We start from the raw sequence: 57671 nt of genomic DNA, 5'->3' as shown, positions 1-57671 counted from the left end.
GGCATTCTCGGCATAGGGATCCTGCTCACAGGCGCAGCTCCCTGCGCGGCGGCTGCCTATGGATACGATGAATATGGTGATCCTATCGTCACTGCCACACCGGTTCCTGATGGTCAGGCCGCAGCAGTCACGCCAGCTCACTCCAGCTATTATTCACAGGCTGCCGACACCGATTCCATTGACGGGTGGCCCAAAGGTCCCGGCATCGAAGCACAGGCTGCAGTCCTTATGGACGTAAATACAGAAGCCGTTCTTTATTCCAAAAATGCGGACACACAGCTCTACCCTGCCAGCATCACGAAGATCCTGACTACACTGCTTGCCTGCGAAAATCTGAACGCTAAGACAAACATTACCGTATCTGAAAAAGCTTCCACCAGTGTAACTGCCGGAGATTCCAGTATTTATGCTGCTCCCGGTGAAAAATTCACCAGGGATCAGGCCCTGATGGCTGTCATGCTCCAGTCCGCTAATGAAATGTCTGTCGCCGTTGCGGAAGAAGTTTCCGGCTCTGTAAAGAAATTCACAGAGCTCATGAACTGGCGCGCCAAGCTTTTTGGCTGCAAGAACACACACTTTAACAATCCCAACGGTCTTCCGGATGAGAATCATTACACCACAGCCTCCGACATGGCAAAGATCGCCAAATCCGCCTGGCTGAATCCTCTTTTCCGGCGATACTGCACCAAACGTTATTACGAGATCCCGCCTACCAATAAATTTGCGGAAGCCCGCCAGCTGCTCAATCATCACAAGATGATGAAAAACGGCGAATATTATTATGAAGGCGTCCGTGGCGGAAAAACAGGCTACACGGATGCATCCGGCAACACACTTGTCACCTACTGCAAACGAGGAAATATAACGCTGGTAGCCGTGATCCTGAATTCTACTTCCGCGGCAAATGCTTACAGCGATACCGCTTCTCTTTTTAATTATGGTTTTGAAAATTTTGAAAAGGTGGATATGAAGGTGTCCATGGAGCCAGTCCCGTTTAAGGTACTCCCTTGTGACAAATATATCCTTAAGAATAACGGAAACACCTATCCGTTTTATTATCAGACAAAGGTTTATGTGACTCTTCCAAAAGGTATCAAAAAATCACAGCTTAACAAACGCCAGGCCGTTCTTCAGAATGCTGTCGGCCCACTGCGTCTGAAAAGCAAATATTATTATAAGAAACAAATGGTCGGATGGGGAATGCAATACGAACGAAACATCGTATCAGATCTTCTCCTGACTTCGTAACATTTTCCTGCGGCGGAGAGATTCGTGCTTTTCACGGATCTCATCCGCCGCTTCTGTATCTTCTGCTCTCAGGGTCTTCACCCCGAAATATTTTCCCTCATCGGTTTTTCGGATCCGGATCTTTCCGGCAACAGGTCCATGCTCATGGCAAAGGGCAAGGCTGTAATATACCTTGGAATTGTTGGTACTGAACCAACGGATCTTCCTCTTGGCAGGGCATCTGCAAATGGGACACATGGTACTTACCATGGTGCGGTCCTTCATCAGACGCTCCTTTGATACAAATTCCCTGGACACAAACTTATCATGGTCTGTATAGGAAATATAGATCTCGCTGTCTCTGGATTTTGGATTCTGATATACATCCAGAGACGGATGGCGGATCATGCAAGCTTCATCGATCTCCAGGAGTATCCTGGCAGTATAGCTGGCGTCTGCCAGTGCCCGGTGAAAATCCCGGTTTTTGGGAAGCTGCAGGTAGTCTGTAGCATATTCCAGGGAACGCCTGGATATTCCATCCTCGAATTTTATGCTGAAAAGTTTCTGCACATCGTAGTAATGCACCGGCCCTGGCATCAGCTTCAGAAGATTATAGTATTTCATATTGCGCTGAAGTTCCATCACATCCTGGTCTCCCCAGGTAAAAAAGCGATACTCCTCCCCGCACCATTCCAGAAATCTGCGGATTGCCCTTGGAAAAGGAATGCCTTTTTCCAGTTCATGATAATCCACGTGGATCACTTCGTGGATACTGTCGTGGATCCAGTGGTACACTTTGGGCTTGATCAGGCACTGAAAAGTATCAACGATTTCTCTTTTTTCATTTAATTTTACTGCCCCGATCTCTATGATCTCAAACGGGAGCCGACTATCCGGATGTCTTCTTCCATCCGGATTCTGGTTCCATTCCAGGTCAAATACAATATAGTTCATGGGTTTTCTGTCCTCTTATCTGACTGCTCAGCTGCTTCATAGATGCAGCTGTTTCCGGATCGTTGTCCGGCTATTTCATATTTTTGCATTCGGACACAGAATAAATCGCTTCAAACAGCTCCTGCTGGAAGCTTTCTGTATCTGCATCTGTCAGAATCATATCTTTCATTTCGTCTTCTTCGTGTAGCCACCAGCGGAAATCGCATAATGTGGCACCTCGTCCGGCACCGTCTGAACAATCCACATCCAGGAATACTTTTTCTGTTTTAAAGAACTCCGGATGGATGAGATACATAAACGGTACAGCAGCATGGATACTTGCCACGCAGCGATATTTGGAAAAATTTTCAAGTACGTAGCCAGCCATATCTCCACAGGCTCTGGCTGCCGGATCACCGGACTGGCACAGCTTCATGATCTGGTTTCTGGTGAGATTACATTTCAGGGTAGCATCCAGTCCACACATGATCAGTGGGATTCCGGAATCGAATACGATCTTTGCCGCCTCCGGATCTGCGTAGATGTTGAATTCCGCTGCCGGTGTGATGTTTCCGCCTTTTGCTGCGCCGCCTGTAAAAACAATTTTTCTGATCTTATTCTTTATTTCAGGAAAAACCTTCAACAGAAGTGCAAGATTAGTCATTGGTGCAGTTTCGATCATTACTACCTGCTCGCCCTCCGGAATGGCATTCAGAATGTCACGGATAAAAAGCACTGCATTGTCAGAAGCAGCCTCTGATTTTGCTTCCGGCAGTACGCAATGACCAAGCCCTGTCTCTCCGTGAAATTCTTCCGCATAAATTGCCGCTTTCACAAGAGGACGGTCCTGGCCTCCTGCCACCGGAACCTTCAGTCCGTAAAAATCCACCAGCTCCAGTGCATTTTGGGTCACTCTTTCTATCCTGGTACTTCCTGCAGATGTCGTCACTGCAAGCAGCTCCAGTTCATCCTGATGTGCTGCCGCATATGCCAGTGCGATCCCGTCATCGATTCCGGGGTCACAGTCCATGATAACCTTGATCTTATCTCCCATATATTCACCTCTGTAAAAACTCTTTCCCCACTTTTATAATATTGCCGAATTTCCGCTGTTTACCTGTTCCAAGTATAACAGAGTGAGGAAAGAGTGTAAAGTTAATCAGAATTCGTTACTGTTCACTCCGTTCTCAGCAACACGCTTCGCGGAATATTACCAGTAAACAGTAATCAGAATTCACCTCTGTACTTCAGGCTGAAACGTAAAGAACCCCTCTGCCGGGCATTGGCAGAGGGGTTGAAAAAAGGGGGTTATATTCATTTATATAAACAAATGCGATGTGCAATTTGGAGCTTTAATATTTGCAATATCCGTTTGGGTTGTTCCGGATATTGTTATTATGCTATATCCCATCACCCAGGACTTGCAATCCAGTACCGGGGCTTCACAATAAATGCTGATCAATCAATAGAAACAAATTTCTTCTCTTCTGCTTCTTTCTTGGTCTCTTCCTTCGGGAAGGTTACATGAAGGATTCCGTTCTCATATTTCGCATGGATATCTTCATGCTTAATGCTCGAGCCTACATAAAAGCTTCTGTTGCAGGTTCCTGTATAACGTTCTCTGCGAACATATTTACCTTTATCATCCTTCTCGTCCTTCTTCTCTTCTCTGGTTGCCTGAATGTTCAGATAACCATTCTTCAGCTGGATCTTCACATCCTCTTTCTTAAATCCCGGAAGATCGATCTCCAGTTCATAATTGCCATCTACATCACGGATATCTGTCTTCATCATATCCTTCACCTGAGGATAAGCATTGGCAGCTGCCTGACGGCCTGTCGGATATCCCATAAAATCATCAAATAAATCTTCTCCGAAAATACTTGGCATTAACATAACTCATTCCTCCTGATCTATATTCGCTGCGTGCTGCGCAGGCGTTTTTAATTTACTGTTTCTGAAAACATCTGCAAATTCTGTAAGAACTTTCTCCGGAAGATTTCTTTTTTCTCTCTTCCTTTGTTCTGTATGTACTATAACACGCATTATTAGCACTGTCAAGAGGCGAGTGCTAATTTCACACTTTCTTCACATTTCACGTAATTTTACGATCCATTTTTCCGATACATATGTCTGAAGCGCCGAAGATAGACGGACTCCCAGGATCAGAAATGGAACTGCCTGTAAAAGCACTCCCATAAATACATAAATATAATAACTGCTTTCATAAAAGAGAGCCCACGTCTGCTGAATACAGGAAAGAACATCTGTATCGGGACCATGGATTCCGTATTCAGTGCAGTGGAGATATGCTTCATGAGATCTGTCGAATAATACATCTGATCGATACCGGGACGGTAATAAGGCAGGCTACCGCACCAGATAGCATGACTGCAACATCCTGGAATAGGAACTGGGAATTAAGAATGATCTCCAGGCTATATTGCTGTGTCTGAATGTATGAAAATAATAAAATAGTTCCTCCAAGATAAGCAAACAGCAACGTATTTACCGTTGTACCGATAATTTCTTTCCCAACCTGATAGCCGGAAGCTGTAAGCTCTTTCGCTGTCAGACTGTTTTTATGAGTCCAGACTTCATATACAGAAGATGTTACAGATAATGCTGTATCGATAACAGCCCCAAGAGTACTGAAAACAGTTACAAATATTCCTACATGAAGCATGTTAATATGAAGGTCCGTACTGTAATAATACATAAAATCGTCTTCCGAAATCTGCAGCTCATTTAACCCGTAACTTCCTGATCTCCATGTAATAATATAAATCGGAATAAACAAAAGTAACATTACCAGCAGTGTAGCCAGAAAAGCCGCCCGCGTCTTTGGATTATTTCCGTTCTGATAAAACAGAGAAATATAACAGACACCTGCACCTGCCACCAATATCAGGAGCAGTACAGGAAAACCGGCAGACATCAGCATAATTGAAAAAAACAAAATTACAATATTCCCCGCCAGTGTCATAATTGACATGGCTCCACGCTCTCCGCCAATCAAGATCACCAGAAAAATTAAAATCAATGCAAGAAAAATGATCATTCTCTGACACCCCTTTTCCGTGATGGTATTTTCATAATCACTGAAGCAATAAAAACAGATACCGGTATTGCCAGTACAATTCCAATACTTTCTATCAGAAAACGACAGATATCATATGGAATGTGGTATCTCACGATCGTTACAAAGCTTATATCATTATTCATCTTAAGTATGAACATGGGAATCATGCCGCTTGCCAAAACAAACAGCAGTACATTTATCATGGTTCCCATAATATCATATCCGATTTCACGACCGGAATGTATCAGTCTTCTCAGAGAAACCGATGGATTTTTCCGCACGATCTCTCCTACTGCTGCGCTGATCGTCACCGTCACATCCATAATTGCACCAAGTCCTGTCAGCATAATATCTGCCCAGAATATATCTGCTGAATTGCCTGTACTTCCAAGGTATTCCAGATTGGAATAATCCAGATCTCCGTACATATAAATAGAAAATTCAAACAATGCCATGATCAGAAACAGAACACACAGTGTTGAAAGAACTGAGGAAAATGTTTTTCTATGAATTCCATTTAAGCAGATCAATGTAGTCAGTGAAAAAAGAACTGCGATGACATTACAGATATTTAAAATATTTTTCCCTTCTGTAAAAGCCTGAAATCCATACGCAAATATGACTGTATTCAGTATCAGTGATATGATCGTGTAAAATCCCTGCTTTCCTGTAATGCAGATCAGAAGAAAAAATAATCCTCCTGCCAGTAATGCCAGATACCCATCCCTTTTTACAGAACGTATCGTTTTTCCGGGGCTTTCCTTTGAACCGCTTAAAAGAACGGTGTCTCCTTTATGATATTTCTTGGTCTGAACCTGAGAAGATGTATATTCATTAGAGACCGTTATTTTTTCCCCTTTATGCGAACCGTTTAATATCCGTGCCGTAATATTCTGAGTATAGTAATATTCTTTTGAGCCCCTGGTTCCTTCTCTGCTCAGAGTCTGTTTTTCTGTTACGGAACATATTTTTGCCAGCGGTGTATGATAAAATCGGGAATTACAGCAGGTAAACAGAACAAAAATAATATATATGCCGGCTAAAAGATATTTTTTGTGAAATATGCAGGATTTCATTAACTTCATTCCCCCTGTAGAAATATTGCAATCGTAAACGCACTGACCGGTTGCCTTTTATCGAAGTAACATTGTACGCTTTTTGAAAGTATCGGTCAATATAAGGTATACAAAAAACAGCAGCAGAACCGTTTTTACAGTTCTGCTGCTGCCCCCATAATTATTTTAACAAATACCTGACTTCAAAAAAGCCATTATTTACAAAGCGCAGAAAATGCATCTGCAACAAACTGAACCTTGGTTCCGATAATAACCTGTACAGAAGTTTTTCCAGGTTTGATCACGCCTGCAACACCTGCAGATTTGATCACCTTATCATTTACAGCTGTAATATCCTTAACCTCAAGTCTCAGTCTTGTGATGCAGTTATCGATGCTTGTGATGTTCTCTTTTCCGCCACAGCCTTCAAGGATCTTCGCGGCAATAGCAGTATAGTCATCATTTGCAAGCTCGATATTCTTCTCTGCCTCAAGATCGTCATCGTCTTCTCTTCCCGGAGTCTTCAGATCAAATTTCTTGATGGCAAAAAGGAATACAACATAGAATACGATAAATGCTGCAATTCCAAGAGGAAGGATGAGCCATGTCTTCTGTGCTGCCGGAAGTGAGGATGAGAAAAGTAAATCCATCGCACCGGCGGAGAAGCTGAAGCCTGCACGGAATCCAAGAGCAACTGTGATCATGGTAAAGATACCGTAAAGTAATGAATAGATCACATAGAGGCCAGGAGCAAGGAACATAAATCCAAACTCGAACGGCTCAGTTACACCACAGATAAATGCACAGATCGCTGCAGATGCAACAAGACCGATCGCGATTTTTTTCTTTGCAGGTTTCGCACATCTTACCATTGCAAGTGCTGCACCAGGAATACCAAACATCATACATGGGAAGAATCCGGACATGTACATTCCAAGGCTCCAGGATACATCTGCAGAGGTTTCACCTGCCCAGAAGTGCTGAAGATCACCAAGTCCGATGGTGTCAAACCAGAATACATTGTTCAGTGCGTGATGTAATCCGGTAGGGATCAGCAGACGGTTCAGGAATGCATAGATACCTGCACCAACAACATCCATACCTGCAACTGCTTTTCCTAATGCTACAAGTGCACTGAAAAGTAATGGCCACACAAACAGTAATACAGCAGATACGATAATGGAAACCACTCCTGCGATGATCGCTACGCAGCGCTTGCCGCTGAAGAATGACAGCCAGTCAGGAAGCTTGGTGCTCTTGAATTTGTTATAGCATGTAGATCCGATGATACCGGCAAGGATTCCGATAAAAGGATTCGCAATTTTGTCAAATGCAAGAGTCTTTGTTGCATTGTCAGCGATTGATGGCATGATGGTTGTAACAAATCCTGTAGAAAGAAGTGTTGTGAGCATCAGCCAGGATGCAAGTGCAGCAATTCCGCCGGTTCCGTCATTCTTTTCTGACATACCGACACCGACACCGATAGCAAAAAGGATTGCCATGTTGTCGATCAGAGCTCCGCCTGCCTTAACCAGAAACAGACCGATCAGATTGGCTGCGCCATGAATGTCTCCACCCTGCATAGTTGCCGGACATAACCAGTATCCGATACCCATGAGGATACCACAGATTGGCAGTACTGCCACCGGAAGCATTAACGCTTTTCCCAGTTTTTGAAGAAATTTCATATATTTCCCCTCCCTTAAAATAAATATATTTGACCGGATCACTCCGGTTATAACACCCCGAAAATTGCTACTATCTCCGGGCTGCTATAAGCCTGTCAGCTGCATGAAGATGATCATGAAAGCTTGAGGACGGCTTCATCCGCCGAAACATCCCCCTCCTTCTGGAGGCTTATCTTTCCGTAATCATCTGTGTTGCAGATCAGAACCGGGATAATCGTGTTTAAACCGGCTTTCTCAATTTTGTCCAGATCAGCCTCTATCAGAAGATCACCCTTTTTAACCTTGTCACCTGCTGCAACGTGCGCTTTAAAAGGTTCGCCCTTAAGTGTGACTGTATCCAGTCCGATATGTATCAGTATTTCCGCGCCCTGAGTGCTTGTCAGCGTAACTGCATGAAGCGTATCAAATACCATTGCCACCTCACCGTCTGCCGGAGCATATATCCTGCCGTCTGCCGGGATCACGGCAAAACCGTCACCCAGTACCTTATCCGCAAAGACAGGGTCCGGAACCTCCGCAAGGGGAACCACTCTACCCTTGCAGGGTGCATAGATTAAATTTCCTTTATCTTTTCCTTTAAAAAATTTCAGCATATTCTCTTCCTCCCGTTATTTCACCACTTTTTCCGGTATTGATATCCGCGATGTCGATTTGTAAATATGTCTATATATTTTTTATCCATTCCGGGTTTATATTATATATTTCGTATAATTTTCATTTTTTGATTTTTAGGCATGTGTTTAACCATTATTTTCGGTTTTGTCCACATTTTTATCGGTATTTTTCAAAAAAATAAGCTGTAGCACATTAATGCGACAGCTTATGCAAGAATATTCAGTTTACTTCAACAGTTCTTTTTCAATCTTTTCTCTTGCCTCCGGAGCCTGTTTATTCATCTTCTCCGGGAAGCCGAACATGGATACACAGGCGATCCGGCAAATTTATGATACCTTTATTGTGCATACTCTCACGGAAGATGTCAAGGTAAAGAGATCCAGTCAAGTGGATATTCGCATCGGTAATTTTTTCGGCATACGTTCTGCTACATTAGATGGTATCTCACAGGATTCTGCCAGGTTCCGTCTCTTTCAATAAAAATTTTTCAAATGCATATCTGAATTTCCGTTATCTCCCGGTCAATCCGTTTTGTAATATATGCATACTCTCCATTCATTTTTATAAGTGCATGTGCCACTGCCATTGTTTCTCTGATTCTGACGCGTTTTGATTGATCATTTTTCTACAACATAAACATTTCATATCATTTCTCCTCTGATACAAACATCCCCGATACAATCTCTGCAGGCCGCCAATAAAAGGCCAAATCTGTCCTTCTGATTAATTTTCCAGTTTCGACTGACTACTCCAAGAAGCCATCCCTCCGGAATCAGACCATCAAAAAATGGAAACAGAATGGTTGTTAATCCTCCCTTTCTCCCGGTACAGTTTCTTTTCCGAACATTGCCAATGCCTGATTTACTTTATCCAGACGCACAGTTTCTTTTCCATGCTCCAGTTCTCGTATAAATCTAAGTCCCAGGCCAGCACGCATTGCGAACTCTTCCTGCGTAAGGCCAGCTTTTTTTCTTTCTTCTTTTATATAATTACCAATTCTATTCATAATACATAAATGAGCAAGTTCGTGATTTTGCATAAAAGAAAGACACCTTAACTTCGATTATGTTGTATAATGAAAGTGACCAAACAAACATTGCAACATTCACGAAAGAAAGAAGGTGCCTCTCGCAAATACTATACATACTTGCATCCATTAGCGACGTGTGCCGCCAGGCGTACCAAAAAGGGGCGAATCTTCACGATTCTCCCCTTGTCTTTATTCTTTACTCAACAATATCTGCCCGCATATTCACAGAACTCAATGTATGCGCAGCTAACTGTATCGGAATGAGATATCCGCAAATCCGAATGGTTATCTTCCTGTCCTTTTCCTTCGAATTCAAAAGTACAATTCCAATACTTCCATCGGTATTTTTGACAGCGGTTCCTTCTATCCCGTCGTCGCAGAAACTGATCCCGATACGTTTTGCACCAGGCTTGACAGTCTGCGCAATCAGCTTCACGTATTCGTACGCCGGCAGGATTTTACAGCTTCCGTCTTCCTCTGCAAGCAGAATACTTCCAAAGCCACCGCCTACATGGCGTGGCCCTCCCTTCCAGTCCAGAATCGCATTCCATTCGATCCAACGGTTCATTCCATGGTTCAGGTCTCCCAGAATATCATGTGCATAATCTACCGCATCTTGATAATTGACCTCTGCTGCCGGAATTTCAAATAATTTCTGCTGCTCAGGCGACAGTTTTCTCCGTTCCTTCTCCGGCACATCATAGAACACGGCTTTTTCCGGCAGGTGAATCGGGCAACTTTCTGAATGCATTAGAATCTTCCCCGGGTATTTCTGCGCCGCCAGCGACAATGCATCAAAATGATCTCCGGTGTACCAGTGATAAGCAAATCCACGGATCATTTCCGATGTATTTTCATCCATAACCTGTTCAAGGTGCTCAAGCATCCGTTCCTTATTATGGTCCCAGATAAAAATCTGAATTTCTTTTTGCAGTCCGCACGCGCTCAGTTCCGGATATAAGTAGTGCGTGAGAAATATTTTTATTTCCTTTCCGCTCCATACGCAGCTGTCCCAGTCCGTCGCTGCATTTGTCTCGTTCTGTATGGAAAGCATCGTAACCGGAATCCCTTCCTCACGATACGCACGAATATATTTAACAAGATAGCGCGCCCACGCACCATAATACTCCGGCCTTAGCCTTCCTCCAAAACTTCTCCCCGGCTTTGTAAAATCCCGTTTTTCCGCACTTCCCCCATAGACAGCTGCATCATTTTCCACAATCTCCGGAGCTGTTTTCCATGCTGCCGGAGGAGACCACGGTGTCAGTAATACTTCGAGCTTTCCCTGTCTGATTTCCATGATCTCTTTTAAAACCGGAATGATATATTTTTTATCCCTTGAAATAGAAAACGTCGTAAAATCCGGATCGGCAATTGGATCCTCAACTGCCTGGTATTCTGATAACGCATAATCACAGCTGTCAATCGGCACCCGTACAAAGGATGCATTGATTCCATCTTTTCCAAACCAGGCATTCAGCGCCTTTTTTCTCTGTTCCGGTTTCATATTCTGAAGGACGTACGCGGCAGACTCTGTCATTGCACATCCGTAGCCATCCATTTCCTGGAGCACATAATTCGGATAAACTCCAATTACATTCATCTCCACCTGTTTTTTCTGCCCTGACTCCTTCTCTGCCTGCAACTCTTTTTGCTCCTGTGTAATCGCTCCCGTTTTCCGCGAATACCAAATAATTTTCTGCTCCACCTGTATTCTCCTCCGTTATTTCACGCTTCCAGTCACAACACCGTCCATAATCCATCGCTGACAGAATAAATACAAAATCAATAATGGAAGAATTACCATCAGATAAGACGCAAACGCAAGATTATAGTTCACCGAAAACTGGCTGTGGAATACGTATTGTGCCAGCTGTAGCGTCTGCTGACTTGTATCGCTGAGCATGACCAATGGCATCATAAAATCATTCCATGTCCACATAAAAGATAGGATTGCAACGGTTGAAGTCATCGGCTTCAAAATTGGAAAAATAATATAAAAAAAGGTCTGCAGCCCCGTCGCACCGTCAATTTTAGCTGCTTCATCAAGTGCTTCCGGGGTTGCACGGATCGCTCCTCCGTACAGAAAAATATTCATCGGAAGACCCAGCAGCACATAAAGCAACACAATTCCATAAATATTATCAATATGAAAACGGTTTGCCTGCACTGCAAGAGGAAGCATCAGTACACTGAACGGAATAAACATTGCGCTGATAAGATAATAGTATACAAGATTAAAGAAACGACTTTTTTTCCGATATCTTGTCAGAATGTAGGATACCAATGAATGTATCAAAAGAGTCAGAACAAGATTCGCTGCCGTAATAAATACTGTGTTTAGAAAACGCCTCGGAAAACAGGTCAAGTTCCAAGCATCCACAAAATTCTGAAGGCGAAGCTTTTTAGGCAATGCAAGCACATGTCTCATATCGGTCGGATCCTTAATTGCAATAATAACAGTCAGATACAGTGGGAGAAAAATTATGCAGATTGCACCGATCAGCAACAGAACAGTAACCAACATATTTTTCTTTTCCGCCTTTTGCTTCTTGTTTCTCATCCTATTTTTTCCTCCCTTCGCTCCAGTACACGCACCTGTATCATAGAAATCAGTACAATAATCAGAAACAACACAACCGCGTTTGCGGACTGCAATGCAAACTGTCCTCCGCTAAAGCCTTTTTTATAAATCAGAACAGAAATTGACGTTGTTAAATTTCCCGGTCCGCCTTCTGTCAACGCCATAATCTGATCGTATACCATCAGATATGATTTTGCCGCCAGAACCATATTTACAGTAAACGAAGAAGCGAGCAACGGAAATGTAATTGTCCGAAAGCGTGTAAACCGAACCGCCCCATCCAGCGAAGCCGCCTCATAAATTTCTTTATCAATCGACTGGAGACCAGCTATGTAAATCAGCGTGTTAAACGCACAGGAACTCCAGATTGTAACAAAAATAATGCCCCATTTTGCATGCACACCTCCAAGCAGATTTCTGCTCATCCATTCGATGCCAAGCGCAGTACCGACCTGCGGAAGCAAAGCACTGAAAATATAGTTAAAAATATAGCCAACTATCAACGTTCCCAGCATGTAGGGAAGAAAATAAACAGCCTTCAGGAAATTTTTATACTTGATTTTTGCATTCAGCGCGCACGCCAGGATCAGACTTAAAATATTGACCGCAATTGTACAAATCACAGCAAATTCAATTGTAAATGCATATGCATGAAGTACATCCTTATCTCGGAATAAATTTATGTAGTTTCGAAATCCCACCGTTTCCCATTTCCCGTATCCCTTCCAGTTTGTAAAACTGTAAAAAATTCCCTTGAGAAACGGATACGTATTGAACAGGCAAAACAGGATGACCACTACTGCCACAATAACATAAAGAATTGGTTCTGCTTTTCTTTTTTTCACTTTTAGTCTCCCTATTCTTTTTAGTGCATGTTCAACAAAAATCCTTGATTTTACTGACTTTGCTGAACAGTTAATAAGTTACATATATCTCCTTATGTCCGTAAAATAGCCTGCAAATCTCTTTTTGAGTAAAACAGACCGTTCAAAATTCCTTTACAACGCCCTCCAAACCAAGAAGGAGCATGCAGACGTAATCTGCATACTCCCCTCTCACAGGCTACTTCAACTGCTACTGCATTATTGCTGTATCGAATTTTTCATCCATATCTGCAAGGAACTCTGCCGTTGCCTCTTTTTTGCTCATTCCGCTGGAGTAATTCAGGCAAAGTGCGCTCATTTCCGCACCCAGATCCATACCATCTGGAATCTGCATGTCAGCAAACAGATGTACCTTTTCCTTTTTAATTACGTCCTGTATCCCGCTGACTGACGGATCTTTCTGCGTTGCGGTATCAATTACAGAAAGGGCAACCTGATCATCTATATAAGCCTGTGCCTGCTCAGGTTGCATCATATACTCAATAAATGCTTTTGCTCCCTCCGGATCTTTACAATCCTCTGAAATCGAAAACATTAAATCAACGCCCGTACTGATTGCGTTTTTCTTTGCATCATTCGACGCAGGCATTGTAAACATCGATACATTGCAGTCCGGATTTGCTTTCTTAATCTCAGGAAGCACCCAGTTTCCGTTAATCATCATATAAGCCTCTCCATTCGCAAATGCTTTATTTGCATCTGCATAGGACAGTCCCATATAATCTGTAGACGTATGATCCAAAAGTGTCAAAAACATCTCTGTGATTTTCTCATGCGTTCCCACATACGTCGTTTTTCCGGCTTTTCTGTCTGCCTCAAAATTCTCCGGCTGATAAACAGACTCAAGATAAATAAATGGGTGCATTGCAGTCCAACTGTCTTTAAACGGGAACAGGAATGGATTTTCTCCTTTTTCCTCAATCTTCTCAATCACAGTCATAAATTCATCCCACGTCTTCGGAATCTCCACGCCAAGTTCGGCAAACTTATCTACGTTGTAAATAACTCCGCCTGCGTTTGCCACATACGGAAGTGCGTAAAGAGCATCCGGATTATCTTCATTATTGTCTGCTTTAATAAAATTCTTATATTCATCATAACAGTGATCCGCAAGCGGATCCTCACTCAGATCCATAAAAAATCCTTCCTGCAGAAGCTCTCTCATTGTATGGTCATAATTGAATGCAAGAACATCTGGAACATCATTCTTTGCCAGACGCGTTTTTAATACGGTTCCTGCATCAGCCGGAGCATTTAATTTAACCGTCACCTCATCCTGGCTCTTGTTAAAGCCGTCAACCAGCTTCTGCATAATATCCATATTTTCCTGTTTGGAAGAAAAAATCTCGATTTCAGACGCTGCGTTTACTGTCATACTTCCAAATACAACGCTGCCTACAATGCCAAGGCCTGCTAATATTTTTCCTATTCGCTTCATTGGAACCTCCTGTTTTCCCTTTATATTTCTCTTTTCTTTATCTCCAATTTCATAAGCGCTTATCGTTCTTATATTCTAGCATTTTGCTCCGGCATACAACAGGACGTTTTCTAGCTTTATTTTTGGTCATTTTATACTTTTTCTTTCTCTTTTTTACATAAATATAGTCGATACTGACAGAAGACGTTTTTTATTTTTTCCACAGCATCGGCATTTTTCACTTCCTTGACCGATATTCTTTCGGTGTACAGTGATAAACTTCCTTAAACAGCTTCAAGAAAAGCTTGTAATTATGAAACCCATTTCGATCCAAAATATACTGGATAGTATAGTCCGTACAAAGCAGATCCTTCTGAATCCGATTGAGACGTACTCTCTGCAAATATTCAAGGAAGGTTACACCAGACATCTTCTTAAAATATCTTGAAAAATAGACTGACGACAGACCAAATTTTTCTGCAACCCCAGCCAATGTCAGATCTTCCGAAAAATGATTGTCCATATACGTAAAAATGTTCTGAATCCGCTTTCGGTCTTTTTCGCTTTTTCGCAGATTTTCTCCACCCACAGCTGATACAGTGAAATAATTCATCAAACGGCTCACCAGGTCAAATGCAAGGCTGTAGCACTCAAAAATCCGACCTGGGCGATTCTGTTCATAACTAATAAAAATTTTCTGACAAATCAATGACATTTTCCATATCTGTTCCTGCTGAACCTCAGTCAGATTTTCATAATTGATCTTAAACTCGTAATTCTGAATATTTATATCAAATTTTTCCAGAAAAGAAATCGGAATCTGAAGGAGAATTGCCGTATTCCCATCAATGCAGCATGTCGAATGCATTACCATTGGCTTTACGACCATGATCTGATTCTTTGTCAGATGATACTCTTCATTCTCAATTCGAAAATCTAAAGTTCCATTCAAAAGATAAACAATCTCAATCCAGTTGTGAAAATGGGGAATCGACCATGCAGACCCCTCATCAATAAAAAAAGAAATCCGGAAATCAATATCCTGATTCGGATATATAATTTCACACTTATATTCATCCATAAAACCACTGTCGCCTTCCTGCTACACGCTTTTACTGCATCACCATTCTTATTCCAACGGTCACGCATGTTGCTTCAATATTGTTTCAACTCATCCTCTAATATTTATAGTTATAATACTATAAATGAGCAAGTTCGTGATTTTGCATAAAAGAAAGAAACCTTAACTTCGATTATGTTGTATAATGAAAGTGACCAAACAAACATTACAACATTCACGAAAGAAAGAAGGTGCCTCTCGCAAATATTATTCAGGCAGTTGCAGTTATGCTTTCCTGTAACGGCATTGTTCTGAATTATGCTTTTGTAATGTACAACAAATCACTTTCCAAAATTGATATTGTACAGAACATCGCAAAGGAACTGCCTGTTCCGCCGGTAATGTCCTATTTTCTTTGTGACTGCTGGTATGTTTCTGAAAAAATAATCAATGCCTTTGCACAGAAAGGGTTCCATACCATAGGTGCTTTAAAGACAAACCGCTTGCTGTATCCATCGGGAATGAAAAAGAAACTCAGTGAATTTGGTAATCCCAAAGCATTGCGTGCTTTTCTCAGTACCGATGTATCTTTAACAACGGACGGGATTCTGTCTTATTACGTATGCCGATAGTCAGTTGAAGTATTTTTCCGCCAGTGTAAGGATAAGCTGGCACTGGACCGCTATCAGATACGTTCTGCACAGGGAATCCGAAGATTTTGACTTATTTATAAAATTAGCAGTATAATTTTGTGCAATTTTTCGAATTTGCTCATTTATAGCATAATCAACATATTAATCCCGAACGGGTATATTTTCAAGTTAAAATCCGAAAATTAATCCCGAACGGGTATACTTATACAGATCACAGTTGACAGCATAATTTCTCTGTTTACCCAAAATAAAACTATCCTGACAAGTACAGAGCTTCTCATCTTTCTAACTTGTTCAGGATAGTTTTATTATTAATAAGATATTTGTTTTCTGTCAGATATATTTACCGGATGATCCTGATCTGGCACGCCTCCATGGCTTTCAGTGCATTCTCATGACTCTCCGGTGTTACACCTGCGCAGCATGTGGCATCAACACAGATCTGCACTTCTGGAAGGGATGCCTTGATCAGAAGGGCATTGGAGATCACACAGATATCTGTGCAAAGTCCCATAAGAGTAATGCTTCCGATTTCTTCATCCTCATTGAGTGCAACCAGTTCTCCCGCCAGATCAGTGGAGCCGAAGGTTTCTTTGTCAATGGGTTCTGTTTTCCTTAAGGCGTCCAGCTCTTCCCGGATCTGCCATCCAGCTGTGCCCCGGATACAGTGAGGAACCGGAAGGTTTTTCCCTTCCTGTGTCTCCAGATAATACGTTTCATGGGTATCCCTTGTGAAAAATACCTTTCCTTCAAAATCCCGGATCTTCTCCTCCATCTTCGGAACAATGGCAGCTGCCTCCTTCGTGCCAAGCGCACCGTCGATGAAATCATTTTGCATGTCTACTACAATGAGAATGTTCTGCATGTTTGTCCCCCCCTTGTTTCATAATTTATTTCTGTACGACAAGTTTATGATACTCTTATTGTGCATACTCTCACGGAAGATGTCAAGGTAAAGAAAAGTCTCTCAGGCTTCAACGATCCGTACATCCCACGCAGGAATGATCAGCTGTGACTCCGCTTTGATCGTCTCACCGGTAAGTACGTCTTCTCCATCACTGTATTTATACGCAACAGACCGCTCCTTTGCAGAATAATTCAGAAAATACCGAACAGTTTTTCCAAGATCATTCGTTCCTTCACGGACGATCACCGGATATTCATAACCGGATAACTTTACCCCTGCATCGCCAAGAGCAGCTTTTATCACATTCTGAAGTGTGGCATCATCTGTCATGCATCCCAGATAGTATGCCATACCTTTTCCATACTGGTTTCTGGTTATTGCAGCATATCCTTTCCAGTTGTAATGTTCATATCCTGCAAGCACCTCTGCACCTTCCAGTTTGAGAAGTTCCATAAAGACCCTGACTTCTCCAATCTCTGCCGAATCCGCATCATCAGAATTTATATCTGCATCTGCACTCCTTGCAAAATCATCCAAACTTTCCGCACCATACAGTTTTCCTGACAGCTTCACATTGTGCGGAAAAGTAAACTGATCATAGCTGATACCCAGAGCATCTTTAAGGATATGCGGCTGTGCATCTGCATGAACCTTCACATTTTCATTGGCAAAGCCACTTTTAAATGTGACAACCAGCGTACCACCGTCTTTCACATACTGATTCAGCCTCTCTAAAGTGCTGTCAGGTGCAGCATAAAGCGCCGGTACAAAAATTGCCTTATACTGAGAAAGATCCTCGGATTCCGGCCAGATGAAATCACACTCCACATTCATCCGGTACAATGCATCGTAGATCCAACGCACCACATCATTGTATCGGATCTCTCTATTATCCCCGGAAGTCGCCTGGATACCAAACCAGTTCAGCGCAGTCAGAGCCTCATTACTTACCATCACAGCCACATCATTTTTCTTCTTGAGATTTACCAGATGACTGCCTTTTTCCCGAAATTCCTTTCCAATGATGCAAGCCTCCCGGTAAGTATCATTCTCCGCAAGATCATGGCTGAGAAGCCCCTTCCAGTAGGTCTCAAATGAATTATGGATAGAATGCCAGTGCCAGTACATCACACTGTTGGCCCCGGACGCAAGGTGGCTGTAAGCACAAAGCCGAAGCTGTCCCTTATATGGCGTCCAGCATGGAAATCCCTGTGCTTCCGTCTCCAACACCAGATAATTATCATGCTTCAGACTACGGATCATATCCCCGCCAAAAGCGATCTCCGTACCGGTCAGCTCATCCTGGGAGGGATGATAAATATCGGTTCCGGCAATGGTCAGAGCCTTCGAAACATACAGATGATTCACATCCGGCTGCACTCCGTAAGAATAACCTCTCCACTCAAAATCCATATTGTGAGTAATAAACTGATCTTCTCTCTTATACTCACTGACGATCCCGGCCTGCCAGCTTAAGAATCTATCCACCAGAGTCCTCTGAAATTTCTCAAACTCTGCTCCCAGGCTGCCATTGATGGTTCCTCTCACATCCGGAAAATCCTCCCACGCATCGATCCGGTTGCTCCAGTAATCCAGCCCAAATTCATAATTCATGGCATCCAGATCATCATGAAATTTTTCTCTTAAATATTTCACAAAAGCCAGCTGTACATTCTTACCTGCTGTGCCGTAATACTTGGTCTCATTATCCACCTGGAAACCTATGACACATTTCCTGTAGGCACTGATCTCCATCAGCTTGCGGATCACACGCTCCGCATAAAAAAGATATACCGGATTGGTAATGTCCATGATCTGTCTTGCACCATAGATCCCTGCGCCTTTTTTCGTTGTAGCGATCACATCCGGGTGAGCTTTCACCATCCACGCAGGAACTGCATACGTGGGCGTTCCGATGATCACATTGATCCCAGCTTCCTCCATAGCATCCATCACACGCTCCACATGGGAAAAATCAAACACCCCATCCTGGGGCTCGCAGGTGCTCCATGTAGACTCCGCAATACGCACCGTATTGATCCCCGCTTTTTTCATCATCTCTATATCTTTATCAAGTCTGTCATACGGCATGTATTCATCATAATAAGCCGCCCCAAAAAGAAGTTCTTTCATATTTGTTTCCTTTCATTATTTAGAAATGCGACGCTTTTTAAGATTCTCCAGAATTGTATCATATTCTTTGTCAAGATGATAGAACGCCAGAACAATGATCTGTGCCACGGTAAGGACGATTGGCACATAAATGTAGCTTACCTTGATAGCAGAAATTGCACTTGCTGTCTGTGTTGCCGCAGTTCCCACATATCCACCTGCTGCAAGAATCGCTCCCATCACCACATTGCTAAGACCATTTCCAATCTTCTGTCCAAAACTTGCTGCACTATTGATCAGACCTTCTGTACGGATTCCTGTCTTCCATTCACCATACTCAATGGTATCTGTAACCATTGCAAACATGCAGGCAGAAATTCCCGCATTACCAACACCACGCAGCATACATCCTGCTATCAGAACCGGAAGACTTTCCGCACCTATGCCCATGATACCGTAACCCACGATCATGATCGCGGCACCTGTCATCAGTACATTTCTTTTTCCAAATTTCTTTACAAAACTTGCAATAAAGAACATGCAGACGATCTGCGTAACCTGAAGTGCCACGGAAAATGTTCCAACCAGATTTCCGTTTCCAAGCACTTCTTTTGCATAATAAACCTCAGAAGAACCATTAACTCCCTGTGCAATAAAGATTAGCACCAAATTCAATGTTGCCATAAACCAGTATTTGTTTTTTACCAGTGCCTTGAATCCCAGAGAAATCGGAACCGACATTCTCTTATCTTCACTGGTATTTACACGCTCTCTTGTAAAGAGGAATGTGATCATAAATGTGATGATCTCCAATGCGCCAAATACAACAAATGTATAAGTCCAGGCCCGTGCATTATCACCGAAAAACTTCACAACCGGAAGTGTACAGGTCTTGATAAACAATGTACCACAGGTTGCCAGGATCATTCGAAAAATACTGAGAACAGAGCGTTCATACTGATCCTGTGTCATCAGTGCCGTCAATGTGGCATATGGAAGATTTATTCCGGTAAAAAGTACTGTAAATGCAATATTATAACTGAAGAATATATAAATATATTTCGCCATCTCGCTCCATCCTGCCGGAACAGAAAACAGCAGCACAGTACCAATCGCATAAGGGATCACAAGCCGCAGGATCCAGATCCTTGCTTTTCCATAAGAAACGCTGCCATGGCAGAATACATGATATTGCTGGAAAAATCTCCGCATCCATAAGCCAGGCGCTCTTTAACCGTTATCTTTTCGGATACATTTGCATTTGTGAATTTTGAAAAAAACATCTCATACCTCCTGTATAGTATTTCTCGTTTCCGGATATATACTATCAGGAATCCCTAATGCAAATATATCATTTATTTTTGTACATTATCATTTATTTTGGTTCTTTTATCTTGAATTTCTTATATTTTTTCCGGTATTTTGCAGGACTCAGACCTGTCTGTTTTTTAAAAACACTGCCAAAATAACTCTGCGAACAAAAGGACAGATAGTTGGAAATGTCCCTTACTTCATAAGAAGAATACCTCAGCATATTTTCTGCCAGACGGATTTTTTCCCTGCTGATATACTGCTGGATCGTCACCCCTTCTTCTTTATGAAAAAGGCTTGAAAGGTACGTATTATTTACCCCGATCGCTACTGAAATTTCCGATATGGTAATCTCATCATGAAGATGCTGAAAAATATAATTTTTGGTACGTTCCACCAGAATATTTCCCGTCTTTTTCTCCGCGATCTGCTTTACTCTTTCCGCATAATCATACTCCGCCTGCCGCATCATCGCTTGGATCTTTACCGGATTTTCCATCCCCTCAATAGCTGAAATATACGCATCCACCATAGAAAATGATTCCTCCGGAAGCATACCTCCTTTTATCGCAGCCCTTGACGCAAGAGTGATCACCACAATAGCGATATTTTTTGCCTGACGAACCTCATCTCTGGCAAGCCGTCCTTGAACACCATTATAGGTCTCCGCAAGACTGGCCTTCAGCATTTCCGGATTTCCCTGGCGGATACTGGTCATCTCACGTACTTCCTGATCATAGGGATTGTGCGGCGCCGAATTTTCCTGCCTGGAAAAAATCACATCGGAAATCTGCTGATTAAGTTCCATAACATCCTGCTCCCCAATCTCATTTTCCTTCCAGAAATCTTCCAGAGACAAACGCTCTCCACTTAACACATTATGAAGCATCAGTGCAGAACTGCTCAAAATCTTCAGTTCACAGTAAGCCAGCCGGAAGGAACTTTCCTCCGTCATATTATGTTCTTTCTTCACCCTTTCATTCAGTACACCTGTCTTCTTCTCCAGACATACCGGCCCGATCACCAGAAGATCCCCAGAACCAGGAATCTGCAACAGGATATACACAACCTTATCAAACTCATGACAGATACAGGGAACTTTTTTCCTGCCTTTTTCTGCAAGATTTTTTGCAAAAAAAGTATCTGTACACAGTGGATGATCAGAAGGCTGAACATCTCCATATACTCTCATAACCTCTCCTTCCTGGGAAAGCCTGGTTATGCTGCAGTGTATAACGGTGATCATCTGACTGCATACGTAATCCAGATCCATGAAAAAGCCTCCTCTTCGCTCAGAATATTATGATTTACGTTTATGCTATCATCCGTACTTCTGATTTACAAGATATTTTATTTGCAATTACACAGGGAACACCCTTGGTTTAAGTTTCCGTCCACAGCTTATTGCCTTTTGTAAGTAAAACCAAGGGCTTTCCTGCTTTAATAAAAAACCGCTCCTTCCTTAAAGAAATTTCTAATCACCTTATTAGCTGGAACCTCACGGAACTCTCTGCCGGTCTTTTTACAATAATACTCAACCGCATCATGAGCAGACGGATGCTGCGGTATTGATTGTGTAACGTTGAGCCGATTCCTCTTTCTCCGGCCACAAGCAAACTCAGCCTTTCCTACCAGCTATCCAGCGAAGCGCTGATAGCCCATCCAACTCCCGAGCAGCCACCCTCCCCTACCGCCCTGAAAAGCCAGCCCGCCAGGCGTGTGCTGCCTGTCACCGGACTCTGCAGGAGGGGAGCTGATTCTTGGCTGGCGGAAATCTGCGTTGTTTCAAAAATTCTCACTGTCTGAGCGTCTTCAGACGCGAGTTTGAGAATTTTTGAAGCGGTTTTAGCAGAATTCCGGCAGCCTAGAAGCCAGCCCCCGACGAAGCCCCGGTGACAGGCAGCACACGCCTGGCGGGCGTCCCTTTTCACAAAAAAAAGCCGAACCAGCCACATCCCGCAGCCAGTTCAGCTCAACCCATACAACTACAAACTCACTCACCATCAACCCAGGCAAGCAGCTTCCCGGTAAAAACCCTATTAAAGAAATGGATCACCGGTCCCAGCCCAAAAGCCGTCACCAGTGTACCAATACCCACAACACCACCAGTCAGATAACAGATCAGCGCACAAAGCACATCATTAGACATCCTGTGCCAGAAATAAGGAATCTTCGGCCATCTCTCTGTCATGATCAGCGAAAGACTATCATAAGGCGCAACCCCCTCATCCGGCATCTGATACATCGACAGTCCCAGACAGCAGATCACAACACCCACACACAGTGCCACCAAACGTACCGGCAGCGCCACAAGCTCCAATCCAAAAACACCAGTATAAATATTATAAAAGAAAGTAGTAATATAAGCCAGACAAACCGCATTCACAACCGTACCGATCCCCAGGAACCTTCTGCCAAAAGCAATCTCAATGATCAGCAGCACAATATTTACAATCAGCTGGAAATTACCATACGCCATACCAATCATATCCGCAACCGCCATATTCATTCCACTGAACGGATCCGTTCCAAGCCCGGCCAGCTTGAAAATTCCAATCCCCATACCTGCAAAAACATTTCCGATACACATGATCAGAACATGCTTCCAGTTAATGTTCTTCAAAAAATCCCCCATAAACCTCATACCTCATCCTCTCTGAAAATATTGTCAGGCAGATATCCACGATCCACCTTCACTGCGCAAGATCCATACCAGATAATACCTTAATAACCAGCCTGCTGCAACGCTTATATTCTATCACACCCCCTCACCCCTGTAAAACACAAAAACCCCAAGAAACAACAAAAAACAACAAAAAAAGACATCCTGCAGACCACATTATATGATCTGCCGGACATCTCTCTTTTTTATATCACGCTGTTAATTCAATTTCACAATCACCAGTCAATCCCGAAGCTCTCATGGCAGAGCCTCGTTATTTCAGATATCCCGAAAAATTTTTTCAATATCCAATATTATTTAATGAACTTAACCTCAGGATAAATTGCCTGCTTGGCAGCCTCTTTACGCTCATTAAATACAACCTTGTTCTCCTCAAACAGGTTACGTCCTTGTGCATCGATAGATACGATCAGCGGCCCAAATTCTTTAACCTTGTTGCACCATAAAGTCTCAGGCATACCAAGCTCATCCCAGTGATGCTCAACAATCTTCTCAACCTCTGTAGCAGCCACAACTGCACATCCAGCCGGGAAAACACAGTGGATAGCACCGAACTCTTTACAAGCACGCTCCGTATTCGGGCCCATACCACCTTTACCAACGATCACTCTGACACCAGTCAGTTTTGTAAACTCATACTCGAACTTCTCCATACGCATAGAAGTTGTCGGTCCTACAGAAACCATTTCATAATCATCCTCTGTACCCTCGATCTTACGAACGATCGGGCCGGCATGGAAAATCGCTTTGTTGCGGATATCATACGGAAGCTCTCTTCCATACTCAACCAGACGACGGTGAGCAACGTCACGGCAGGTCATCAGATCTCCGTCCAGCCATACAATATCGCCGATTTTGATATCAGCCAGGTCTTCTGCGCTTATAGGTGTAATAAGAACTTTTTTATCTCCTCTGATTTCGATCATGATTTTTCCCTCCGTTTATATTAAGCATTAAATTTCCATGTGGAATGAGTATCACAGGTTACTGTAAGATCCGGATTTACAACCAGATGTCCACGACGGTGAGACCAGCATCCAACGTTTACTGCAACACCGATGGTAGATGGATGACGTGCGGTATTCTCAATGTTGACACCCATTACAGAATACTTTCCGCCCATACCCTGCGGTCCAAGGCCAATGGCATTGATACCGTCCTCGAGAAGCTTCTCCATTTTTGCTGCGTTTGCGTTGTCATTGTGAGAACCGATCGGACGCATCAGCGCTTTCTTGGAGTTCAGGGCAGCTGTCTCTACAGATGTTCCTACACCAACACCAACAAGAAGCGGAGGACACGCATTCAGTCCGTAAGTTGTCATCTGATCCAGAACGAAATCGGTAACACCCTCATAACCGGCACCTGGCATCAGAACCATTGCTTTTCCAGGAAGGGTACATCCGCCGCCTGCCATGTATGCGTAGATCTCACATTTATCGCTGTTTGGAACAATATCCCACCATACAGTCGGTGTTCCCTTACCAACGTTTTTCTTTGTATTGTACTCATCAAAAGTCTCAACGGAATTATGTCTTAACGGTGCTGCAAAAGTAGCCTGAACAACAGCATCTTTCAGGAGTGCCTCCAGCTCATTGATATACGGGAAATTTGTTCCGCATTTCAGCCAGAACTGAAGAACACCTGTATCCTGACAGCTTGGGCGGTTCAGCTCTACAGCAAGTCCCTGGTTCTTTGTCATGGTCTCATAAAGAACCTTTGGAAGTGCAGCTGTTTCCTGCGATCCAAGCTCTTCAAGTTTATTAACTACGTCATCCGGTAATTTTTTTCCAATATGGGCAACAAAATCTGCTACCATGTCTGTTAATACTTTAACTCCATTTTCCTTAGTCATGATTTACCTCCTGATATGGTTCGATGGTTTAATGTTTTTTAGTTACATAGGTTTTTGTTGGTTGTTTCATCATTAATTTTGGCTGATTAATGGTTAAGATGGCTTTTTGGCTTATTTATCACTTCTCCTGTACTGTATGGTCAGTACAGAAGGGAATGAACTTAATTGATCAAAAATGTTGCTGGTCACAAAGTGAACAGTAACTCAAAAGTTTCTCTCCTTACGGGTAGAACGGAAACAGGATCGGTAACAGGATCATACAGATCACAAAGGATACCAGAATCAACGGCAGACCGGATTTCACATAGTCCTTGAATTTGTATCCGCCAAGACCGACTACCATGGTGTTTGCCGGCATACCGATCGGTGTTGCATATGCACAGGAACCTGCGATAACAGTTGCGATAACAACAGCTCTCGGATCTGCTCCGAGGTTGTTTGCAAGAGATACCGCAATAGGGATCATCAGTGCTGTGGTTGCTGTATTTGACATAAAATTCGTCAGCACACAGGTTACAACAAAGATTACCAGAAGAAGAAGGATCGGACTCGGATCTGCTCCAAGAAGTCCTACGATCTTATCTGCGATCAGCTCTCCGGCTCCGGTTGTATCCAGCGCTTTTGCAAGTGTCAGAGAACCGCCGAAAAGGAATACAACTTTCAGGTCAATAGATTTCAGTGCTTCTTTTTCGGAAATAACTCCTGTCAAAACCAGGACGATGGCTCCGATACATGCAGAAACCTCAATGCTGATACCGATCTCTTTTTCAAAGATCATTGCAAGGATCACAAGGATCAGAACTACCAGAGAAACCGTCTGCTTCCACTTCGGTACATGGCTGAAATCCTGCTGATCTTCAAGCGCTTCCCTGGCCGCATGGTTTCCATTGGGAAGGAAACGATATCCGATAAAAACAAAATAGAGGATTCCAAGGACAAGCATCGGAACTCCAACCGGCGCATACATAAAGAAGCTTGTGGAAAGCCCCATCTCCTGCAGAGCATTGACACCCATCAGGTTTCCCGGCGCACCGATAATGGAAAGGTTTCCGCCAAGAGCTGCCGCAAATACCAATGGCATCAGAAGACGGCTTCTGGAATACCCGGACTCATCGGCGATTCCACAGACGACCGGGATCAGCACTGCTGCGGTACCTGTGTTGGATAAGAACCCGGACATTACACCTACGATTACCATGATCGCAATGATCAGTGTTTTTTCTGTTCTGGCAAATTTTGTGACCAGGCCTCCGATCTTGTTTGCCATTCCTGTTTCAAACAATGCCTGGCCTACTACAAACATGCCAACGCAAAGGATTACGTTACTGTTTACATACTGTGAAAACGTTGTTGTCGCATCCACAACTCCTGTAAGGGTCAGGCCAATGGCACAGATCGAAGCCGTCAGTCCCAGAGGAATTTTTTCAAGGATGAAACTGATGATGGTGAACACAAGAAACAGCAATGTGATAGTTGTCTGAGACATTTCTGTACTCTCCTTTCACTATGTTGTGATTTCATATTGTTTTCTTCTGAAAAGTATAGGCCGTACACGTTTCTTTTGATGGCTTTATTATAACTCGTGTACATATAAAAAAACAAATTAGCGAAACACATATCCGCATAAAAAAAATTTATACTCTCAATTTTTAATGATAATTTTTATGCGCTATTGCTATAAACTCCTCTCATTTTTAAATGAATATGGAATTTTTCACATGTCCATGGTATCTTTATAATGACAGTCAGCTCCAAAGAGTATGTTCTGTCCCCCATTTATTTCGATAAAAAGCAGCAAAATCTGTTAAAAATTTCATCTGATAATACACTGAGAGAAGGCATATCATGACACTGAACCAACTACGTTACTTCTGCACCGCCAGCCGCTGCCACAGCATTACAAAAGCAGCCGAAGAATTATATGTAACCCAGCCTACTATTTCCATGGCTATCCGTGATCTGGAGATTGAATTCGGGATCAGCCTTTTTTCCAGGAAGGGAAATCAGCTGATCCTGACTCAGGAGGGAGAATCCTTCTATGAAAAAGCTACCTATATCCTTCAGTACTGTAATGAACTCCAGGCTGACTACTCCAGCATGTCCAGAGTTAAACCCCCTCTTCGCATCGGCATCCCGCCAATGTTAAGTACCGTATTTTTTCCGGAGCTTCTTACTGCTTTTCACGAAAAGCACCCGGAGATTGCTGTTGTCCTGGAGGAATACGGCTCTGTCCGCGCCTGCAATCTGATCCAGGATGATACCCTGGACGTCGCTCTGGTCAACATGGAACAATATAATATTGATAAATTCCACAACACAGTCCTGGCTGACGACCAGATTGTTTTCTGTGTAAGCAATGACCACAAACTGGCAGAAAAAGAAACGGTTACCATAAAAGAAATGTCAAAAGAACAGCTGATATTTTTTAACCCGGACTCTGTCCAGAATCAGCTTTTGAAGATGCGTTTTGAGATGGACGGCTACAAACCAAATGTTGTTATGCGGAGCAGCCAGATCTACACCACCCTGCAGTTTGTAAAAACCGGGAAATACGGATGCTTTCTTTATACCAGCATGACAGATAAATTTTCCGGTTCCGGTATTACCGGTATTCCCCTTGAACCACCCATCCGGGTAAAGATCGGCATGGTATGGAAAAAAGGCAAATACATCAGTGGTGATATGTTGACATTCCTTCATTTCACCCGCATGTACTATAAAGAGCATCCACTAATAGAAAAGTAAAGTCCTGTCAAAAAAACAGATTATATGTCGATTAATTTTACTAATAAATGGAATTTTTTTAATAAACCCCATTGAAATCCGTCAATTCTTGTGATACTCTGTGTTACAGTGTTTTTCTACACAGAACGAATGACCGCCACCACCGTACACAAAAAGGTCCTGGCATCATTCAAAAATAAAAAAACTCAGGAGAGTCTCTTCAAATCAAAAGGGAAGAGCGCCGAAGGTGTACGCAGCACACAAAATGCTGTAAATCTCTCAGGCAAAAGGATGGAGGAAAGAGTAATGTTTACACAAATCAACAACTTTATCACATGGTTTGACGGAGTCGTTTGGGGACTTCCGCTGATCATTCTGATCCTGTTCACAGGAATTCTGTTAACCACTCGATTAGGTCTTTTACAGGTAAGGCACCTCGGAAAGGCACTGAAATTCATGGTAAAAAATGAAGAAGGCGGCGATGGTGAGGTCACAAGCTTCGGAGCTCTGTGTACTGCGCTTTCAGCAACCATCGGAACCGGAAATATCGTAGGTGTCGCAACTGCTATCGCAGCCGGCGGACCAGGAGCACTTTTCTGGATGATCGTAGCCGCATTCTTCGGAATGGCAACCAAATATGCAGAAGGACTTCTGGCGATCAAGTACCGTACCATTGACAAAGAAGGCCACGTTCTCGGCGGACCTTTCTACTACATCGAAAACGGTATGGGAAAACAGTGGAGATGGCTTGCCAAGATCTTCGCATTTTTCGGAGCAGGTGTGGGACTTTTCGGTATCGGAACCTTTACACAGGTAAACGGTATCTCATCTGCAGTTACCAATTTCTTTGACCCGGATAAAGCACACACAGTAGCACTTTTCGGAAATACATATTCCTGGGCAACTGTAGTTGCATGTCTGATACTTACCGTATGTGTAGGACTTGTCGTTCTCGGCGGAATCCAGAGAATCGCAAAGGTATCCCAGGTCGTTGTACCGTTTATGGCAGTTCTCTATGTTGCACTGGCACTGATCATCGTGATCACAAACATCACTACAGTACCTGCAGCGATCGTAACTATCGTAAAATCTGCTTTCACAGGAAGCGCACTTGCAGGTGGCGCAATGGGAACCATGGTCGTAGCTATGCAGAAGGGTATCGCCCGCGGTATCTTCTCCAATGAGTCCGGTCTTGGTAGTGCCCCGATCGCAGCCGCTGCAGCTCAGACAAAGGAGCCGGTACGTCAGGGTCTTGTATCCATGACAGGTACATTCATTGATACTATCGTGATCTGTACCATGACAGGTCTTTCCATCGTCATTACAGAGACATGGAACACAGGTCTTGAGGGTGTTGCCATCACAACAGCCGCATTCCAGAAAGGACTTCCTTTCCCGCCGGTTGTAGCATCCTTCTCACTGATGCTGTGCCTGGTATTCTTCGCATTCACAACGATCCTTGGATGGGATTACTACGGTGAAAGATGTCTGGAATACCTGTTCAACAGAAACAAAGCCGCAGTTACAACATACCGCTGGCTGTACATCATCTGCGTATTCATCGGACCATATATGACTGTAGCAGCTGTATGGAACATCGCAGATATCTTCAATGCCTTGATGGCATTCCCGAACCTGATCGCTCTTCTTGCCCTGAGCGGTGTGGTTGTAAAGGAAACTAAGGATTTCTTCAAAAGACATAAAAATTACGAATTCTGATCCCAAATATCGTAATCAAATGTAAACACGCGCAAACCCATGATGATCCCCTAATATCATATAAAAAAAGACGCGAACCTTTTTATCCTCCGATAAAAGGCCGCGTCTTTTTTATTTAAAAGCTTTCTATGCCAGCGTCAGGATCTCCATCTGCTGTGTCAGATCCGCTGCATCCAGAATCTCTCCATTTCGGATATCTTTCTTATCAAGCCGGACACACATTTCCTCTCCATCTGTCATATGGAAAAAATTATCCTCCAGAGTAACATCCGCATCAGTAAATCCAATAGCTGTAAACGGGCTGAAGCAGCTGCTTTTTAAATGGATCACAAATGCATCACCTTGCTCCTCCACCTCGGCAGTGATCTCCGGTTTATCCAGCTCCAGATATTTATACGGAACAAGGGTCTCCACATCACAGAGCACACCTCCGTCAGCAAGTGTCACTTCCGCCTCAAGAAAGATCTCATACTTCTTGTCTTCCCATCCGGAAACATCCACCGCCAGGATCGGAGCGGACTCCTGCACACCCACAGTGCCCGTTCCGGTAAGCTTCTCAAGAATCTCGCATTCCATATTTTTCACATAAAAGGCAACCTGATATGACTGTGCGTCCATACTTTCATTTGCCAGATACACCTGCATGATATCCCCATCCATGCACATACTCACCGCCTGTGGCCCATAGAATTTTTTTGCCATATAATGAAGTGCCTTCCAACGGCCAAAGTAGTCGATACTTGCCCAGGATGCCACCGGCCAGTTGTCATTGATCTGCCAGTAAAGGGTACCCATACAGCGGCCTCTGTGACGTCTCCAGTGGTCTACTCCATACTTCATGGCCATTCCCTGAAGGATCTGGCTCACATAGAGAAGCTTGCGGAAATTCTCCGGATAACGGAAATTCTCGGAAAGATAATACAGGATCTTTCCGTTAGCTGCAGGATTTTTCTGGTGGTTCTCCATCACCCTGGAAAAAATATTCCTGTCTTTCTCTTCCGTAAAGCTCTCCACAGTTTTCAGGCACGGAAAAGACTGGAAGCCAAACTCCGAGCAGAAACGAAAATAATGCTTCTGATAATCTGTAAAAGGCTTCTGACCATGCCATACATCCCAGTAGTGACAGTCTCCTCTGTTCTCATCGTCCGGATCATCAAAGCAGCCTCCGGAGCTTGGGGAAGACTGCCAGAAAAAGGTCTCGCTGTCTGCCGCCCTCACTGCTTTCGGAATCACATACTCAAACATTTTTATGTAGTCCGCACGGAGATATTTCGACTCACTCTGTACCTCCGGCCAGTGATCCCAGGCAGACTCCATCTCATTGTTTCCGCACCACAGGCCAAGGGATGCATGATGACGGAGACGTTTTACATTTTCCGTGATCTCCTTCGTGATATTATCTTCAAATTCTTCTGTAAGATCATAAACATTACATGCGAACATCAGATCCTGCCATACGATCAGTCCCATCTCATCACAAAGATCATAGAAATGATCCGAAGGATAATAACCGCCGCCCCACACACGGACACAGTTAAAATTGGCACGTTTGCAGGATTCCAGAAGATACTTCTGGACCTCCGGTGTGATCCTGGAATAGATGCAGTCCTCCGGAATATAATTTCCCCCCATGGCAAAAATTTTCACGCCATTGACACAGAACGCGAACTCTTTTCCCCAGAGATCTTTTTCCTGGCTGATGGTAAGGGTACGGAGACCGATGCGCTTCGTTATGGTTTCCAGAACTGTGCCATACTCGTCCAGAAGTTCCACCTGAACTTTATATAACGGCTGATCGCCGTAGCCGTTTGGCCACCAGAGCTTCGGGTTGTGGATCGAGGATGTCAGCACTGCTGGATTATTATTCGCTGATACAGTCTCCCCCACTTTGCATACATGGGCTTCCGTTTTTCGGTCGTTAGCACCTGTTCTATGTCCACAGACGCTCTCTGCAGCCTCCTGGATCGTCACCCTCACCTGACACTTATCCACAGCATTTCCGCTTACAGCCACAGTTGTACACACATCCACAGCATTATCCCAATGCACCTGTGTGATCTTCACATCCTCAATTCTCGGATGACTGTATGCTTCCAGATAAATATCCCGAAAAATCCCGGCATCAATAGTCTGGGGGCCCCAGTCCCATCCAAACATACAATGAGCCTTCCGGATCAGCTGGTTTCCTTTCATTCCACCGCAGGGAACATAGTGGATCTCTTTATTATCTTCATACTCATAAGCTTCGATATACTTGAATACCGACCGGAATACGATCCGGATCTGATTCTCCCCGGAATGAAGAAATTCTTTCACATCCAGCTTCCAGGTACGATGCATGTTATCTGCAGATCCGGCTTTTTGCCCATTGATATAAATATCTGCAAGAGTATCCAGCCCCTCACAGACCAGTATTATTTTTTCTTCTTTCAGGATATCCTCTGCAGCCACAAATGTTCTGCTAAATTCATAATCCTTCCGGAACAGTTCCCTTGTCACATCCTCATTTGTCCGGTAAAAAGGATCTTCGATCTTCCCGGCACCATAGAGCCCGGAAAGCACAGATCCCGGAACCTGTACCTCACATAATCTGTCATTTCCTGCTTCTGCCAGCTCCCACTGGCCATTTAACATTATTTTCCTCATAAAATATATCTTCTCCTGTAAAAATCCCCTTCGCACGATCTTATATACAGGGCTGTTGTATCAGCCGTACTGTATTTTATTTATAGCCTTCCCCCATAATTCCGGTAATTCTCAATATAATCCAGAATCTCCTCCGGGTCTTTCATGAACCGGCACATACCCACAACATCTCTGGACATAAATTTTTCCCCGGCTGTGTATTCCAGGAGTGCCTGCATGCTGTCGTAATATCCCTGAATATTATAAAGAACGATCGGCCTGTCGATCCGTCCCAGACTCTTCAATGTCAGAATCTCAAAAAACTCCTCATAAGTACCAATTCCCCCAGGTACCACGATAGTCGCATCCGAGCGGCTTTCCAGCAGGTGCTTCCTCTCACGCATATTTTCAGTAAAAATGAACTCTGTACAATGCTCATACAACACTCCCGGCTGGTCAAAAAATCTCGGTGCGATACCCAGGATATAGCCTTTTTCTCTGTCAACACCCCGGGCTGCCGCCCCCATCAGCCCCTCTTTTCCACCTCCGAAAACAAGGCCGTGTCCTCGCTTTCCCATCAGCTGTCCCAGCTCTTCCGTTTTCTCATAATAAATCTTTTTCAGCTCTGCGCTGGACGCTCCATAGATACAAATATTCATGCTTCCGTCTCCTTCCCTGCTGCCTCCACAAATGCCCGGAGAAGCTTCAGCTGTTCTGAAGAATCATACATCATCTCCGGATGCCACTGCACAGCTACTGCAAATGGATGATCATTTATCTCTGAATATAACTTTTGCCGGCCTCTGCACATGATACTGGCAAAGACCGGCTTTCCGTCATTTCCGATACATCTGGAATGCATCCGGAAATGCCTGTTATTTTATTATAATCTGACATACACATGGGGTCAAGCAATTGCCGCTGCCTGAAGCTCCCGTTTTATTATACGAGAACTTTTTCTACTGCGTCTTTCCATCCGCTGTATTTCTGGTTTCTTTCCTGCGGATTCATGGAGGGGATGAACTGATTGCGGTTCTTCACCTCGAAAATGCTCTCCATCTATAATTTAGGACTGATCAGTCATACAAGCCATTCTGCTCAAAATCTCTGAACAGGCTGGCTTCTCCATCATCAGCAAATGCATCTGCATCCCCCTGATCGGAGTCATCCTGTCCTCCCTGGATATCTGGGATATCTGCATCCTGGGAATCCTGGGACGTGCTATCCTCAGAGCTGTCCTTGCTATCCTTGCTGGAACTGTCATCTTTACCAAGTTTTACAGTGAGTGTCTTCTCCTTATATTCATTACCATCCAGAACTGCAACCGTCACATCGATCTTTTCCTTCGGCTCATAATACTGAAGCAGCTCAACCAGCTGATCGATACTGGTGATCGTTTTACCATCAAACTCTGTAATGACCATATTCTTGGTAATACCTGCATCATCGGCAGGGCCGCCCTCGGTTACCTTCGAAACAAATACACCCTGCGGGATACCATAAATCTGTACTGCCTCCGTACTTACTGTACTGCCTGTGATACCAAGGATACCATGATTATCCACTTTATCTCTTGCCTTGGCATTCATCATGTTCTCAAGAGAATCCGCAACATCAGAAATTGCAATGGCATACCCCATACCTTCAACCTCAGTAGAAGCAAGCTTGGAAGAGTTAATACCAACAACCTCACCATCCATATTCAGAAGCGCACCGCCACTGTTACCGGGATTGATAGCCGCATCTGTCTGGATCAGGTTCACGCCCTTGTTGATACTGCTACTGTTATCTGTAGAATCACCCTCGATCTGTCCTGATGCATCTGTCTTACGGTTCTTAGCACTGACAATACCGGTAGTAACGGACTGGCCATAGCCAAGTGCATTACCGATGGCAACAACCTGCTCACCGATCTTCAGATCATCAGAGCTTCCGATCTTTGCAACAGAAATTGCATCCATTGTATCATCCGAAACATCCTTCGTTGCAACAGAAACAACTGCAAGATCCTCGCTTTCATCAAAGCCCTTTACCGTAGCCTCATAAGCATTGCCATCTGCAAAGGCAACTGACAAGGTATCGGCACCATCCACAACATGATAGTTTGTGGCGATCAGCAGCTCAGAATCTGTTTTTCCGATGATAATACCGGAACCGCTTCCTTCAACTTCCTGCTCCTGGCTCGGCGCATACTGGGAACCAAACATGCTGTAATAATCCTGAACCTCCTGAACGGACTTGGTTGTGATGGCAACTACAGAAGGCATTGCCTTCTCAGCAACATCTGATACATCCAGACTGCCCTTTGTATCGGAGGATTTTGTATCCTCTGTATCTTCGCTGTCTTTATTTGATTTTTTATCAGACTTCATAAGAGTCAGATTCTCGGAGCTGTCGGTTGCCGCCTGTACGGACTGTGCACCGGAGAAATAATTTATACCTTCATATGCACCAACTCCAATGCCGCCAGCAAGTACTGCACACAGGCTGATGGTTGCACCTTTTTTCATCATTTTCTTTATTTTTAATTTTCTGTTATTGTTCATGGTTAAATCCTCCCTGGGAAAAAATTCTTCTCTGTTTCCTTTTGATGCTTCAAAGTATATGGGTTAATTGTGTTTACTTTGTGGGAAAAATGTGTTTTATTTGTTAAAACTTTTCACTGTCATCACAACTACAAACCACGCAACCTCAAGAAGAACGATCATTCCACCTGGTTTCAGTCCGGCATAATAGGAAAGAAACAGTCCGGCAATGGTGGTACATACCGCCACGATAATGGCACAGATCAGTGTACCCTTATAGCTTTTTGCCATCTGCATCCCACACGCCACCGGAACTACCAGCATGGAGGAAACGATCAGGGTCCCTACTGTACGGGACGCAATGGAAACTGTCAGAGCCGTCAGAATAGTAAAAAGAAAATTAATATTCCGCACGGAAACACCGGAGATCCTTGCCGCATTTTCATCAAATCCGATATAAAATAGTTCCCTGTAAAAAAACAGCACTGCTGCCAGTACCAGCACACTGATCACAACTACCAGCGCCAGCTCTCCTTCACTGATGGACACAATACTTCCGAACAAAAAGCTGTTCAGACTGGCACCGTTTTCCACAAATCCGGACAGCACACCTGCCAGTCCGATCCCGGCAGACATGACGATGGAGATCGCCACCTCCGAATAACGCGGGATTTTTTTGCGGATAGCCTCAATTCCAAGAGCAGCTACGATGCACATCACTACTGCACCGGCTACCGGATTCACTCCAAGTATCAGTCCCAGCACAACACCGGCCAGTGAAGAATGGGAAAGTGCATCTCCGATCATGGACATCCGTTTCAGAACAATGGTGATCCCGATGCAGGGCGTAATCACAGCCAGAAGGATTCCCACCAGAAAAGCCCTCTGCATAAATCCATACTGTAAAATACTCATACTTCGTCGATCCTCCCCTCTTCCGCTTTAAAGAACCGGTTTGCTCCTTTAAACTCACCGGAATTTCCATGAGTAACCATAAGGATCGTCAGCCCCTGTTCCTCATTCCGCTTCCTCAGAACTTCTGCAAGTGTTTTCACAGAAACCATATCCATTCCTGTGGTAGGCTCATCCAGGATCAGGATCTTCGGTTTTCCTGCCAGTGCACGTGCCAGCATAACCCTCTGCTGCTGTCCTCCGGAAAGATCTCCGATCCTTCTTTTCCAGAACTCTTCCATTTCCATTTCCGCAAGTGCGGCTTTCAAACGCGGGATCTCTTTTTTTGCCCGGAAACGTGCCTTCCAGGAAGAGGAATACACACCTGTCATCATGATCTCTTCCACAGTCGCCGGAAAATTCTGGTTTCTGCTGATACTGTTCTGTGGAACATATCCCAGATCTCCCTTTCCGAATGTGGCAGAAATATCTTTTCCATTTACAGTGATACTTCCCTCCTGCGCCTTCAGTTCGCCCAGAAGAAGCTTCAGAAATGTACTTTTTCCACTTCCGTTTTCACCGGTAAGGATGGCATAATCGCCATCCTTCACCTCCAGGTTCACCTGATCCAGCACAGGTGTCCCTGTATAGTGAAACGAAAGATTTTCTATCAAAATTCCCATAATTTCTCCTTTTTTGTTACAGCTACTGTCCTGCACCTTCAGTTCAATGCCTTCCTGAGTGCCTCCAGATTCTTCCTCATCACAGAAAAATAATCCTCTCCGGCCTCTATATCCTCCTCACTTAATCCCTCGATCGGATTCAACACAGCCGTCACCGCATCCACTTCCTTCGCCACTGTCTTCGCCACCTTGGGACTTGCCAGCTCCTCAAAAAATATGGTATGGATGTCGTATTTTTTCGCATACTCGATCACTTCCTGCATCTTGGCAGGATCAGGCTCTGAATCCGGTGTCAGCCCTTCGATAGCCAGCTGCTTCAGATCATAGGCATTGCATAGATATCCAAAAGCCTCATGCGCCACTATGATATCCCGGCTCTTCGTACCTTTCAGACCATCTCTGAACTCCTGATCCAGCTCATCAAATTCACCGGCATATTTCTCATAATTTGCTTCATAATAATCACCGTTCCCAGGATCAGCCTTTACCAAAGCATCCCTGATATTCTTCATTTCCTGCTTTGCACGCATAGGATCAAGCCAGACATGAGGATCTTTTCCTTCATCACCATGAGCATGATCATGTCCTCCATCCAGAAGCTCCACACCATCCGATGCCTCAGACACAACCAGATCCTGATTCTCCAGAGTATCCAGTACATCCTCCGCCCAGTGCTCCAGATCCGCACCATTATAGACAAACACATCTGCATCCTCAAGATTCCGGATATCCGTTGCCGCCGGCTCCCAGTCATGAGGCTCCGTTCCCGCCGGAACCATATCCTTTACCTGGATCCTGTCGCCCCCTACCTTCCGGGCAAAATCATACATGGGATAAAAGCTGGCCATCACCTTCAGTCGGCCATCCTCCACAAATGGCTGTCCCACCGTTCCGGCCCTGTACAAACCATATCCGGTCACACCGCCCACAACAAGAAGCGTCACCGCCAGAACTGCTGCCGCTGTCATCTTCCCTCTGTTAACATTCATTTTTTAAGCCTCCTGCAGCTGTCACAATATCCATAAAAGATCGTCCGGCTCTGATCGATCTCAAATCCGTGTTCATCCAGCACATGTCCCACAAAATGATCGATACATCCACACTGCAGAGGAATCGTATGCCCACATTCCAGACACACAAGCTTACCGTAATTCTTCCGCTCCTCATCACGTATAAAACGATACTGGGCAGGCGCTCCCTCCACAGACGGAACCTTCAGCACCGCTCCCTCCTTCTGCAGCCGCTCCAGTCCTCTGTATACCGTTGTCCTTCCGATCTGGATCTCTTTTCCACGAAGGAGCTCCATAAACTGATCTATGGTATAAAATGTATCTCCATATTCCTGCAGGCATTCCAGAATTATTTTCTGCTGCCTGGTGCTGTATTTCATTTTTTCTTCCATTATATTTCCTACTCTCTTCTATCAACTGCACCTTACATGGCAGATTTGAATTTGAAAACCGTTTTCATATTACATTCAAATAAGAATTTCGTCAAGATATTTTTGAAGGGAAATAATTTTTGGTATGTTCTTATAAAAGCACTTTATCTCTACCTTCTTTTATGATAAAATATAACCAAGACTTAACCAATAGAAAGAAGGTAGACCTCTATGAAATCACAGCGACTGGACATGATCGAAGAATATGTGCTGGAGCATAAGAACGCTTCTCTCGATACATTATGCGAGAAATTCAACGTATCCAAAAACACCATCAGAAGAGATGTCGATATCCTTCTGAAACGTGGCAGTATCATGAAAGTATATGGCGGTGTCGCAGCACTCGAAACTCCACAGACTCTTCCCCTTCTGTCTTACGAAGAGCGTGGCGGACGTTTTCCTGACGAAAAGAAAGAAATCTGCCGCCGTGCCGCAGAGCTTGTGGCAGAAGACGATACCATCTATATCGATACAGGTACAACCTGCCTGAACCTGGTTGATTTTATTGCAGATAAGCACTGTACGATCCTGACCAACAGCCTGCTTATCTTCAACAAGGCCGCATCCTATCCGAATCTGGATATCATTTCCGTTCCCGGAAAGCTGAACCGCAAGACCCTGTCCTTCACAGGACCGGATATCAATGATTATCTGCAGACCTACAACATTTCCATGGCTTTTATGGCCTGCACAGGTGTAACCATGAAGAGCGGACTTACCAATGCCAGCGCCGAGGAATACATCACCAAAAAAGCCATTGCAGAGAATGCCAACAGCATAATCCTTCTTGCAGACCATTCCAAATTCGGCCGGATCTCTCTTATGACTTATTCTTCCATGGAAAAGCTTGACGCCATCGTAACCGACCAGCCACTTCCTGAAGAATACGACAGCTTCTGCCAGGAGCACGGCATCCGTGTTATGACAATCGATTAAATCGGATATTGACCCTAAAAAACGGTGCATCTGCCGGAAATCCAGCAGATGCACCGTTTTTGAATATGCTCATTTCATTAGAGGATTTTATCTGAAAGGCAGATCTTACCCGATCTGCCTTTCCGTGTCATAAATTTATTTATGAAGCTTTCTTAAGCCTCAGTACTTCCTTCCCATGTGCCGACCTTTCTCTTTCCGGCAGCTTCATCGAACCAGTGTGTTGTAACTGTTTTTGCTCTTGTGAAGAAACGATAGCCGTCTTTTCCGAGAACGTGCAGATCACCGAAGAAGGAATCCTTGTTTCCGGAGAATGGGAAGTATGCTGTCGGAACTGGGATACCTACATTGATTCCTACCATACCGCCATCTGTCTCCATAGCGAATTTACGGCTGTAATATCCGCTCTGTGTAAAGATACAGGAACCATTTGCAAATGGATTGGCATTCATGACTGCGATGCCTTCCTCATAATCCTTTACTCGTTTGATACAGGTTACCGGTCCGAAGATCTCACGGTTTCCAACTGTCATCTCCGGTGTTACATGATCAAGAATTGTCGGTCCTACGAAGAATCCGTTCTCATATCCCGGAACTACTACATTACGTCCGTCAAGTACAAGCTCAGCACCCTCATCGATACCCTTCTGGATCCAGTTGCAGATCTTCTCCTTATGGCCTGCATTTACAACCGGGCCGAGATCGGTATCTTCATCATATGCACAGCCAAGCTTCATAGCCTCTGCTTTTTTCTTAAGAAGTGAAACAAATTCGTCTGCAATACTATCCTGTACGCATACAACCGGAAGAGCCATACATCTCATACCTGCGCATCCGTATGTAGAGTTGATGATCGCATTAACAGTAGCCTCAAGGTTGCAGTCCTCAAGTACAAGTGCATGGTTCTTTGCCTCACACTGTGCCTGAACTCGTTTGCCATGAGCTGCTGCCTTGGAATATACCTGTTTACCAACACCTGTTGTTCCTACGAATGTAACAGCCTTTACTCTCTCATCTGTAAGAAGGATATCAGCCTCTACACGGCTGCAGGTCACAAGGTTTACAACACCCTTCGGGAATCCGCCCTCTGTATAGAAGAGCTCCATGATCCTCATAGCTGTAAGTGGTGTCTGGGAGCTTGCTTTCAGTACTACTGTATTTCCACATGCAATAGAAAGTGGAACCATCCAGCCCCATGGGATCATTGCCGGGAAGTTCATCGGAACAATACCAGCAGTTACTCCAAGTGGTTTGCGATATGTAGCTGTATCATATCCTGTAGTTACCTGCATTGCAGCATCGCCCTGGATCATTGTCGGAAGTGCACATGCCTCTTCTGTAGGCTCAATTGCTTTCTGAACATCTCCTCTTGCCTCTTTGATGTTCTTTCCGAGCTCTTTTGCACAAAGTACGGAAAGTTCTTCCTTATGAGCATAAAGAACATCTCTCCATCTGAACATATACTGCTGTCTCTTTGCAAGAGAAAGTGAGGACCATTCCGGGAATGCAGCCTGTGCGGAAGCGATCGCCTCTTCTACCTCATCCGGTGTACAGCAGGGAACCTGCGCGATCACCTCACCTGTACTGGAATCTGTAACATCCATGTATTTCTCTGCCTTTGACTCTTTCCACTCACCGTTTACACAGTAACCCATTTTTTTGATCTCAGCCATTTTAGGATACTCCTTTCGTGCTTACCTTTTTATTCTTAACTTCATAAAAATTTTAGTCATTCTCGTTTTGTTCTGGTCACAGATTATCATTTATTTTTAATTTTGTCAATATAGTATGGTTATATTTTGAGTATATTTTTTCAAAATTATGTGTTAATTTATTCACATTTCATGGTATTCCATGTTCCCTGTATAAACTCTTGAAACGCATGCATTTACAGCCATAAAGCCGCATAGTGTCTTGTCGTTTTTTATTCCATTGTGAGAGCAAAAGTTACTCATTTTTGTTATTTTCATAACACACCATTCCACACACACTATTTATTGTCTCCAGCTACGCTGAGGCTTTTAGACCTGTGCAATCGGATTCACGACAAGTAAGGGGGATCGTTGTTCTGTTACAATTACAGATTCCTCTGATCCCGGCATATTTCCTTTGTATTTTCCAGGAACAAGGGAATACATCTGTGCGTCCTTCGCGGACGCGCTCATTTTCGCGACCGCTCGCTTCTTTTCACGGCTTATTGCACCTTTACATACAATCCTGCGCCTGCTTATCTGATCTACAGCATTTTCATAAATTACTGCAGCAATCAAAAAAACAGGATACGGTTATCGTATCCTGCCTTAGCTTTTCATTTTCTGTTTTTCGCATATTTCTGACTAACCAAATATGGTCTGCACCAGCACCATATAAAACACCGTTCCCCCTCCTATGCTGAGCAATGTACTCTTCTTCCATTTATGTAATACCACAATGAACAGAACAGCATTGCGATCATCTCCGGCAGTCCGTAATGCGTACTTTCCGGCACATCCTTCAGACAAAATACCACCAGCAATCCGATCACTGCACAGGGCAGCACTTTTCCCAGATAGGTGATCACAGCCGGCGGTTCCTTTCCTTCCGGGAATATGATAAACGGCAAAAATCGCGTTGTCATAGTCCCCAGGACCACTACCACAACCGTTATGATCTGCTGTGTTATTGTCATAGTCATTCCGTATCTCTCCTGTCCGGCTATATCCCAACTGTCATGCCTGATATTCTCCTGACTTCTGTATACGTTCTTTTTTTCTCTTCTCCTCATGCTTCTTCATTCCCAGGAAGCATAAAACGATCGATGCCATTGACGGAAGGATAAACTTCCCGCTTCCAAAGATCACCAGGCAGATCACAGAGCATACAATTCCGACCAGCGCCGGCTTATGATCTTGTGCATCTTCCCACTGATCAATGAACATAACCACAAACAACGCAGTCATGACAAAATCCAATGATGTACGTCCCTTTCTGTTTTACAATTTCCACAGCTGATGCTGCCCGTCCATGGTAACAAGATCTCCCTCATTGATATCTCTTTCATAAAGGAGACCGTCATCATGTCGCAGACTTGTTTCATTTCCATTTTCATCTTCCATCAGCACTACTGACATGAGTGCTTCACCCGGCTGCCGCTCTTCACAACCGAAATCCATGTCTTCTTCTATCTTCAGAACCTTATACTGCATGATCAGATTTCCTCAAGCAGCACATCGTTAACGACCTCATAAGCGTCCTCAAGCGCATCCAGTGCCTCTGTCAGCGTGTCCATCTTCCGGCTGTCCGCATTTTCTTCCTCATAGGCTTCTATCACTTCAGCCATTACATCCTTCAGCTCCTCCAGTGAATTTGCTATATCCTGCAGCTTCTGATCTTTATCCTCTTTTGATGTGATATTTACGATCTTACTCATGATCCTTCCTCCTGTCGCTTTACTCTCATTCTTTATTCTGATCCTTTATCCTGCATATATCATGCTTTACATGTCATACTCTACATTTACCCATTGTACCATATCCTGCGCGCAGATGCATCGGATATGTTTTCTATCTGCTTTATATAATACCATCGAAATCATAAAAAAATTGGTAAAATCTTACCAAATTACCCGTCTTAGTCTGTTTATACTGATTTTTCCACTCCGGTCTGGTATAATCGATCTAAAGGAGTTTTTCAATTTACAAACCACTCCTTTCCCATTACAAGGAGGCATATTGCCATGAAAGAAAAAACCGAAACCTTTAACCAGGGAAAAAGATATTTCTTTTATATTCTGATGTTCGCCATCCTTGGCTGGTTCATTTTTATGCAGATCTTTGGTGCGGATGAACGTTCTTCCGACACCTCAGCAGCCTCTGTGATCTATTCCGGTACCGTTACCTGGCAGAAACCGGATGGAACCACCCAGGAAATCTCCGTTCCGGGCACCTACAAGGTTCCCGTCGGTGACACGATGGTCCTCACCATCCAGCTTCCCGATGATCTTACAGATACCTGCTTTGCCATCCGTTCTTCCTTGCAGGATGTGGATTTTTATGTAGGGGACAACCTCAGGACCAGCTACTCCACGCATAAAACAAGGCTTGTGGGCAAAAACTCCGCCAGCCGTTATGTTTTCTGCCCGGTTTATGCTTCCGATGCCGGCAAAGAGCTCCGTATTGAACTGACCACCTACACCTCCAATTACACCGGAGTTGTCAATCCTGTTTACTGCGGAAACAAGGCAGATATCTGGATATATATTTTCAGCAGATACGGACTGGAAACCTACATTGCTTTTTTTATCCTGTTTGCCGGAATCGTCACGATCCTGTTCAGTTTCGCTCTAGGATTGGTCTATCATACACGATTTGACACGGAATATCTTGGATGGTGCATGGTTATGGGCGCCGTCTGGATGCTGGGTGAATCCAAGCTCCGTCAGTTCCTGGTCCCCAACGCTTCCGCTCTCGGATCTCTGTGCTTCGTTATGATCCTTTTGTGTCCGCTCCCGATCCTGTTTTTTGCGGACAGTCTCCAGAAAGGGCTACATCACAGATTTTATGTCTGTCTTGGAAGCATCGCAATGATAAACTTTGCAGTCTGTACGATCCTCACTGCTGCAGGTATCGCAGATTATATCGAAACCATGCCTGTAAGTCACGGAATCCTGGCGATCACCGTTGCCACAATATTTGTACACCTTTTCCAATATATACGCACCGAAAAAAACAAGGCCGACCGGCTTTTGCTCATTGGTCTGCTGGCAGCGATCCTGTGTATTGCCGTTGAGGCAACCTCCGTATACTTTGTCACATTAATGTCCGGACTGTTTGTGGGCGCCGGCATGCTGATCCTGCTCTTTGTCAATATTGTAAGAGCCATCAAAAATGTCCAGGATATAGAACTGAAACGCCAGCAAAGCGAAATCCGCAAAAACCAGGAACAGAATGAAAAAATGTCTCTGCAGATGATACAGACCCTTTCCACCACCATTGAGGCAAAGGATGCGTACACCCGCGGTCATTCCTACCGGGTTGCACAATATGCAGCCCTGATCGCAGAGGAGCTGGGCTGGACACCGGAGGAGATCCTGAATCTGAAACGGGCTACTCACCTTCACGACATCGGTAAGATCGGTATCCCGGATCCGTTCCTGAACAAACCGGCACAGCTGACCGATGATGAATACAACCTTATAAAAAAACACACCGTCATCGGTGCCGAGATCCTGAAGGATATAACCCTGATCCCGCATGCGGCAGAAATCGCAAGAAGTCACCATGAGCGTTATGACGGAAAAGGCTATCCGGACGGGCTGGCCGGAACAGAAATCCCCATCCATGCCCGGATCGTGGCTGTTGCCGACTGCTACGATGCCATGAACTCCCGCCGAATCTACCGTAATGCGCTTCCACCGGAGGTTGTTTACGAAGAATTCCGCAAAAACCGTGGTACACAGTTCGACCCGGAGATCACAGACATTTTTCTGAAACTGCTCAATGAAAAACGGCTGCCTCAGTGGGATCCTTCCCAGGAAGAACCGGACACCTATAACCTTCCGGATATGCAGCTTACCGTCAGCAAATTCATCTCGGACATAATGGCCACCATAAAAAGTCAGGAAGACGCAAAAAGCTATGATTTCCTTACCGGTCTTCCCATGCGTAACCTGGGCGAACGTCTTACCGCGGAATTTATGCAGACACATGATGGATGTCTGGTATTCCTTGATATGGACAACCTAAAAAAGATCAACGACATCTATGGCCACAAAGCCGGCGACCGTGCACTGAAATGTCTTGGAAAGCTGCTCCAGAAACGGGCAGATCAGGGAATTTCCTGCAGACTTGGCGGAGATGAATTCCTGATGTTCCTTCCGGACACAGATCCTGATTCCCTGTCTCTGCAGATGGACGATCTGTTCCAGAAATTTCACACCATCACTACCGATGATCCGGAACTCCGGTTTGCCACACTGTCCGCAGGCCTGTGTCTGTGCAGCACCGATGATTCCTTTGAGGACTGCTATTCCAAAGCAGATAAAGCTCTGTATTACGTAAAACAAAACGGCAAAAACCAGTTCTTTTTCTACCAGCAGATCGACCGTAGCACTCTTGCGGCATCCGGTTCCGGAAAGGATCTGGCGCTTGTGGCAGAGTCCCTTCAGAAAAGCGGCATCTATGTAGGTGCTCTTGATCTGAATTACCGGGATTTCGCACGACAGTATGAATACATGAGTCAGCTTGTCACACGCAGCCAGTGCAGATGTTATCTGGCGATGATCACCATCGAGACACTTGTGGATACAGTTCCTGATATCGAATCCATTGAGCAGGCTCTGGAGTATATGGAACAGGCCATCCGGCAGAATATCCGCCGTGTGGATATCTGTACACGCTACAGTTCCCTGCAGTATCTCATCATACTGTTTGAGCCTGACGAAACGCATATCCCTGACATCATAGAACGTATTTTTACCCAATATTACTGTCAGTGTGACAGCCATGATTTCCAGCCATCCTATGAATACCTGGAAATATCTCCACAGGAGTTATAAATACTCCCATGGCATGGACATGATAAAGCCATAACGAAAAAGAGGCCGTACTTGACGGCCTCTTTTTTGTTAAAGTTTTGCAAAATATCATTAAGACGTGGCTCTGGAATTTTCCTGCATGAAACTTTTTCCGTATGTTCGATACAGATAAACCGCCATGAAAATAGTCACGGCTTCTGCCAGCGGCATCGTCATCCAGATGCCTGCAACCCCTATAAGCTTTGGCAGGATCAATATGAACACAGCCACCAGGATCAAAGAACGCATTGATGAGATCAATGCCGAAATAAAACCTTTTCCCAGGGCAGTAAAATATCCGGAAAGAAATACATTTAAACCAATAAACAGGAAAACCGGACTAAACAGCTTCAGGCCATCCCATGTCAATGTAAATACATTTCCGTTCCCGACGAATAAATGGATGATCTGTTTTCCAAATACAAGAGATACTGTAAGGATCAATACTGAACTGATGGCAATCGTAATAAAACTATATCGTGTTATTTCTCTGATCTTATCATGATTTTCAGAGCCATAATTATAGCTTATGATCGGAGCTGCTGCAACGGCAATTCCCATATAAAAAGCGATGAAGAAATAGTAAATATACATAATGATCGTCACAGCCGCAACTCCATCTTCACCAAAATATTGCATGATAATAAGATTAAATAAAAATGTAGTGATCCCGGTAGACATCTCCGTCAGCATTTCACTGCTTCCATTGGTGCAGGATTTCAGAAGAACACTCATGTCGGTCTTCGGTCTGCAAAACCTTATATGGCTGTATTTCAGAAAATAGATAAAGCCAATCAACATGCTTACTGTAATGGAGAGAAATGTTCCCCATGCAGCTCCAAGCGTTCCCAGTCTGAATACAGCCACAAAAATATAGTCGAAAACAATATTAAAAGCCAGACCTGTCAGAGACATGATCATTCCGATGTACGATCTCCCATCCGTCCTCACAAGATATTCAAAAAACAGCTTGAATGACATCGAAACTGATCCTAAAAATATGACAAATGCGTATGGCACCACATGCTCCATCAGGCGCTCACTGCTTCCTAAAAAAATACAGATCGGTTTCAGAAAAAGGATTCCCACAGCTGTAAAAGCAACTGAAAGTACGAACAGCACGATCGTGATAAAAGTAAATATCTCATTTGCTTCCTGTTCTCTTTTTTGTCCCATCCGCTCTCCTATGATGGCACCTGATCCCGTTGCAAGCATGACAGATGTTCCGAAAATAACACAGGTGATCGGAATAACAATATTAATTCCTGCAAGCGCGTCAGAGCCTGCATACCGTGATACAAAAAATCCATCTATCGTTGTATAAAATGATAAAAAGATCATGGTCAGCACTGATGGAACCAGATATTTTAAAAATTGAGGATAAGACATTTTTGCCTCAAAGTATTTCATTTCTATAAAAACCTCCTGCTTAGTTACATAATCAGTCAAAATCTCTGGTAATGTTCGTAAGCCATTTATTTCTGAAATAGTGGATGAACACCACAGGCATTTTTTCGAACTCATCCAGGGTCATTATAAAATATACCCAGACAGGCGGCAGTTTTAAAACATATGCTGCAAGGAAGGTGAGAGGAACTGCAACAAGCCACATAAATATGGAATCTACGATCATTCCGAACCTGGAATCGCCACCTCCTCTGAAGCATCCGCATATAAGACAGGTATTGATACCCTCTCCTACAAGACGCCAGGTTGTCATGATTATAAAAATACCAAGATAATAAATGGCTGTCTCTGTCAGTTTATCCCGGTAGAAGTCCAGTATCATAGGGCGGACTGCCAGAATAATGGCACATCCGATGAGACTTACGATAATTGTTATTCTCAGCATACGTTTCCCATATTCTCTGGCTGTGTCCTTGTGATCTTTACCAAGCTCCTGGCTGATAATGATGGTAGTAGCATTGGCAAAACCGCGACAGGCGATGGCACCAATGTTTACCACCATAACAGCAACGGCATTTGCGGCAACCATATCATCGCCAATGTGGCCAAGGATCGCTGCGAACGCTGAACTGGCAAAGCTCCAGACAACATCATTTATCACAGCCGGAGAAGCAATTTTCATAAAGTCCCTGAACAGAATACCGGATTTCGCACAGAAATATTTTATCCGAAATCTGACATCGGAGCTGTTTAATGAATAGATGAGACAGATCAATACCTCTGCGATCCTGGCAATAACAGTACCAAGGGCAACACCGGTAACACCAAGCTTTGGAAGTCCAAACAGGCCAAAGATAAAGGTGGCATTACAAAATACATTGACGCAAAGCGATACAATGTATGTAACAGAAGGCAGCATTATTTTTCCGACACTTCGAAGGGCACTCATGAAAACCTGAGAGAAGCCCATAAACATAAAGGAAAATGAGACCACCTTCAAATACTCGCTGCCGGCAGCAATCGTATCCGGACTGTTTGTAAAAATCTTCATGATCGTAGTCGGCATGGAAAAGGAGATAACGAAAAATACAAGAGAAACGATCAGTGAGATCCGCTCCGCCAGGCCGAGAATCTTTTCTACTGTCTTTTTATCACCCTTTCCCCAGTACTGGGCACATAAAACCGAAGTACCTGTAGCCATGCCATAATACAAACAGAAAAGAATAAATGTGTACTGGTTGGCAAGAGATGAAGCTGACATGGCAGTCTGGCTTACATATCCCAGCATTACAGTATCCGCAACATTTACCAATGTTCCGATCAGATTTTGGATCATGATCGGAAATGCTAATTTTGATGCATATTTTAAAAAATCTTTTTTATTCAGCATCGGTCAGATCCTCCGTGAATTCCGATAAGATATTTACTTATAAAGAACAGTATATCATATACCCTACAAAACCGCGAGGTTTTTTCAGTACTCTTTCCAATATAATCCTCAATTGTATACTATATTTCACCCTCTGGTCATATTTCCATTGTACATAAAAAAAACAATATCACTTTAACGCAAAAAATCATTCTATTTTTTCACTTCTATGATATAATATTTTATTGCGAAACTAATAAAACGAGGTGAACCAGGTGAAGAAAAAAACAATTGTACCTCTTATCGTTTTTTTACTGGGCATATGCCTTGTTGGTTTAATTGTATACAAAATAGACTCACATGAAACTGAACAACAACACATAAAAGCACAATTAAATGCAACAACCTACGGCGAACGTATAAAAAATGAGATTACAAATGGAATTGCGATCACAGATACGCTAAAGCAGGTCCTGATCAGTGAAAACGGAAAGATCAGTCAGTTTGACACAATTGCGGAAAATATTATGTCTGACGTTATTGAAAGCATACAGCTTGCTCCAGATGGTAATGTAACAGATATTTATCCTTCTGAGGGAACGGAAGCGAGTAAGATCGATCTGCTCCAGGATAAAGATTGCAGCAAAATTTCCTGTTACGCAAGAGACAATCACGTGATCATTACACAAGGTCCTTTCGATTTAAAACGGGGCGGCTGTGGAATTGCTGTCCGCAATCCAGTCTACCTGAAAGATGAAAACAACCAGGAATATTTCTGGGGATTTACCATTGTTATCCTGCGTGTTCCTGACATTTTTTCAGATGCGATCAGTGCACTTTCGGATTTCGGATATGAATACAGACTCTCAAAAACCGACGCTCCCTGGAGCGATACTTATAAAGTTGTTTATCAGTCAGACGACCAATTAACTCATACTGTTTCTTATGGTTTTACGATAGGGGAAGAGAACTGGAAATTAGAAGTAGCTCCTGAAAGCGGATGGAGAGACCTTAGATTACTGATAATCGTCGGCGGAATGTTTACTACTGTCGTTTTACTTTTCTCAGGTCTTACCCGGGTATGGTTAGTATCGAAAGAAAATAAAAACAAATTTCAAATACTGGCACACACAGATTCTCTCACCGATATTTACAACCGCTATGGATTTGATGAATTAGCCGAAAGGATGATCACTAAAAATCCAAAAACGCATTTTGTGGCCGCACTCCTTGATATTGATGACTTTAAGTTTATTAATGATATTTACGGACATGTCTATGGAGACAGGGCACTAAAGAGTCTTACAGATAGCATGAAGGCTTTTTTCCCAAAAAACACATTACTGGGAAGAAACGGTGGCGATGAGTTCTGCATTCTTCTGCCGGATCATACCTATAAAGAAGCGGGAGAACTGCTGCTGCAATTTACCAAGCTTCCAAAGACATTTTCATGCAAGGGAAAAGAATATCCGTTTTTTATTTCTCTCGGATATGCAGAATATCCAACCTTTGCATCCAGCCGTTCACAGCTTATGCGCTGTGCAGATGCAGCACTTTATGAAATAAAGCTTCACGGAAAAAACGGATGTATGGCTTACAGGGAGGGGCTCCGGTCAGGAGTCCGCAAACAGCTCGGATTTGCATTCAAGGATATCTCTGAACACCTTCCGGGTGCATTTATCATATACAGAGCGGACAAAGATGATGATGAACTCCTGTATGCAAACCATGAGTTCCTTCAAATGACCGGATATAAAAATATAGATGAACTCTTCAGCCTTACAAGGAAAAGCTTCCACAACCTGATCAGGGAAGATGAACAACAGCAGATAGAAACAAGCATCTGGAAACAGATCGATGCCGGCAATAACAATGACTATATCCACTTTCATCTTCGAAAAGCAGACGGCACTTACCTTTCTGTTCTTGATCACGGAAGGATTGTGGACAGCCAGCAATACGGAAGAGTATTTTATGTATTGTTTATGGACTGGGAAGCTATGCATGTTCATTACAGTGATAAATTTTCCGGCTAAGGTACAGACATCTCAGTCTGTATCTTAGCCGGCTGTTTTTTTCCTGAACAATTCAACATCTTATAATATGTATTCCATCTGCCTTTCTTTTGTCCGCATTCCCATTTTTTCATAAAATTTTTCTGCTGAAGTATTTCCTGCCCACACATTCAATGTCACTTCATAGCATCCCAGCTGCTTTGCTTCTTTTTTTACATATTCAAACAGACTTTCCCCAATATGCTGACCTCGTGTCTCCTGATCGACACACAGGTCATCTATAAAAAGAGATTTAAACGGTACCATATTGTTTGAAAAAGGCTGCTCCTTTAATTGACAAAATGCATACCCCACACAAACATCAGCCTCATCCGCTGCAACATATATTGGCTTTTCTTCATTTTTCAAAAGCTCTGCTAATTCGTCTGTCGTATATTTTGTTGTGCCCGGAATAAAGATATCAGGCCTTATATCTGCATGGATCTGCAGCACCTGTCCTAACAATTCCAGAATCCTCGGAATATCTTTTTCTTCTGCTTTTCTGATGAACATTTTTTTCCTCCTGTTTTTCAATAACTGATTTCATAGATTCTTTATACATACACCATAATACCATCGTGTGAACGCTTATAACAATAAAATCTCTTTAAGCAGTCTCACTTTCCTTTTGCATTATAATGAAAAAGTTTATCGTTTTCCGTGATGTATATCACATTTTTATTCCTGAATCCGTATCATTACAGACAGTCAGCTCAAAATGGTTTCTGTTTGTTTTTATAAGCCCTTCTTTTTGCAGCTTTGATATCTCCGAAGACATTGCCGCACGGTCAATGCAAAGATAATCTGCCAGCTGCTGCCGGTCAAAAGGAATATCAAAGGATAACGATGCCTGTCTGATAGATACCGACGACAGATAGGACAACAGCTTATCCCTTGTCGTTCGCTTGCCCACATGTGTGATCTTATCGTTGAGGATCAGGATCTTATTTGCCAGGACACCGACCAGGTTACGGATCAGCTTCTGATGATGCTCACATACTATTGGGCAGGAAACCAGAAGCCTTTGAACATTTAATAAAATAATCTCACAATCTTCGTCTGCTACCACACTGACATTCAGAACAGCTCCCGGACTTGCCGCATATGGTTCACCAAAAAAATCTCCCGCATGACATTTTGACAGAATATTCCGATGTCCCCACAGGTCTTCCTGAATAACAAGAACACAGCCTGCCACCACAAGTCCCATTACTTCGGTAGAGTCTCCGGCTCTGAAAATATAAGAATCCCGTTTTCTGGAGATCGTTGCTGCATTTACACAATGCAGTATGGATAATATCTCATTATCAGTAAGACCTTTAAAGAAAGGGCTCGTTCTTAGAATGGGTAAATATTTTTTCAAAATTAATCCTCCTGTTGGAAATCAAACATACACGTTGTAATTATTATACTATACTCCTAACAGAAACCAAGGATAAATACTACTGGTCGAGGATAAAATAATAAGAAAGATCCTTCGAAAAAATCACAGAATAAAAGGAGAATACAATAATGGATAAAAAAATGTTTTGTTTTCAGTGTGAACAGACTGTCGGGTGTACCGGCTGCACCGGAAATTCCGGTGTCTGTGGAAAAAAAGCAGATACAGCGAAATTACAGGACGAACTGACAGGTGCGTTGATCAGTCTGGCTAAAGCTGCCGACAGCACGGAAACTATTTCAAAAAGAACCGGACAGATCATAATCGAAGGACTGTTTACTACAGTTACAAATGTAAGTTTTGACAATGCAGCAATCGAAAATATGATACAAAAAGTCAGAGCTGAAAAAGAAAGACTGGCTCCTGACTGCAGAACAAAGGAATATGATCTTCAGCAGCTGTGGAATGCCAATGAAGATATCCGCTCCTTGAAATCTCTTATTCTCTTTGGTATCCGCGGAATGGCTGCCTATGCCTATCATGCAAATGTTCTGAATTATGAAGATGCCGAAGTGAATCAGTTCTTCTGCGAGGCATTATCTAAGATCGGTTATGAAGAAAGCACAGAAGCACTGCTTTCCACAGTACTCAAAACAGGAGAGATCAATCTGAAGTGCATGGCACTTCTTGATAAGGCAAATACAGAAACCTATGGAACACCAGAGCCAACTGATGTTACACTTACGGTAGAAAAAGGGCCTTTTATTGTCGTGACCGGACATGATCTGAAAGATCTGCAGCTTTTGCTTGAACAGACTGAGGGAAAAGGAATCAATATCTATACACATGGTGAAATGCTCCCTGCCCATGCCTATCCATTCTTAAAGAAATACTCTCACCTGAAAGGCAATTTCGGAACTGCATGGCAGAATCAGCAGAAAGAATTTGACCATCTTCCGGCCCCGATCCTCTACACTACCAACTGTCTGATGCCTCCAAAAAGCAGCTACGCTGACAGAGTATTTACAACAGAAGTGGTTGCCTTCCCAGGAGCTGTCCATATTGACGAGAAGAAAGACTTCACACCACTTATTGAAAAAGCACTGGAACTGGGCGGTTACAAAGAAGCTCGTATGTTCTCCGGTATCAACGGCGGAAAAAAAGTGACAACCGGTTTTGGTCATGCAGCCATCCTGTCCCATGCAGGTACTGTAGTAGAGGCTGTAAAATCAGGTGCGATCCGCCATTTCTTCCTGGTTGCCGGCTGTGATGGTGCCAAACCAGGTCGAAACTATTATACGGAATTTGTAAAGCAGACACCTTCTGACAGTATCGTTCTCACCCTGGCATGTGGAAAATTCCGTTTCAATGATCTCGATCTGGGAGAGATCGGTGGTCTTCCACGACTGATGGATATGGGTCAGTGTAATGATGCTTATGGTGCGATCCAGGTTGCTGTGGCACTTGCAGATGCATTTGGATGTTCTGTAAATGAGCTTCCGCTTTCCTTCGTACTCTCCTGGTATGAACAGAAAGCAGTCTGCATCCTGTTAACCCTCCTGCACCTGGGTATCAAAAATATCCGTCTTGGTCCTTCTCTTCCGGCGTTCCTTTCTCCTAATATTCTGAACTTTCTGGTTGAAAATTATGGCATTGCACCTATCACCACACCAGAAGAGGATATCAAAGCACTGATGAACCAGTAAAAGTAAATTTTTCAAAGCCTTTACAAAATCAACAAAGCCGATACAGGATTCCCAAAGTCCTGCATCGGCTTTATTTACAGGTCTGAAGACTCGGATCAGCCGACAACACTTTTAAACATGTGCAGCGATATTCTGATGGAGTTAAATGATAACGTTTTTTAAACAATCTGCAAAAATAATCAACGTTATGAAATCCGCTTTCATAAGCGATCGTTTTTACTTTTTTATTCGTATTTTTCAATAACCAGGAAGCTGCCTGAAGTCGATATCCTATCAGATAATTAACCGGTGTAGTATGTAAAAAACGGTGGAACAAATTAAGTGCAGTACTTTTGCTGATTCCTATATGCGAAGCAATTTCATCCAGAGACAAATTGCGATTATAGTTTTCATGTATATATTGCATGAGCAACTGCACCATTTTCTGTGCAACTTCATCCACTGTCTGTACATCTCCTTTATCAGATAACTTTACATTTTCATAAAAAGTCAGCCATAAATCCTGCAGCAATGCCAAAGTAGCAAGTTCTCTTATTTTCTCATTCCTCTGTATTTCCATTATTTTTATCATAGTTTGTATGATCTTTGTTTGCCATAGTTCATCAGGCTGAAAACGCTGGAAATATATATTCGATGAAATGATTGGCAAAATATATTTCTTATAGATCAGGCTGTTCTCCGGCGCAATAAATTCCGGCATACATACAAAGTTAGGAATGATACCACCTGATGATGCGTAAAAGCGGTGCAATATTTTAGAATTAATAAAAATTGCTTCTCCTTCTGACAATATAATCTGTTTTTCTCCTATTCCGCATGTAACTTGTCCGGACTCGACATATAAAAACTCAAATTCTCTGTGCCAGTGCCACTCAATACAATGAAAATCAAACAATTCCAGATTATCATAATAATACTGGAATGGATAATCACTGCTTCCATGCTGTTTAATTTCCATAAACTCCTCATCTGTAAGTATTTTATTATAATCCATCCCATATCACGTTCTTTCTTTTTTACGATATTATACAGTATTTCTACAATTTAATTCAATGTATATATCTGATATTTGCTATATAATCAAGTAAAAAAAGAAAAGAGGTATTCTTATGATTTTTAAATGGATGAATGAAAATGAGATCAACATTGAGGGCGACAAAATTGAAATAGCCGCACCACCCAGAACAGACTTTTTTGTGGAAGTATTGATGAATGTGAAGATTGAACATAAAACTGTTAAAAACATTCGGAGAGGAAAATAAAAAATGAATGCTGTAAAAAAAACTAACTACCATAAGACAAAAATAGCCTGTTATATGGGATTTATCACACAGGCTATTGCGGCAAACTTCGCACCGCTTCTTTTTTTAAAATTTCACAGTGACTACCATATTTCTCTCGGTAACATTGCTCTGATATCCACTTTCTTCTTTTTCACACAGCTTCTGGTTGATCTGTTCTGTGCCAAATTCGTAGATCATATCGGATATCGTGTGTGCATTGTTGCATCAGAAATATTTGCTGCACTGGGTCTGCTTGGACTGGCATTTTTACCTGATTTTTTACCTGATCCTTTTATTGGAATTATATGTAGTGTTATTGTTTATGCCATCGGAAGCGGTTTAATAGAAGTACTTTGCAGTCCTATTATCGAGGCCTGTCCGTTTGAAAACAAAGAAGCAACTATGAGTCTACTCCATTCGTTTTACTGTTGGGGAGCTGTTGGGACAATTTTGATTTCCAGCTTATTTTTCCTGATATTTGGAATAGACAGTTGGAAGTGGCTCGCCGTAATATGGGCAATCATTCCTGCAATTAATACTTATAACTTCATGACCTGTCCCATTGAATCTCTGGTTGACAATGGTTCTGGAATGGAAATTAAGGATCTGTTTTCCAAGCCATTTTTCTGGGTTGCAATATGTCTGATGATCTGTTCCGGAGCTTCTGAACTTGCAATGGCTCAATGGGCATCTGCTTATGCAGAATCAGCACTGGGATTATCAAAAGCTCTGGGAGATCTAACAGGTCCATGTATGTTTGCAGTAACAATGGGAATCAGCCGTATAATTTTTGGTAAATATGGAGAGCAGTTAGATTTAATGAAGTTTATGAGTGGTTCAGGCATATTATGCGTTGTCTGTTATCTGCTTACTGCTTTGTCATCCAACCCGATCATCGGACTGATCGGTTGTATTGCATGTGGATTTTCAGTTGGAATCATGTGGCCTGGAACCATCAGTATTTCCTCAAAAACTTTTCCAACAGGTGGAACGGCTATGTTCTCTCTTCTTGCCATGGCAGGAGATTTAGGTGGCAGCATTGGACCTGGAATTGTTGGTCGTATCACTCAGAATGCTGGAAATAATATTAAGATCGGCATGGGATTCGGACTTATTTTTCCAGTAATTCTATTGTTTATGTTATTCCTGCTGTATCGGAAGAAGATATCAAAGCACTGACTTATTGATTGTAATTATATTTTTTCACTCTGCAAACCCGGAAGCTGTATCATCACTTTGCTGCCAGATACTATAGACCTGATACAGCATTGAGCGGAACCTGAAGATTTCTGGTAAAATTGTCATGATTTCCGCATGCCAGCATCTTCATCTGTACCCGCATTGCAGAACTCAGATTTAATATCATCATGATCGCAGTACGTGCCACACGTTCTGTGCTGTATGCCAGGATATTACAAACTGTAATCCCCTTCTTCCGTGCTGCTATCAGTCGGCCATGATCTCCGAAGAGCCACATAGGATATTAAAAAGTTCGCAAACCAACCAGCTGGTACAGCAAGCCAGACAAATACAATGCCAAAACGCGGTGCACAGATCAAAGCAACAGACAGGCGGATCGCCAGGTTCACCATATTTGCAATGAGGAACGGGCGCATGATCCCAAGACCACGAAGAACCCCATCGGTTGCCATTTTGATTCCCATAAAGATGAAAAAGTAACCAAGCCATCTCATATAGCCCTCGGATACCTGATAGGCCAGGGCAGTTCCATCTTTACCAAGGAATAGCGAGGAAATCTGCGTGTGCAGTGTTTCAATGACTATAAAAGCAAGAACTGCAAAACATACATCTAACACCAGTGCAGCGTGATATCCTTTTTTGATCCGTTCAATTTTCTTTGCACCAAGATTCTGGGAAACATATGGGGAAACCGCATTGCCAATGGATACAAAAATCAATGAAAAAACATTCTCTACCCGCATCGTCGCCGCATACCCCGCAAGTGCCTGTGTACCGAAGGGATTTACAACAGCCTGTACGATCATCATACCGATGGACACTGTAGACTGCTGAAGAACCGAAGGTACAGCAATTTGAAGCATGGAATGTAACTCCTGCCTGTCAAACCAGTCAAAGCGACTTTTATATCGACGCATCCGGCTAAGGAAAAGCAAAAGTGAAAACACCGCAGAAATTCCCTGTGCTATAAGAGTCGCAAGAGCTGCGCCAAACACACCGAGCCCAAGTCCGGCCACCATCCAGAGATCCATAAAAATATTTAAGATTGACGAAAATATCAGGAGCCCCAGCGGGATTTTTGATTCGCCTATGGAAGTAAACATATTGGAAAGAATGTTATACATAAACAGAAACGGAAATCCCACGAAATAGACCCGCAGATATAACACTGCATCATCCAGTATATCACCAGGGGTTTGTAACACACTCATCATCCAGTGGGAAAAGCAAAATCCAAAAACCCCAAGGACTATACTTAGAATTAAAAAGCTAAACAAGGATGTTGACACGATGGTCTTCATTTTTCCATACTTCCTGGCACCGAAATAACGGCTCACCAGCACACCGGCACCGACACCTGCCCCCAGTGCCACACAAATAAAAACATTGGTCAGCGCTGCACAGGCCCCGACAGCTGCAAGTGCGGAGGAACCAACAAATTGACCGACGATGATAGAGTCAGCCATATTGTATATTTGCTGAAAAAAGCTGCCCAAAATCATTGGCATTGCAAAAACCGTCAGCGCTTTAAGAGGCGCATCTGTGATCAAATATTCATCTTTTGACATTATCATATTCCTCCACAGGTTTCATAATTTCACTTATTGCTACACTGCCCGGCGTTATCAGCTGCAGCTGCAATACGATCTTATCACGTAGTGACATGCTCCCACCACTTAAATCTTACGATTTTGAAGTGGGGGCTTCCTGCTCGATTACCCTTTAGGGCAAAGCTAAAACAGGCTATCCCCGCGTGTCCCGCGGTTTTGTTTTTTATGTTTATCCGGTTACGGATTTTTTTCTTGTGCCGTCAGGCACATTCTTTATAGATTCTTTTTCCTTCTTCACGGATGTTGACTGCTGCATTCACATCCCGGTCCATCCTATTTCCACATTCACAAACATACATTCTATCCGACAATGCCAGTTCCTTTTTCTTATGTCCGCATACACTGCAGATCTTGCTGGATGCAAAATAACGGTCTACTTTTATAAGATGTTTTCCGCATTCTTCCAGCTTGTATCCCAGCATGAACAGAAACTGCCCGTAACCGTTATCCTGCACACCTTTCCCAAGGTGCAGT

General features: G+C 43.4%; 50 protein-coding genes, 1 pseudogene and 1 riboswitch (1 of these 52 cut by a window edge). Of the genes and pseudogenes, 9 read left to right on the top strand and 42 right to left on the bottom strand.

Features of this window, described 5'->3' with window-relative positions; translation table 11 throughout:
- Window positions 1-1248, top strand: partial view of a D-alanyl-D-alanine carboxypeptidase family protein gene (locus GPK58_RS12955; RefSeq protein WP_215638769.1) — the 3' portion only. It extends 42 nt beyond the left edge of the window; the window shows 1248 of its 1290 coding nt (coding positions 43-1290); the start codon falls outside the window, past its left edge; its stop codon occupies window positions 1246-1248.
- Here the strand turns inward: GPK58_RS12955 and GPK58_RS12950 are convergent.
- The 22 genes from GPK58_RS12950 to GPK58_RS12845 all read right to left on the bottom strand — a co-directional run bounded on the left by GPK58_RS12950 (window position 1225) and on the right by GPK58_RS12845 (window position 26579).
- On the bottom strand, window positions 1225-2181 hold the full coding sequence (locus tag GPK58_RS12950) for a 3'-5' exonuclease (protein ID WP_021650273.1): 957 nt from the start codon (window positions 2179-2181) through the stop codon (window positions 1225-1227). The genes GPK58_RS12955 and GPK58_RS12950 overlap by 24 nt on opposite strands.
- A 70-nt stretch (window positions 2182-2251) precedes the next feature.
- Entirely contained in the window at window positions 2252-3214 is a 963-nt protein-coding gene (locus tag GPK58_RS12945; RefSeq protein ID WP_015526400.1) for a nucleoside hydrolase, read from the bottom strand.
- 404 nt (window positions 3215-3618) lie between these two features.
- Complete coding sequence (locus GPK58_RS12940) at window positions 3619-4056, bottom strand: Hsp20/alpha crystallin family protein (RefSeq protein WP_015526401.1); 438 nt, start codon at window positions 4054-4056, stop codon at window positions 3619-3621.
- A gap of 418 nt (window positions 4057-4474) precedes the next feature.
- Window positions 4475-5221: a YibE/F family protein gene (locus GPK58_RS12935; RefSeq protein WP_114002476.1), complete on the bottom strand. Its 747-nt coding sequence runs from the start codon at window positions 5219-5221 to the stop codon at window positions 4475-4477.
- Window positions 5218-6318 (bottom strand): YibE/F family protein, encoded by a 1101-nt coding sequence (locus GPK58_RS12930; protein ID WP_059086597.1) that lies wholly within the window; start codon window positions 6316-6318, stop codon window positions 5218-5220. The genes GPK58_RS12935 and GPK58_RS12930 overlap by 4 nt, the downstream gene beginning before the upstream one ends.
- A gap of 194 nt (window positions 6319-6512) precedes the next feature.
- Window positions 6513-7985, bottom strand: coding sequence for a PTS transporter subunit EIIC (locus GPK58_RS12925; protein ID WP_215638768.1), 1473 nt, complete (start codon window positions 7983-7985; stop codon window positions 6513-6515).
- Window positions 7986-8098: 113 nt separating this feature from the next.
- On the bottom strand, window positions 8099-8578 hold the full coding sequence (locus GPK58_RS12920; RefSeq protein WP_015526406.1) for a PTS sugar transporter subunit IIA: 480 nt from the start codon (window positions 8576-8578) through the stop codon (window positions 8099-8101).
- A 663-nt stretch (window positions 8579-9241) separates the two neighbouring features.
- On the bottom strand, window positions 9242-9397 hold the full coding sequence (locus GPK58_RS13135; protein ID WP_180214079.1) for a HipA N-terminal domain-containing protein: 156 nt from the start codon (window positions 9395-9397) through the stop codon (window positions 9242-9244).
- Window positions 9398-9405: 8 nt separating this feature from the next.
- Window positions 9406-9639, bottom strand: a complete 234-nt coding sequence (locus GPK58_RS12910; protein WP_330590534.1) for a helix-turn-helix transcriptional regulator — start codon at window positions 9637-9639, stop codon at window positions 9406-9408.
- A gap of 187 nt (window positions 9640-9826) precedes the next feature.
- Window positions 9827-11275, bottom strand: a complete 1449-nt coding sequence (locus GPK58_RS12905; RefSeq protein ID WP_215638767.1) for a glycoside hydrolase family 30 protein — start codon at window positions 11273-11275, stop codon at window positions 9827-9829.
- 78 nt (window positions 11276-11353) lie between these two features.
- Window positions 11354-12193: a carbohydrate ABC transporter permease gene (locus tag GPK58_RS12900; protein WP_215638766.1), complete on the bottom strand. Its 840-nt coding sequence runs from the start codon at window positions 12191-12193 to the stop codon at window positions 11354-11356.
- Window positions 12190-13059, bottom strand: coding sequence for a carbohydrate ABC transporter permease (locus GPK58_RS12895; protein ID WP_215638765.1), 870 nt, complete (start codon window positions 13057-13059; stop codon window positions 12190-12192). The genes GPK58_RS12900 and GPK58_RS12895 overlap by 4 nt, the downstream gene beginning before the upstream one ends.
- Window positions 13060-13288: 229 nt before the next feature.
- On the bottom strand, window positions 13289-14536 hold the full coding sequence (locus GPK58_RS12890) for an ABC transporter substrate-binding protein (protein ID WP_173722231.1): 1248 nt from the start codon (window positions 14534-14536) through the stop codon (window positions 13289-13291).
- Between the two features lie 217 nt (window positions 14537-14753).
- Entirely contained in the window at window positions 14754-15596 is an 843-nt protein-coding gene (locus GPK58_RS12885) for an AraC family transcriptional regulator (RefSeq protein ID WP_256443693.1), read from the bottom strand.
- A gap of 975 nt (window positions 15597-16571) precedes the next feature.
- Window positions 16572-17093 carry a cysteine hydrolase family protein gene (locus GPK58_RS12880; protein ID WP_173722233.1) on the bottom strand — a complete coding sequence of 174 codons (522 nt, stop codon included), beginning with the start codon at window positions 17091-17093 and terminating at the stop codon, window positions 16572-16574.
- A gap of 102 nt (window positions 17094-17195) precedes the next feature.
- Window positions 17196-19268 carry a beta-galactosidase gene (locus tag GPK58_RS12875; RefSeq protein WP_173722234.1) on the bottom strand — a complete coding sequence of 691 codons (2073 nt, stop codon included), beginning with the start codon at window positions 19266-19268 and terminating at the stop codon, window positions 17196-17198.
- Window positions 19269-19283: 15 nt separating this feature from the next.
- Window positions 19284-20459 carry an MFS transporter gene (locus GPK58_RS12870; RefSeq protein WP_330627268.1) on the bottom strand — a complete coding sequence of 392 codons (1176 nt, stop codon included), beginning with the start codon at window positions 20457-20459 and terminating at the stop codon, window positions 19284-19286.
- Window positions 20460-20622: 163 nt separating this feature from the next.
- Entirely contained in the window at window positions 20623-21831 is a 1209-nt protein-coding gene (locus GPK58_RS12865; protein ID WP_215638763.1) for a helix-turn-helix domain-containing protein, read from the bottom strand.
- Window positions 21832-22551: 720 nt separating this feature from the next.
- Complete coding sequence (locus GPK58_RS12860; protein WP_015526420.1) at window positions 22552-23193, bottom strand: YczE/YyaS/YitT family protein; 642 nt, start codon at window positions 23191-23193, stop codon at window positions 22552-22554.
- Between the two features lie 341 nt (window positions 23194-23534).
- Window positions 23535-24167: a L(+)-tartrate dehydratase subunit beta gene (gene ttdB / locus GPK58_RS12855; protein ID WP_021977663.1), complete on the bottom strand. Its 633-nt coding sequence runs from the start codon at window positions 24165-24167 to the stop codon at window positions 23535-23537.
- A 20-nt stretch (window positions 24168-24187) separates the two neighbouring features.
- Complete coding sequence (gene ttdA / locus GPK58_RS12850; protein WP_059086587.1) at window positions 24188-25093, bottom strand: L(+)-tartrate dehydratase subunit alpha; 906 nt, start codon at window positions 25091-25093, stop codon at window positions 24188-24190.
- Window positions 25094-25313: 220 nt separating this feature from the next.
- Window positions 25314-26579 (bottom strand): SLC13 family permease, encoded by a 1266-nt coding sequence (locus tag GPK58_RS12845; RefSeq protein ID WP_215638762.1) that lies wholly within the window; start codon window positions 26577-26579, stop codon window positions 25314-25316.
- 359 nt (window positions 26580-26938) lie between these two features.
- Between GPK58_RS12845 and GPK58_RS12840 the strand changes: the two genes are divergently transcribed.
- Both GPK58_RS12840 and GPK58_RS12835 read left to right on the top strand, forming a co-directional pair.
- Entirely contained in the window at window positions 26939-27838 is a 900-nt protein-coding gene (locus GPK58_RS12840; protein WP_118071498.1) for a LysR family transcriptional regulator, read from the top strand.
- A gap of 176 nt (window positions 27839-28014) precedes the next feature.
- Window positions 28015-28122, top strand: a riboswitch (glycine riboswitch).
- 1 nt (window position 28123) lies between these two features.
- Window positions 28124-29536 (top strand): alanine/glycine:cation symporter family protein, encoded by a 1413-nt coding sequence (locus tag GPK58_RS12835; protein ID WP_215638761.1) that lies wholly within the window; start codon window positions 28124-28126, stop codon window positions 29534-29536.
- A 126-nt stretch (window positions 29537-29662) separates the two neighbouring features.
- On the opposite strand, the gene GPK58_RS12830 is transcribed toward GPK58_RS12835, so the two are convergent.
- The 8 genes from GPK58_RS12830 to GPK58_RS12795 all read right to left on the bottom strand — a co-directional run bounded on the left by GPK58_RS12830 (window position 29663) and on the right by GPK58_RS12795 (window position 37662).
- The gene (locus tag GPK58_RS12830) at window positions 29663-32182 is read right to left on the bottom strand and encodes a beta-mannosidase (RefSeq protein WP_215638760.1); all 2520 of its coding nucleotides are present in this window, start codon (window positions 32180-32182) and stop codon (window positions 29663-29665) included.
- Window positions 32183-32262: 80 nt separating this feature from the next.
- Window positions 32263-32820, bottom strand: a complete 558-nt coding sequence (locus GPK58_RS12825) for a TIGR00730 family Rossman fold protein (RefSeq protein ID WP_015526428.1) — start codon at window positions 32818-32820, stop codon at window positions 32263-32265.
- A complete protein-coding gene (locus tag GPK58_RS12820) occupies window positions 32817-33023 on the bottom strand; it encodes a hypothetical protein (protein WP_015526429.1) in 207 nt (68 codons plus the stop codon). The genes GPK58_RS12825 and GPK58_RS12820 overlap by 4 nt, the downstream gene beginning before the upstream one ends.
- 214 nt (window positions 33024-33237) lie before the next feature.
- Window positions 33238-34707 carry a S1C family serine protease gene (locus tag GPK58_RS12815; RefSeq protein WP_161209591.1) on the bottom strand — a complete coding sequence of 490 codons (1470 nt, stop codon included), beginning with the start codon at window positions 34705-34707 and terminating at the stop codon, window positions 33238-33240.
- Window positions 34708-34803: 96 nt separating this feature from the next.
- Entirely contained in the window at window positions 34804-35601 is a 798-nt protein-coding gene (locus tag GPK58_RS12810; protein ID WP_015526431.1) for a metal ABC transporter permease, read from the bottom strand.
- On the bottom strand, window positions 35598-36260 hold the full coding sequence (locus tag GPK58_RS12805; protein WP_015526432.1) for a metal ABC transporter ATP-binding protein: 663 nt from the start codon (window positions 36258-36260) through the stop codon (window positions 35598-35600). The genes GPK58_RS12810 and GPK58_RS12805 overlap by 4 nt, the downstream gene beginning before the upstream one ends.
- A gap of 38 nt (window positions 36261-36298) precedes the next feature.
- Window positions 36299-37228, bottom strand: coding sequence for a metal ABC transporter substrate-binding protein (locus GPK58_RS12800; protein ID WP_373152967.1), 930 nt, complete (start codon window positions 37226-37228; stop codon window positions 36299-36301).
- A gap of 17 nt (window positions 37229-37245) precedes the next feature.
- Window positions 37246-37662: a Fur family transcriptional regulator gene (locus GPK58_RS12795; RefSeq protein ID WP_015526434.1), complete on the bottom strand. Its 417-nt coding sequence runs from the start codon at window positions 37660-37662 to the stop codon at window positions 37246-37248.
- Window positions 37663-37872: 210 nt separating this feature from the next.
- On the opposite strand from GPK58_RS12795, the gene GPK58_RS12790 reads away from it, so the two are divergent.
- Window positions 37873-38637 (top strand): DeoR/GlpR family DNA-binding transcription regulator, encoded by a 765-nt coding sequence (locus GPK58_RS12790; protein WP_059086579.1) that lies wholly within the window; start codon window positions 37873-37875, stop codon window positions 38635-38637.
- Window positions 38638-38789: 152 nt separating this feature from the next.
- Here GPK58_RS12790 and GPK58_RS12785 read toward each other — a convergent pair whose 3' ends face one another.
- From GPK58_RS12785 to GPK58_RS12765, 5 genes and pseudogenes are all read right to left on the bottom strand, one after another.
- Complete coding sequence (locus GPK58_RS12785; RefSeq protein WP_021651218.1) at window positions 38790-40307, bottom strand: CoA-acylating methylmalonate-semialdehyde dehydrogenase; 1518 nt, start codon at window positions 40305-40307, stop codon at window positions 38790-38792.
- Window positions 40308-40970: 663 nt separating this feature from the next.
- Window positions 40971-41302 (bottom strand): annotated as a pseudogene (locus tag GPK58_RS12780) (branched-chain amino acid transporter permease).
- 40 nt (window positions 41303-41342) lie between these two features.
- Complete coding sequence (locus tag GPK58_RS12775; protein ID WP_173722242.1) at window positions 41343-41585, bottom strand: hypothetical protein; 243 nt, start codon at window positions 41583-41585, stop codon at window positions 41343-41345.
- A 21-nt stretch (window positions 41586-41606) separates the two neighbouring features.
- Window positions 41607-41819: a hypothetical protein gene (locus tag GPK58_RS12770; RefSeq protein WP_015526438.1), complete on the bottom strand. Its 213-nt coding sequence runs from the start codon at window positions 41817-41819 to the stop codon at window positions 41607-41609.
- A 2-nt stretch (window positions 41820-41821) separates the two neighbouring features.
- Window positions 41822-42043: a hypothetical protein gene (locus tag GPK58_RS12765; protein WP_118626223.1), complete on the bottom strand. Its 222-nt coding sequence runs from the start codon at window positions 42041-42043 to the stop codon at window positions 41822-41824.
- A gap of 306 nt (window positions 42044-42349) precedes the next feature.
- Here GPK58_RS12765 and GPK58_RS12760 point away from each other — a divergent pair, with 306 nt between their 5' ends.
- Window positions 42350-45169, top strand: coding sequence for a bifunctional diguanylate cyclase/phosphohydrolase (locus GPK58_RS12760; protein ID WP_215638758.1), 2820 nt, complete (start codon window positions 42350-42352; stop codon window positions 45167-45169).
- A 90-nt stretch (window positions 45170-45259) separates the two neighbouring features.
- Here the strand turns inward: GPK58_RS12760 and GPK58_RS12755 are convergent, their stop codons facing one another.
- Both GPK58_RS12755 and GPK58_RS12750 read right to left on the bottom strand, forming a co-directional pair.
- Entirely contained in the window at window positions 45260-46597 is a 1338-nt protein-coding gene (locus GPK58_RS12755) for an MATE family efflux transporter (protein WP_158526439.1), read from the bottom strand.
- Window positions 46598-46628: 31 nt separating this feature from the next.
- On the bottom strand, window positions 46629-47984 hold the full coding sequence (locus GPK58_RS12750; RefSeq protein ID WP_015526443.1) for an MATE family efflux transporter: 1356 nt from the start codon (window positions 47982-47984) through the stop codon (window positions 46629-46631).
- Window positions 47985-48238: 254 nt separating this feature from the next.
- On the opposite strand from GPK58_RS12750, the gene GPK58_RS12745 reads away from it, so the two are divergent.
- A complete protein-coding gene (locus GPK58_RS12745) occupies window positions 48239-49999 on the top strand; it encodes a diguanylate cyclase domain-containing protein (RefSeq protein ID WP_129975199.1) in 1761 nt (586 codons plus the stop codon).
- Between the two features lie 60 nt (window positions 50000-50059).
- Here GPK58_RS12745 and GPK58_RS12740 read toward each other — a convergent pair whose 3' ends face one another.
- Together GPK58_RS12740 and GPK58_RS12735 are read right to left on the bottom strand one after the other, a co-directional pair.
- Complete coding sequence (locus GPK58_RS12740; RefSeq protein ID WP_173722246.1) at window positions 50060-50530, bottom strand: GNAT family N-acetyltransferase; 471 nt, start codon at window positions 50528-50530, stop codon at window positions 50060-50062.
- Window positions 50531-50687: 157 nt separating this feature from the next.
- Entirely contained in the window at window positions 50688-51380 is a 693-nt protein-coding gene (locus tag GPK58_RS12735; protein WP_022427006.1) for a Crp/Fnr family transcriptional regulator, read from the bottom strand.
- A gap of 149 nt (window positions 51381-51529) precedes the next feature.
- On the opposite strand from GPK58_RS12735, the gene hcp reads away from it, so the two are divergent.
- On the top strand, window positions 51530-53104 hold the full coding sequence (hcp, locus tag GPK58_RS12730; RefSeq protein ID WP_215638757.1) for a hydroxylamine reductase: 1575 nt from the start codon (window positions 51530-51532) through the stop codon (window positions 53102-53104).
- A 70-nt stretch (window positions 53105-53174) separates the two neighbouring features.
- Here the strand turns inward: hcp and GPK58_RS12725 are convergent, their stop codons facing one another.
- Window positions 53175-54062 carry an AraC family transcriptional regulator gene (locus GPK58_RS12725; protein ID WP_252195815.1) on the bottom strand — a complete coding sequence of 296 codons (888 nt, stop codon included), beginning with the start codon at window positions 54060-54062 and terminating at the stop codon, window positions 53175-53177.
- A gap of 151 nt (window positions 54063-54213) precedes the next feature.
- Here GPK58_RS12725 and GPK58_RS12720 point away from each other — a divergent pair, with 151 nt between their 5' ends.
- Window positions 54214-54366 (top strand): hypothetical protein, encoded by a 153-nt coding sequence (locus GPK58_RS12720; protein WP_173739570.1) that lies wholly within the window; start codon window positions 54214-54216, stop codon window positions 54364-54366.
- 3 nt (window positions 54367-54369) lie between these two features.
- Window positions 54370-55566, top strand: a complete 1197-nt coding sequence (locus GPK58_RS12715) for an MFS transporter (protein WP_021651233.1) — start codon at window positions 54370-54372, stop codon at window positions 55564-55566.
- A gap of 233 nt (window positions 55567-55799) precedes the next feature.
- On the opposite strand, the gene GPK58_RS12710 is transcribed toward GPK58_RS12715, so the two are convergent.
- Together GPK58_RS12710 and GPK58_RS12705 are read right to left on the bottom strand one after the other, a co-directional pair.
- A complete protein-coding gene (locus tag GPK58_RS12710) occupies window positions 55800-57155 on the bottom strand; it encodes an MATE family efflux transporter (protein WP_092071000.1) in 1356 nt (451 codons plus the stop codon).
- Window positions 57156-57397: 242 nt separating this feature from the next.
- Window positions 57398-57671: zinc ribbon domain-containing protein (locus GPK58_RS12705; RefSeq protein WP_173733178.1), on the bottom strand; the 274-nt coding region annotated here is incomplete at its 5' end.

Origin of the sequence: Blautia sp. MCC270 (assembly GCF_018785605.1) — a bacterium.
GTDB lineage: Bacteria > Bacillota > Clostridia > Lachnospirales > Lachnospiraceae > Blautia_A > Blautia_A fusiformis.
This window is presented reverse-complemented; position numbering and strand designations above follow the sequence as displayed.

Bases quoted from the DNA above. Each gene is read 5' to 3' on its own strand.
- GPK58_RS12950 (WP_021650273.1), bottom strand. From the start codon at position 2,181: ATGAACTATATTGTATTTGACCTGGAATGGAACCAGAATCCGGATGGA.
- GPK58_RS12945 (WP_015526400.1), bottom strand. From the start codon at position 3,214: ATGGGAGATAAGATCAAGGTTATCATGGACTGTGACCCCGGAATCGAT.
- GPK58_RS12940 (WP_015526401.1), bottom strand. From the start codon at position 4,056: ATGTTAATGCCAAGTATTTTCGGAGAAGATTTATTTGATGATTTTATG.
- GPK58_RS12935 (WP_114002476.1), bottom strand. From the start codon at position 5,221: ATGATCATTTTTCTTGCATTGATTTTAATTTTTCTGGTGATCTTGATT.
- GPK58_RS12930 (WP_059086597.1), bottom strand. From the start codon at position 6,318: ATGAAATCCTGCATATTTCACAAAAAATATCTTTTAGCCGGCATATAT.
- GPK58_RS12925 (WP_215638768.1), bottom strand. From the start codon at position 7,985: ATGAAATTTCTTCAAAAACTGGGAAAAGCGTTAATGCTTCCGGTGGCA.
- GPK58_RS12920 (WP_015526406.1), bottom strand. From the start codon at position 8,578: ATGCTGAAATTTTTTAAAGGAAAAGATAAAGGAAATTTAATCTATGCA.
- GPK58_RS12910 (WP_330590534.1), bottom strand. From the start codon at position 9,639: ATGCAAAATCACGAACTTGCTCATTTATGTATTATGAATAGAATTGGT.
- GPK58_RS12900 (WP_215638766.1), bottom strand. From the start codon at position 12,193: ATGAGAAACAAGAAGCAAAAGGCGGAAAAGAAAAATATGTTGGTTACT.
- GPK58_RS12890 (WP_173722231.1), bottom strand. From the start codon at position 14,536: ATGAAGCGAATAGGAAAAATATTAGCAGGCCTTGGCATTGTAGGCAGC.
- GPK58_RS12885 (WP_256443693.1), bottom strand. From the start codon at position 15,596: ATGGATGAATATAAGTGTGAAATTATATATCCGAATCAGGATATTGAT.
- GPK58_RS12880 (WP_173722233.1), bottom strand. From the start codon at position 17,093: ATGCAGAACATTCTCATTGTAGTAGACATGCAAAATGATTTCATCGAC.
- GPK58_RS12875 (WP_173722234.1), bottom strand. From the start codon at position 19,268: ATGAAAGAACTTCTTTTTGGGGCGGCTTATTATGATGAATACATGCCG.
- GPK58_RS12870 (WP_330627268.1), bottom strand. From the start codon at position 20,459: ATGCGGAGATTTTTCCAGCAATATCATGTATTCTGCCATGGCAGCGTT.
- GPK58_RS12865 (WP_215638763.1), bottom strand. From the start codon at position 21,831: ATGGATCTGGATTACGTATGCAGTCAGATGATCACCGTTATACACTGC.
- GPK58_RS12860 (WP_015526420.1), bottom strand. From the start codon at position 23,193: ATGGGGGATTTTTTGAAGAACATTAACTGGAAGCATGTTCTGATCATG.
- ttdB (WP_021977663.1), bottom strand. From the start codon at position 24,167: ATGATCGAAATCAGAGGAGATAAAAAAGTTCTTATTACACCTATAAGC.
- ttdA (WP_059086587.1), bottom strand. From the start codon at position 25,093: ATGACTAAGGAAAATGGAGTTAAAGTATTAACAGACATGGTAGCAGAT.
- GPK58_RS12845 (WP_215638762.1), bottom strand. From the start codon at position 26,579: ATGTCTCAGACAACTATCACATTGCTGTTTCTTGTGTTCACCATCATC.
- GPK58_RS12840 (WP_118071498.1), top strand. From the start codon at position 26,939: ATGACACTGAACCAACTACGTTACTTCTGCACCGCCAGCCGCTGCCAC.
- GPK58_RS12835 (WP_215638761.1), top strand. From the start codon at position 28,124: ATGTTTACACAAATCAACAACTTTATCACATGGTTTGACGGAGTCGTT.
- GPK58_RS12830 (WP_215638760.1), bottom strand. From the start codon at position 32,182: ATGAGGAAAATAATGTTAAATGGCCAGTGGGAGCTGGCAGAAGCAGGA.
- GPK58_RS12825 (WP_015526428.1), bottom strand. From the start codon at position 32,820: ATGAATATTTGTATCTATGGAGCGTCCAGCGCAGAGCTGAAAAAGATT.
- GPK58_RS12820 (WP_015526429.1), bottom strand. From the start codon at position 33,023: ATGCATTCCAGATGTATCGGAAATGACGGAAAGCCGGTCTTTGCCAGT.
- GPK58_RS12815 (WP_161209591.1), bottom strand. From the start codon at position 34,707: ATGAACAATAACAGAAAATTAAAAATAAAGAAAATGATGAAAAAAGGT.
- GPK58_RS12810 (WP_015526431.1), bottom strand. From the start codon at position 35,601: ATGAGTATTTTACAGTATGGATTTATGCAGAGGGCTTTTCTGGTGGGA.
- GPK58_RS12805 (WP_015526432.1), bottom strand. From the start codon at position 36,260: ATGGGAATTTTGATAGAAAATCTTTCGTTTCACTATACAGGGACACCT.
- GPK58_RS12800 (WP_373152967.1), bottom strand. From the start codon at position 37,228: ATGACAGCGGCAGCAGTTCTGGCGGTGACGCTTCTTGTTGTGGGCGGT.
- GPK58_RS12795 (WP_015526434.1), bottom strand. From the start codon at position 37,662: ATGGAAGAAAAAATGAAATACAGCACCAGGCAGCAGAAAATAATTCTG.
- GPK58_RS12790 (WP_059086579.1), top strand. From the start codon at position 37,873: ATGAAATCACAGCGACTGGACATGATCGAAGAATATGTGCTGGAGCAT.
- GPK58_RS12785 (WP_021651218.1), bottom strand. From the start codon at position 40,307: ATGGCTGAGATCAAAAAAATGGGTTACTGTGTAAACGGTGAGTGGAAA.
- GPK58_RS12770 (WP_015526438.1), bottom strand. From the start codon at position 41,819: ATGCAGTATAAGGTTCTGAAGATAGAAGAAGACATGGATTTCGGTTGT.
- GPK58_RS12765 (WP_118626223.1), bottom strand. From the start codon at position 42,043: ATGAGTAAGATCGTAAATATCACATCAAAAGAGGATAAAGATCAGAAG.
- GPK58_RS12760 (WP_215638758.1), top strand. From the start codon at position 42,350: ATGAAAGAAAAAACCGAAACCTTTAACCAGGGAAAAAGATATTTCTTT.
- GPK58_RS12755 (WP_158526439.1), bottom strand. From the start codon at position 46,597: ATGAAATACTTTGAGGCAAAAATGTCTTATCCTCAATTTTTAAAATAT.
- GPK58_RS12750 (WP_015526443.1), bottom strand. From the start codon at position 47,984: ATGCTGAATAAAAAAGATTTTTTAAAATATGCATCAAAATTAGCATTT.
- GPK58_RS12740 (WP_173722246.1), bottom strand. From the start codon at position 50,530: ATGTTCATCAGAAAAGCAGAAGAAAAAGATATTCCGAGGATTCTGGAA.
- hcp (WP_215638757.1), top strand. From the start codon at position 51,530: ATGGATAAAAAAATGTTTTGTTTTCAGTGTGAACAGACTGTCGGGTGT.
- GPK58_RS12725 (WP_252195815.1), bottom strand. From the start codon at position 54,062: ATGGAAATTAAACAGCATGGAAGCAGTGATTATCCATTCCAGTATTAT.
- GPK58_RS12720 (WP_173739570.1), top strand. From the start codon at position 54,214: ATGATTTTTAAATGGATGAATGAAAATGAGATCAACATTGAGGGCGAC.
- GPK58_RS12715 (WP_021651233.1), top strand. From the start codon at position 54,370: ATGAATGCTGTAAAAAAAACTAACTACCATAAGACAAAAATAGCCTGT.
- GPK58_RS12710 (WP_092071000.1), bottom strand. From the start codon at position 57,155: ATGTCAAAAGATGAATATTTGATCACAGATGCGCCTCTTAAAGCGCTG.